Genomic DNA, 43,214 nt, shown 5'->3' with positions numbered 1-43,214 from the left:
CGCCGAGCAAGCCGCCCAGCAAACCGTCGTCACCCAGCACGCCGCCGAGGAGGCCGCCGTCACCGCCGAGCACACCGCCCAACAGGCCGCCTTCACCCAACACGCCACCGAGGAGACCGCCGTCACCGCCGAGCAAGCCGCCCAGCAGGCCGTCGTCGCCCAGCACGCCGCCGAGGAGACCACCGTCACCGCCGAGCACGCCACCCAGCAGGCCGCCGCCGTTCAGCAGGTTGGCCACGCCGTCGGTGAGGAAGTCCACTTGCGTATCGACTGCGTTCAGCAGCGCGTTCGTGGTGCCGGTGCCGAGCAGCTGGTCGGTCAGCGGGCTGAGCAGGCCGCCCACGCCGTCCGTCACCTGGTCGACCACGCCATCGACCGGGTCGAGGATGTTGGGGCTGTTCGGCGTGAAGGTGCTGCCCAGCACCGGAGCCAGCAGGCCATCGACCGTGTCGGTCAGGCTGTCGGTGAGGCCGGCCACCGGGGCCAGCACATTGCCCAGGCCGAGGTCGCCCAGAAGGCCGTGGTTCAGGCCGTTGGCCAGGCCGCCGACGATGCTGTCGACCGGGTCGAGCAGCGCGGTGCCCGGTGCGCCGGGGCTGCCGCCACCGATGCCGCCCAACACACCGCCGAGCAGGCCACCCAGGAGGCCGTCGTCACCCAGCAGGCCACCGACCAGGCCGTCGTTGCCCAACAGGCCGCCCACCAGGCCGTCCGGTCCGAGCAAGCCTCCGCCGAGGCCATCGCCGCCGAGCACGCCGCCCAGCAGGCCATCGCTGCCCAGCACGCCACCGAGCAGGCCGTCGTCACCGAGCAGGCCGCCCACGAGTCCGTCGCCGCCCAGCAGGCCGCCGACCAGGCCGTCATCTCCGAGCACGCCACCCAGCAGGCCGTCGCCACCGAGCAGGCCACCCACCAAACCGTCGTCGCCCAGCAGGCCGCCGAGCAGGCCATCGCCGCCCAGCAGTCCACCCACCAGGCCGTTGTCGCCGAGCAAGCCGCCCAGGAGGCCGTCGTTGCTGAGCAGGCCGCCCAGCAGACCGTCGTCACCCAGCAGGCCACCGACAATTCCGTTGTCGCCGAGCAGGCCACCCAGGGCACCGCCGAGCAAGCCGCCTTCGCCACCGAGCAGGCCACCCAGCGGGCTGTCGGTGATCAGGCCACCGATCACGCCGTGTTCGCCGAGCAGGCTATCGACCACGCCGCCGTGGCCCAGCAACGCGCCGGTGAGGCCGTCGCTGCCCAGCAGGTTCGCCAGGCCGCCGTCGCCGCCGAGCAGGCCACCCACCAAGCCATCACCGCCGAGCAGGCCGCCGAGGGCACCGTCATCACCCAGCAGGCCACCGAGCAGGCCTTCTTCACCCAGCAGGCCGCCCGTCAGGCCGCCCAGTGCGCCGTCGGCGCCCAGCAGGCCGCCGACCAGGCCGTTGTCGCCCAGCAGGTTGCCCAGCAGACCGCCGAGGGCACCGTCGTCACCCAGCAGGCCACCCACGAGGCCGTCCTCGCCGAGCAGGCCACCGACCAGGCCGTGGTCGCTCAGGAGGCCCGCCACCAGGCTGCCTTCGCCGAGCACATTGCCCAGCACGTCGCCGAGAACGCCGTCCTTGCCCAGCAGCTGGTCGGTCACGCCGCCGAGGCCCAGGGCACCGGTCAGGCCGCTGACGATGCCGTGGTCGCCGATGAGGTTCTCCAGGCCGTTGTGCAACGCGTCGGTCAGGTAGTCGACCTGGCCCAGCACGGAGCCGAGGATCGCGGTGGTGGCACCGGCGCCGAGCAGGCCGTCGAGTGCCGGGCTCAGCGCGCCGCCCAGCAGGTGGGTCACGCTGCCGACGGTGTTGTCGATGGGGTCGAACTCGTTGGGGTTGTTCGGCTTGAAGGTTTCGCCGAGCAGCGGTGCCAGCACGTCGTCGACGACGTCGGTCACGCCATCGACCAGTTGGGTCACCGGCGTGAGCGCACCGCCCAGGCCCAGCGCGCCGCTGAGGCCATCGACCACGTGGCCGACGAGGCCGTCGCCCGGATCGAGAAGATGGTCACCGTCGGCATCCGCGTCCGCGTCCGCGTCCGAGTCGGCATCCGCGTCTGCATCGGCGTCCGCATCCGCGTCGGCGTCCGCATCGGAGTCGGCATCCGCGTCCGCATCGGAGTCCGCGTCAGCATCGGCATCGGAGTCCGAATCGGCGTCGGCGTCGGCATCGGAGTCGGCATCCGCGTCAGCATCGGAGTCCGCGTCAGCGTCGGCATCGGAGTCCGCATCGGCATCTGCGTCAGCATCCGCATCGGCGTCCGCATCGGCATCCGCGTCCGCGTCGGAATCCGCATCGGAGTCGGCATCGCCGTCGGCATCCGCATCGGAGTCGGCGTCGGAATCGGCGTCCGCATCGCTATCGACCGGCGGCGTGGGCACGGGGTTGCCACCGACGAACAGCGGAACGCCATCACCGCCGCCGCCACCACCGCTGAGGGCCGCGCCCAGTGCCGCGGCGCCGAGTGCGCCCAGTGCGAATTCGCCCAGGCCGATGCCGCTGCCGGCAGCGAGCTTCTTGGTCACTGCCAGCGCGGCTGCGTCTGCATCGCTGTCCGGCGGGGTCACTTGCAGGTCGCCCGAGGCGACATCCACATTCACTTGTTCGAGGCCGCCCGGCAGCTTGGTCGAGCCGATGGTCGCATCGGTGCCGCCAGTGAAGACGCCGGCCAGCGGCGCCTTGTTGGAAGCCGAGCCGGGGAAGAGCACGTTGGCATGGCCGTCTTGCGGAACGATCACGCGGTCGCCGGCAACCAGCGTCTGATTGCCATCGACGGGAATGCGGACACCGTCGCGCATCACCGCGACGCCGGGCGTCGCATTCGATAATGTGCCGATGCTGGCGGGGCCAGCGGCTGCGGCAGGTGCCGACGAACTCATCACGGCGGGAGCGCCGAGCGGAGTGACGGTGGCCTGGGCGATGACCACGGGAGCAGCGCCAGCGGCGGCAAGTCCTTCGGTCGAATTGGTCGATGCTTGTTGAGCGGTCATGGCAGCCTCTGTGACAAAAGATGCCTTTACAGGGGCAACTTGCGTGCCGCTTTTCCGAAGCTCTGTGCCAGACCGGCTGCAAGCGATGCAACCTGTTGATTTACATGGAAAATTTTCTTGAAAACGGCGCTTCGAGCGAGTGTCGAAACAGCTGGTAAGAAGGTCATTTCGCGATTCGTTACGTTACGAAGTAACGCGATGTACCCGGAACGCCCGACACGTTCAGCAGCCTCGCAAGCCGCCGCTTCCCTCCGCTTTCTCCACCTCTTTTCTTTGCTCTCTATATATGTTCAATCCCTCCCAGGAAGATGTGCGCCGCTTCTTCTGCGACGTGTTCGCCAAGCACCGCCAGGGCTTGCCGATGGAAGCGCTCGAGACCATCGCCGCCGGATGGATCGACGAACACCCCGAGTACCACGAGGACCTGGCCGATGCCGACGCCGCGGTGGCGCGGGTCTATGACGGCTCGAACGGCCGCGAGAACCCGTTCCTTCATCTGTCGATGCACCTGTCGATCAGCGAGCAATGCTCGATCGACCAGCCGCGCGGCATCCGGCAGGCGGTCGAGTTGCTGGCGGCGCGCCGCGGCTCGCTGCTGCACGCGCACCACGAGGCCATGGATTGCCTGGGCCAGATGATGTGGGAGAGCCAGCGCGCGGGCCGCCCGCCGGACGGCGAAGGCTACGTGGCCTGTGTGCAGCGCAGGGCCACGAAAGACTGACTGGCTGGCTAGGCGCTGCCCCGGGGTTTTCCAGGTTTTCTTCTTGGCGGCAACGCGCCCTGCTGCTTCGCGGCCTCGCGCAGCAGCGCGGCCATGGCGGCACGCAAGGCCGAGGGCTCGGCATCGCTGCGCTGCAGCAGGCCGACCGGCTCCTCGGTTCCCGCCGTGTCGATGCGCAGCCGCACCAGCCGGCCGTCCGCCAGCTCGCCGCGCGCAGCGCCGAGCGGCGTGATCCACACCGCATCGGACACCGCCACCAGCGCGCGCGCCACCGCCACGTCGAGCGTCTGCAGCGCGTGGGTCGGCAGCACCAGGCCGCGCGCCGACAGAAAACTCTCGGTGTTGTGGCGCGGGCTCGTGCCCTCGCCGTACACCACCAGCGGATAGGCCAGCACCGCCTGCACCGACACCGCCTTCAGCGCGAGCGGGTGGCCGGCACGCACGGCGAACACCAGCGGCTCGGTGTGCAGCAGCTCGAAGCTCAGGCCGCCCATCAGGCGCGGATCGCTCATGCGGCCCACCACCAGGTCGAGCTCGCCGGCGCGCAACTCGTCGAGCAGCGCGGCGTTGGCGGCGCTCTTGACCATGATCTGCACCGAAGGCCAGCCGTCGCGCAGCCGCGCCAGCGCTGCCGGCAACAGGGCCGGCGCCGCGCTCGGCAACGCGCCGATGCGCAGGCGCTCGATGCGCCCACCCGACGCCGGCGCCACCGCCTGCGCGCTGGCATCGAGCGCCTCGAGCACGCGCAGCGCATGCGCCAGCAATTGCTCGCCGGCCGGCGTGAGCCCCTGCACGCCGCGTCGGCCCTCTTTGCTGCGCTCGACCAGCCGCGTGCCGACGATGGCCTCCAGCTCGGAGAGCGTCTTGGACACCGCCGGCTGGCTCAGCGCCAGCCGCTCGGCCGCGCGCGCCAGATGCCGCTCCTGCGCCACGGCGACGAAGCAGCGCAGGTGCCGCAACTGCACGTTGCGCACAAAATCCTGTCGAAGATCGGCGGAGGTTTTCAATGCCTTCTGGTTATTGAAACTGGAACAATCTTCAATTTACATCATCGGATGGCGCTTCTAGAGTTCAGGCTTCAGGATTCGCCCCCACGACAGGAGACAACGAACATGTCGAACCCCACCCTCACCCCTCGCGACTGGGAAGCCCACCCCAGCTACGTTTATTCCGGCTACAAGTCGACCGCCAAGCGCGGCCCGCTGAAGCCGCTGATTCCGCTGAAGGCCTCGCTCGGCGAGCTGCAGCAGCCGGTGTACGGCCACGACAGCATCGGCGAGCTCGACCACGACCTCACGCGCAACGCACGCAAGAACGGCGAGCCGCTGGGCGAGCGCATGATCCTCACCGGCCAGGTGCTCGACGAGCGCCGCCGCCCGGTGGCCAACACGCTGGTCGAGCTGTGGCAGGCCAATGCCTCGGGCCGCTACGTGCACAAGGTCGACCAGCACGATGCGCCGCTCGACCCCAACTTCCTGGGCGCGGGCCGCTGCCTGACCGACAGCGAAGGCCGCTACCGCTTTCTCACCATCAAGCCGGGCGCCTACCCATGGGGCAATCACCCGAACGCATGGCGCCCGCAGCACATCCATCTATCGCTGTTCGGCCAGAGCTTTGCCAGCCGCCTGGTCACGCAGATGTACTTCCCCGGCGACCCCCTGCTGCAGTACGACCCGATGGTCACCGGCACGCCCGAGCGCTACCGCAACCGGCTGATTGCCGACTTCAGCCTCGACATCACCGAAGAGGGCTACGCGCTGGGCTACCAGTTCGACATGGTGCTTCGCGGCGCCGATGAAACGCCGTTCGAGAACCGCTGAGCAAGCCAGGAGAGACACACCATGTTGATGAGCGCACAGGAAGCCGACTTCGGCCAGACCCCTTCCCAGACCGTGGGCCCCTACTTCGCATACGGCCTCACGGCCACGCAGTACGGCTACGACTTCAACCAGCCCTTCGATGCCGTGCTGGCCCTGGACAACACCACCGGCCAGCGCATTCGCCTGGAAGGCCGCGTGATCGACGGCGACGGCAACGCGATCAACGACGCCATGGTCGAGATCAGCCAGCCCGACGGCGAAGGCCGCTATCCGCAAACGCCCGACGAGGCCCGCGCGCTGGGCTTTCGTGCCTTCGGCCGCGTCGGCACCGGCACCGACGCGCAGAACCGCTTCGTGTTCCACACCGTCAAGCCCGCCGCCGCAACACCCGGCGAAGCACCGCACATCAATTTGATCGTGCTGATGCGCGGCCTGCTGCTGCATGCGTTCACGCGCGTGTACTTCAGCGACGAAGCCGAAGCCAACGCGAAAGACGCTGTGCTGAACAGTGTGCCGGCCGAACGCCGCCATACGCTGGTTGCGCAGCGCACCGAGCAGGGCGGCGCCATCACGTACCGCTTCGACATCCGCATGCAGGGCGCCGACGAGACGGCGTTCTTCGACGTCTGATCTCAGGGAAATCCCGGACACAAAAAAGCCCGCGCGATGCGGGCTTTTTGTTGGGCGGCATGAAAGCCGCTGCTGCCTTGCTTCTTTGATTCTTATGGCGCCGCGTGATGCAGGCGCGACTCGGGCACCGTCTTCAGTTCGCCGGGCAGCGTGCTGATGTAGCTTGCGAGCGTCTTCAGTTCGGCGTTGGTGAACTTCTTGGGTTCGACCTGGCCGGCCATCACCGCGTTCGAGCGGCCCAGGTGCGGGTTGTTCTTGACGCGGTACGACTTGAGCGCCACGAAGAGGTAGTCGGCATGCTGGCCGGCCAGCTTCGGCACGGTGCCGTCGTTCGGCGTGTTGAAGTTGGCGCCGTGGCACTTGGTGCAGCTGTTGTCGGGGCCGTTGCGGCCGACCAGCGCGGTGATGTTCTCGGGCATGGCCTTGGCAAGGGCGGCCGGTGGTGCATCGCCTTCCTTCACGCCGAGCTGGCTGTAGTAGGCGGCGAGGTCGGCCATGTCCTGCTCGGTGAGCGTGTCGGCAATGGCGCGCATGGTGGGGTGCTTGCGGTCGCCGCCCTTGTAGGCAGTGAGAGCGGCCGTGATGTACGTGGCGCTCTGGCCCGCGATCATGGGCACCTTGTGGATCTCCGGGAAGCTGGCCTGGTAGCCAATGATGCCGTGGCAGCCCACGCACATCTGTACTTTCTTCGCACCGTCCTGGGCTTTACCCGTGACTTGCTGGGCTTGTGCCGAGAGCGTCACGCAAGCGACAGCAAGGGCAAACATCGTGGTCAACAACTTGTTCATTTTGCGCGCACAATCTCGTGGAGAGTACAGTTTTTCGAATCAACATTCGATTATATGCAAGGGTCCCACGGAACCCCGTGCCGGCCGCACAAGAGGCTGCACGATGCCGATCGAGTGTGTTCTTTTCTCCACCCTGCCTACCGACGCCACTCATGAAATTCAAGGGCTCAGACAACTACGTCGCCACACAGGACCTGATGCTCGCGGTCAATGCCGCGATCACCCTCAAGCGCCCGCTGCTCGTCAAGGGCGAGCCCGGCACCGGCAAGACCATGCTGGCCGAGGAAGTGGCGCAATCGCTTGGGTTGCCGCTGCTGCAGTGGCACATCAAGTCGACCACCAAGGCGCAGCAGGGCCTGTATGAATACGACGCCGTGAGCCGCCTGCGCGACTCGCAACTGAAAGACATCGACGGCGGCGAACGCGTCAAGGACATCCAGAACTACATCGTCAAGGGCGTGCTGTGGCAGGCCTTCACGGCCGACGAGCCGGTGGCGCTGCTCATCGACGAGATCGACAAGGCCGACATCGAATTCCCGAACGACCTGCTGCGCGAAATCGACCGCATGGAGTTCTACTGCTACGAGACGCGCGAGCTCATTCGCGCCAAGCACCGGCCGGTGGTGTTCATCACCTCCAACAACGAGAAGGAACTGCCCGACGCCTTCCTGCGCCGCTGCTTCTTCCACTACATCAAGTTCCCCGACGCGGAGACGATGAAGCACATCGTCGCGGTGCACTTCCCAGGCCTCAAGCAGGAACTGCTCACGGCCGCCATGAAGACCTTCTACGACGTGCGCAACCTGCCCGGCCTGAAGAAGAAGCCTTCCACCTCCGAGCTGCTCGACTGGCTCAAGCTGCTGGTGGCCGAAGACATTCCACTCGAAGCACTGCAGAGCAAGGACGAGAAAGTCGCCGTGCCGCCGCTGGTGGGTGCGCTGCTCAAGAACGAGCAAGACGTGACGCTGTTCGAGAAGCTCGTCTTCATGCAGCGCAACAACCGCTAGGCCCGTTCATGAGCCGGCAACCACATCCCACCAAACAGCTGATGAAGCTGGGCATTGCCCAGGCCGTGCTGTTCGTGCTGGGCGCGCTGCTCGGCCGCGGGCTCGGGCTGCTGCTCGGGCTCGACGCTTTCGGCGCCGGTGAATACGGCCGGCGCGAGATCTTCGGCATTGCGCTGATCGGCCTGGGCGGCGGCGCCGGCGCGCAAGCGGCGCGCGTCTGGTACGTGGGCAAGTACGGCGACCCGCGCGGCTGAAAAGCACACACGCGCCAAACCAAGAGTCGGAGAAAAGATGGCGTTCGTCGAACCAGTCACGCTGAAGGCCCGCGACCTGGCACTGGTGCCGCTCTCGCTGGACCACGAAGAAGGCCTGCGCGCCGCTGCCGCCGATGGCGAGCTCTGGAAGCTGCGCGTCACCTCCGTGCCCGAGCCGCAGGACACGCGCGCCTATATAGAGACCGCGCTCAAGACCGCCGACCGCTTTGCATTCGCCGTGACCGAGGCCGCCACCGGCACCGTGCTCGGCAGCACCAGCTTCCACGACATCCTGCCGGGCGTGAAGCGCGTCGAGATCGGCTACACGTGGTACGCCAAGCGCTGCCAGCGCACGCACGTCAACACCACCTGCAAGCTGCTGATGCTCACGCATGCCTTCGACACGCTGGGCTGCAACGTGGTGGGCTGGCGCACCGACAACTTCAACTTTGCCTCGCAGCGCGCCATCGAGCGCCTGGGCGCCCAAAAAGACGGCGTGATCCGCGGCCACGTGATGCGCCGCGACGGCACCATCCGCGACACCGTCATGTACAGCCTGCGCGCGGGCGAGTGGCCCGAGGTCAAGGCACAGCTGCTGTACCTGCTCGACAAGCCGCGCGGCTGAAACACAAGGAGCGCTCTCATGCTCATCGACTTCTTCTACACCTTGCGTTCGGCCAAGCTGCCGGTGTCGGTCAAGGAATACCTCACGCTGCTCGAAGCCCTGCAGGCCGACGTGGTGGGACCCAACTCCGACGGCGCCTACGGCCTGGACGACTTCTACTACCTCTCGCGCACCGCACTGGTAAAGGACGAGAAGCACTACGACAAGTTCGACCGCGCCTTCGCCGCCTACTTCAAGGGCGTCGAGATGCTCACCGACTTCACGAAGGAAGTGCCGCTCGACTGGCTCAAGAAAACGCTGGAGCGCGAGTTCACCGCCGAAGAAAAAGCCAAGATCGAGAAGATGGGCTGGGACGAGCTCATGGAAACGCTCAAGAAGCGCTTCGAGGAGCAGAAGGAACGCCACGAGGGTGGCAGCAAGTGGATCGGCACCGGCGGCACCTCGCCCTTCGGCAACGGTGGCTACAACCCGCAGGGCATCCGCATCGGCGGCGCCGGCAAGAACAAGAGCGCCGTGAAGGTGTGGGACCAGCGCGCCTACAAGGACTACGACGACAGCCAGGAGCTGGGCACGCGCAACATCAAGGTGGCGCTGCGCCGGCTGCGCAAGTTCGCGCGCGAAGGCCACGAGGAAGAGCTGGACCTGGACGACACCATCCATTCGACCGCGGCCAACGCCGGCTACCTCGACATCAAGATGCGGCCCGAGCGCCACAACAACGTCAAGGTGCTGCTGCTGATGGACGTGGGCGGCACCATGGACGAGCACATCCAGCGCGTGGAAGAACTGTTCTCGGCCGTCAAGACCGAGTTCAAGCACCTGGAATTCTTCTACTTCCACAACTGCGTGTACGACTTCATGTGGAAGAACAACAAGCGCCGCTTCTCCGAGAAGTTCGCGACCTGGGACATCCTGCGCAAGTACAACAAGGACTACAAGCTCATCTTCGTCGGCGACGCGACCATGAGCCCCTACGAGATCCTGCAGCCCGGCGGCAGCGTGGAGTACAACAACGAAGAGGCCGGTGCCGAGTGGATCCAGCGGCTCACGCACACCTTCCCCAAGTTCGCGTGGATCAACCCCGAGCCCCAGGGCGTGTGGCAATACCGCCAGAGCATCGCCGTGATGCAGCAGCTCATGTCGAACCGCATGTACCCCCTGACCCTGCGGGGCCTGGAGGAAGCAATGCGCATGTTGTCCAAGTAAGCAAGTAGGACTTCGCCGCCTGTACGCCCGCGCTTCAGGAACCGGCGGGTCTTGCTGTCAGAATCCGCCCATGGTCAGGGTGGTTTCCGTCTTTGCGCCGGCGTGGTTGCCGGCTTTGCTTTTTTCCGGCGTCCTGCTTTTGCAAGGCTGCAGCCTGCTGCCGAAAAAAGACGCCGCGGAAGGCAAGCCCGTGGCCGGGCTGGTGCGCGCGGGCGATGCCGACAGCGCCGCCAGGGCCGACAAGAGCGGCGGCAAGAACGACAAGGGCGACAAGGACAGCAAGGACGACGAGAAGGCCAAGGCCGACCGCCGCGATGCCTTCACCGTCGACGTGCGCGGCCCCGAGGACGTGCGCGACTACCTCGCCCTGCACCTTGAAATCCAGCGCTACCGCGAGCTCGACGACCTGGGCGCCACCGAAATCTCGCGCCTCATGGTGGCCGCCGAGGCCAATGCCCGCGAACTGCTCGGCACGCTGGGCTACTTCACGCCCACGCTGACGCTCGAGCTCAACGAGACACCCGACGGCACCAAGGCCCCGCGAGAAATCGTCATTACCGTGGCGCCCGGCGACATCACCAAGGTGAGCAACGTGCAGATCAGCTATGGCGGCGCCATTGCCGACGACGCCGCCGCCGAAGCCCAGCGCGACGCGATCCGCACCGAGTGGGCATTGCGTGCCGGCCAGCCCTTCACCCAGCAGGCCTGGGACAACGCCAAGACCACCGCGCTGCGCAGCCTCACGGCCAAGCGCTTTCCCACCGGCAACATCGAGATCAGCCGCGCCGAGGTCGATGCCGACCGCCACGAGGCCCGCCTGAACGTCACCTACCAGTCGGGCCCGGCCTACAAGTTCGGCCCGCTGGTGCTGCGCGGCACCGAGCGCTACGACCCCGATGGCGCGCGCCGCATCGCCCGCCTGCCCAGCGGCGCCGACTACGACCAGCAGAAGCTGCTCGATGCCCAGCAGCGCCTGGCCAGCAGCGGCTATTACGACTCGGTGTTCCTCACGCTCGACACCGACAGCGGCAACCCGCTGGCCGCGCCCGTCATCGCGCAGCTGCGCGAGGCGCCGCTGCAGAAGGTGGTGCTGGGCGCCGGCTTCACCACCGACAACGGCCCGCGCCTGTCGATCGACCACATCCACAACCGCATCCCCCTGCTGGGCTGGCGCGCAGTGTCGCGGCTGTCGGTCGACAGCGACATCAAGTCGCTGTCGACCGAGTGGAACGCGATCCCCAACGACCACGGCTGGCGCTGGTTTGCCGGCAGCGAGCTCAAGCGCGAGGAATCGGGCAGCTACATCGTCGACAGCGGCCGGCTGCGCGGCGGGCGCAACAAGTCGAGCGACCACATCGACCGCAGCTACTTCCTGCAGTACGACTACGCACAGAACCGCGGCACCAACGCCCCGCCCTCGGCCTCGGCCGTGACCGCCAACTGGGGCTGGACCGGACGCTACTTCGACGACAACTCCGCGCCCTCGCGCGGCTACGGCCTGGCGCTCGAAGTGGCCGCCGGCTACACGCTCACGGGCCAGCAGACGCCCTTCACGCGCACCTACGCACGCTGGCTCGGCGTGCTGCCGCTGGGCTCGGCCGAAGACAAGGAAAGCCGCGCACGCCGCAGCCGCCTGCAGGTGCGCGCCGAGGCCGGCGCCGTGTCGGCCAAGGACAGCGCGCAGATCCCCTCGACGCTGATGTTCCTGACCGGCGGCGACACCACCGTGCGCGGCTACAGCTACAAGCAGATCGGCACCGTGCGCTCCGACGGCCAGATCGTCGCCGGCCGCTACCTCGGCGTGCTCAGCGCCGAGTGGCAGCGCCCCTTCGTCTACAAGGACAAGCTCACCGAATGGGAGAGCGTGGTGTTCGTCGATGCCGGCGCCGTGGCCGACAAGCCCGGCGAGCTCAAGCCCAAGGTGGGCGTGGGTGTCGGCGCGCGCTGGCGCAGCCCGGTCGGGCCGGTGCAGGCCGACCTGGCCTATGGCGTGGACACGAAGAAGTTCCGCCTGCACTTTCGCCTCGGCTTCACCTTCTGATCCGGCGCTTTTTTTAAATGTCGACCGAACCAGATCCCGTGCCTTCTTCGCCAACGCCTTCGGCCGTGAAGCGCTCGCGCGCGCGCCGGGCGCTGCGCGCGCTGGCCTGGACCGTGCTCGGCCTGTTCATCGTGGTGCTGCTGCTGGGCGCGGGCGCCTGGTGGTGGCTGGGCTCCAACCAGTCGCTGGCCTTTGCGCTGGCACAGGCGGCGCAGCGGCTGCCCGCGGGCCAGACGCTCGAGAGCCGCGACGTGTCCGGCTCGCTGCGCACCGGCGGCCACATCGGCTGGCTCAAGTACCAGAGCGAAAGCATTGCCGTCGAAGTGAACGAGGCCACCATCGGCTGGCAGCTCGCGCCGCTGTTCCAGCGCAAGGTGCAGTTGGGCGAAGTGCATGCCAAGCAAGTGCTGATAGAGCGCCGCGGCCCGCCGAGCGACAAGCCCACCGAACCGCTGGCGCAGCTCGCGCTGCCGGTCGACGTGGAGCTGCCCTTTCGCATCGACACGCTGCGCTGGGCCGGCCCGCCCGCGCTGACGGCGACCAACCTTTCGGGCAGCTACAGCTACAAGGCCGCCGAGCACGCGCTCGAGGTCAAGGGCGTGGACATTGCCGATGGCCACTACAGCGCGCGCGTCAAGCTGCAGGGGCCTGCGCCAATGGCCATCGATGCCGCGCTCGACGGCCGCGTGAAGGCGCCGCTGGCCGAAGACCACAGCATCGACGTGCTGGCCCAGGCCACGGTGAAGGGCACGCTGTCGGGCACGGCGGCGCGCCTGCAGGTCGCGGCCGAACTGCAGCCCGCCGAAGAAAACGCCGAAGCCCCGATGGAAGCCAAGCTGCAGGCGCAGATCGCACCCTGGCTGCCGCAACCGGTGATCGATGCCAAGGCCGACCTGCGCAACGTCGATGCCTCCAGCCTGTGGCCCGGCGCGCCCGAAACGCGGCTGACCGGCACCGTCTCTCTCGAACCCGATGCCGACACCGGCCCGGCCGCATGGAAGGCCTCGGCCGACATCCGCAATGCAGTGGCCGGCCCGTGGGACAAAGAGAAGCTGCCCATCGAACAGGTGCAGGCCCGCGTCGGCTTCGATGGCACCCACTGGACCATTTCCGAAGCCACCGTGCGCGCCGGCGGCGGCCGCATCGATGCGGCGGGTCGCTGGAGCCCCGCTCCCGCGCCCTGGCAGGCACAGGCCACGGTGCGCGGCGTGCGGCCCGCCGCGCTGTACAGCGAACTCTCGGGCGCCCCCATCAGCGGCCAGCTCAAGGCCGAGCAAGGCGAACGGGGCGAAGACACCATCACCTTCGACGCCGCGCTGCGCGCCGAGGGCGGCGGTGCGGGCAGCAAGGCTTTGCCGGGCTTCGCGCTCGACCGCGCGCTGGCCCAGGGCCAGTGGAAAGACCAGGTGCTCGACCTGCGCACGCTGCGCATCGAAGCCCAGCGCGCCAGCCTCGACGGCAAGCTGCAGGTGCGCGTGGCCGAGCAGGCCGGCAGCGGCAAGCTGAGCCTCACGCTGCCGGGCGGCGGCGCCCAGCTCGAAGGCCGCATTGCGCCGACCACCGGCAGCGGCGACATCAAGGCCAGCATCGACGACGCCGACACCCTGCAGCGCTGGGTGCAAAGCCTGCCCGGGCTCTCCGGCGTGTTCGCGAACGCCAGTGCCAAGGGCTCGGCGAAGCTTGATGCCAGCTGGCAAGGCGGCTGGCAGACCATCCAGCGACGGCTGCAGAACGCCAACGCGCCGGCGCAGCGCGGCGTCAACGAACCCACGCTCAAGGCCGCGCTCGGCGTGCCACGGCTCGAGCTGCACATGCCGGCCGCCGAAGCCGGCGGCACCGCCACCACCGTGCAACTGCGCGACCTGCGCGCCGACCTTGCCGGCAGCCTGGCGCAGGCCACGCTCACCCTGCAGGGCGAGGCCAGCACCGGCACGCAGAAGTTCACCATCGACACGCGCGCCAGCGGCGGCATTGCCGGCAACGACCAATGGCGCGCGGCGCTCGCCAGCCTGCGCCTGCAGGCCCAGGACATCCCCGCCCGCCCCGGCACCAACCCCTGGGTGGTCGAGCTGAGCCGCGAAGTCACGGCGACCATTCGCACCGGCAGCGGCTCGAACGCTGGCCGCCTCGATGTCGAGGCCTCGGCCGCCGCGGCCACCCTGCGCGGCCCGGTGCCCGGCACCGTGCGCATCGACTGGCAGCCATTGCGCTTCAGCCAGAGCGGCGCCGCGCCCAACCGCGTGTTCCGCGTGCAGTCCAAGGGCCAGATGCAGGGCCTGCCGATGGCCTGGGCCGGCGCGCTGGGTGCCAGCTCGACGCTGAGCGAACTCGGCATCAGCGGCGACCTCATGTTCGACGGCGACTGGGACATCGACGCCGGCGACACGCTGCGCGCCAGGGCACGCATCGCGCGCCAGAGCGGCGACATCCGCGTGCAGGCCGGCGAAGCCGCGCTGGTCACGCGCATCACCAGCACCGGAACGGGCACCGCGAGCGAACGCACCATGAACTCCGCCACGGCCGCCAACGGCGCCGAGTCGCCCAGCACGCCGGCGGGCCTGCGCAAGGCCGAGCTGCAGATCGACGCGCAGGGCGACGCCGTTCGCGCCACCCTGGCATGGGACAGCGAACGTGCCGGCCAGATCAACGCCGACATCAACACCCGCGTGCAGCAGCGCGCCGGCGGCTGGCAATGGGCGCCCGATGCGCCACTGGGCGGCACCATCAAGGCCACGCTGCCGAACCTCGGCGTGTGGTCGATGCTCGCGCCGCCGGGCTGGCGCATCGCCGGCACGCTCGACGCCAGCGCCGCCCTGTCGGGCAGCCGCGCGGCACCGCGCTGGAACGGCGCCCTGGGCGCCGACAAGCTCGCGCTGCGCGCCCCCGTCGAAGGCCTCGACCTGCGCGATGGCCGCCTGCGCGCCACGCTCACCGGCGAGCGCATCGAGATCACCGAATTCACCCTCAAGGGCGGCGCCGGCAGCTCCGCGCGCATCGCCGGCCAGAGCGGCAACCGCAGCACCTCGGCCAGCGAGGCCCGCACCGATGGCGGCTCGCTCTCGGCCAGCGGCGAAATGAGCTGGGGCCCCGCGAACAGTGGCGGTGCTGCGTCATCGGCGTCATCGGGCATTCGCATGGCCCTCCAAGGCCAGCTGCGCGCCTTGCGCGTGCTCGTTCGCACCGACCGGCAGGTCACCCTCTCGGGCGACCTGCAGGCAAAACTGAATGGCGGCCAGTTCACCGTGCGCGGCAAACTCAAGACCGACCGCGCCGTCATCATCCTGCCCGACGAAACCGCGCCAAGCCTCGGCAGCGACGTCGTCGTGCGATCGGCCGCCAAGGACCGCGAGGCCGCGGAACAGGCCCAGCGCGAATCTGCGCGCGTCGATGCCCAGGCCGCCAAGCCGCAGACCGCCAAGCCCCCGGACATCGTCGTCAACTTCGACCTGGGCGACGACTTCGCCGTGCAGGGCCGCGGCATCACCACGCGGCTCGAAGGCGACCTGGAAATTCGCAGCACCAGGCTCAATGCACCGCCACGCATCACCGGCGAGGTCAAGACCGTGAAGGGCCAGTACCGCGCCTACGGCCAGCAGCTCGATGTGGAAACCGGCGTGGCGCGCTTCAACGGCCCCTTCGACAACCCCGCGCTCGACATCCTCGCGATACGGCCCAACCTCTCGCAGCGCGCGGGCGTGCAGATCACCGGCAGCGCGCAGTCGCCGCGCGTCAAGCTGTATTCCGAGCCTGCGCTGTCCGATGCCGAAACCCTGTCATGGGTGATCCTCGGCCGGGCGTCCGCCACCAGCGGCGGCGAATCGGCGCTGCTGCAGCAGGCCGCGCTGTCGCTGCTGGGCAAGATCGGCGGTGGCGGCACCGGCGGCAGCCTGGCCAGCCGCTTCGGCCTGGACGAACTCGGCTTCAAGGGCCCCGGCAGCGGCGGCGACCTGCGCGAGTCGGCCGTCACCCTGGGCAAGCGGCTGTCGAAGGACTTCTACGTGACCTACGAACGCAGCCTGGGCGGCACCTTCGGCACCATCTTCATCTTCTATGACCTGACCCAAAGGCTCACCCTGCGGGGGCAGGCGGGGCAGACGAGCGGGCTGGACCTGATCTACACGGTGAAATACGACTGACCAGGTCGAACTGGTAAAGTCTCGCCCTGCCTTCGGTCCTCGTAGTTCAATGGATAGAACGGGGTCCTCCTAAGACTCAGATACAGGTTCGATTCCTGTCGAGGGCACCAGCCAATGAAGCCGTTGATTTTTCAACGGCTTTTTGCTTTGCCGAGGCAGATGTGGGCAAAGGCTGTGCCGAGAGACGTCCGAAAGCAGCCGCTGGTCGATAGCAGCGACCACGTTGCGCAAGCTGTCAAAAATTCCAGTGCGTTCGTGCAGAGCAAGAAACAGGTCGAACGCTACCCGTTCCTGACGGTGCTACTCGGCCCGTCGATGGTTCGAAAGTTGTTCGGGTGGTGATGAACAAGGCTCAGCGTGAGAGCTGGGTTGGCCAGTCCGCCGTTTCGTTCAAAACGCCTTCAAGTCCTCGGCATAGCCCGACAGAATTTTTTCGTCCAAAAGATCAAGCCGCGTCTTGAGGCGGGTGGCATTTTCTTTTGATGGCGCCACATTTACTGGGATGAGATGGGCAATAGGCGTGCCCTGCTCGACAGCATCCACCCACTCTTGCATCGCCCCCACGTAAGCATCAAGAGCCGTTGCAGGATTCGGGCTGTCTTCGCATGCGATGTAGGCAGGCGGTAGATCGCCGGTGACGACCCAAACCCACTCTTCGACTTCCCTTCTTGCCAACTTGAACTTGAACAAGAACACGCCGACGATGCCCGGATAAACAAAACCAATGCGATCTTCGGTGATCGCTCTGCACCAATCGAAGGCCCCCAGGAAAGCTCGCGCCTCCTGGTGAAGTTTTTCGATGGATTTCGCATCAAGGTCCAAAGAGCCCGCATTCGCGAAGTACTTGTTCCACTCAAAAGTTTTCGACAGATCTGGCTTCACTGCTAGTTCCTACGTTTTTCCTCAGCGAGGGGAGTCTCCCGCGGCGCGATGACGATCCTGATGATCATCACTCGGGGCGGGGCCTAACATTTCGCATGCGCAGCCATCTGCTGTTCATCGAGAAGCTGGGAGGGAGTGATCCGAAATCAGCGGTACAGGCCTCTTTCATTGCGATCCAAGAGCGAGATTCGAGGTGCTCATCGCCTGATTTTTGCAAGAATCCTTTTGTCGGACTTGATAACCAAATACGGCTCTTCCCACTCGACGGTCGGATCTTTAGTGATGTCTTCCCCCCGCCCTAAACTAGTCATCGCAAGCAACTCACATGAAGTTGCTTTCAGGCAGGAATAGAACCAAACGTCGAGGCGCCCGATCCCTGAGCCTCGAGGGCCATAGAACGCGTAGATTTCACTACTCCCTCCGGGTCCCTTGACTGCGTACCGCTTTATTTCGTGCGATGGATAGATCTTGGAGAACCACGCTTTTGCTGCAAGCGTGCCATCGAAGCTCAGGGGCACGCTCTCTGCACAGACGTTGAATGAAGCAACGGCTAATGCCGCAATCGCTAGTTTGGCAAACATATCGCTCCACACTGCATTGGATAGTTACTATGCATCGGTGCGAAAAATCGGGTCCGCGCTCAATGGGAAAGTGAATCAAATAGGCGTGAAAATCTACACCAACAACTGTAGTCGAGCTGGCGAACCGTGATAGTTGGCGACAAGCACCAGAACGTAGATTCGACAGACCTGCCAGATCATTCGATAAAAGAGTTCTTCTTCCGGTGATGGGCTGAACCCAACGGGCAAGCTGGATCGTCCGTAATCACAGGGCTAGCTTAGAGTACGGCAGTTCGACACGGTGCTCGGCGCAAATGACCTCGTAGTAGTCCCGCGCAGAAGACAATTGCTCCCGCATTTCCTCGATCTCCGTCTTCAGATCTTCTAGCTGGTTGGTCTTTGCGAGATTGCCCATTTCTTCGAGCCGACGTACGAGACTATTCAACATATCGCCTTGCACGACCACCCCAGGATATTTCCGTTCAGGGAGTTGAACGACTGCAGAATTGACTGGACGCCCTAAAAGCTCAGCTTTTTACTCACGACGACACGACATTGACCGTTGCAGTCTTTCGGCCACCTTCGTAGAGCTCAAATACGCACCCAGGTTTCAATCGTTCCCAGGGGGCATGCGACACCAAGAAGCGAGCCGTTGCGTCGAATGCACGTTTCTTCGCAGTTTCAGGTTGAAACTCCAACACCACACTCCAAGCGTCAGAAGGCCACTTCTCAACGTCCTCTGCAAACTTCGCGACGGTTGAATAGCTTGTCCCGCTGGGCAGACGGCTCATCTTTTCATCCTCCCAGAGCACATTCACTTTTACCGGGTCTTTCATAGGCCAGGTCCTTTGATTTTCACGTCTCGAAGTTGATCAAGCTCACCATATCTAGCGGGCCCAATCCCATCCAATCGATCCCACCTCATGAGTCTATCTGCCTGACTCCTCGGCATCTGGGCTTCTAGCACCGTTGAGTTGCCTTTCCCATTCATCGCATCACCCCATTGGCGGGCATGTTCCCGAGACTCTGCAAAGAACTTTCCTCCCAAGGAGTTCGGTCCAGCTTCAAATCGACATGTTCTTTGGATTTGCGTCAATTCCCCCTGGGTGACTGCTCGGTAAAGCGTCGTGGTGTCCGCAGGCGTACGGCTCGACATGGGCCTCGAAGACGTCCTCCCACCTGCTCCGCCCCCAACCCCAGACCCGCCGCCCCCATCAAGTGGTTCAAGGTCAGTCGGTTTGCGCCCTATTCTTGGAGCTAGCCCATCAGGATCAACATAGCTCAACGGGCTTCCGTCTACATAGCCAAATCTATTCCAGCCCCCGTCAAGGCCAATAGGGTCGCCCTGTGTATACCGTCCAAGAGTCGGAATGTAGGACCTGAACCCGTTGTAGAACAGCCCCGACTCCTCATCCGCATACTGCCCCGGATACCGCAGGTTGAACTTCACCTCTGAGAGGTTCGTGGTGCCAGGATTCGGCGTCGTCTCCAGATTGGCAAACCGGCTCTTCGCCAGCGTCGGCTTGTCTTCCCCGAACGCGCTGTAGCCCCACTGCCAGACAGCCTGTCCATCCACATTGGTGAGCTTGCGCGGCGTATTCAGGTGGTCGCTGTGCACCGCGTAGGTGGCGCCATTGACCACCGCCGCAATCGGCATCGGCCCATTGGCTGTCTGCAGGTAGATGTACTGCGCTTGCCCCGCACTGTTCGTGCCCCCGCTGCCCACCTCCGCGATCAGCGTGCCCTGCTCGTCGTAGACATACGCATAGCCCAGTTGCTCCGCTTGGCTTGTGCTCGGGCTCCACAGTTTCGTGAAGAACGCCACCAGGCTCTGCATGAACCCCGGGTCGGCTGCATTGCCATGGCTCGGCGGATACAGCGGCTCGGTCTTGAACACCCGCTGCCCCAGCGCGTTGTGCGCGTAGCGCGTGGTCGGGCTGACATCGGTGGCACCTGTGGTCGAGGCACCAAGGCGCCCTTCGGCGTCATAGGTGTAGCTGCGCAGGCCATCGCTCACCAGATCTCCGTTGGCGTTGTAGCCGTAGGTGACGCTGGTGTTGCTCGCGCCGTTGATGCTTTGGGTGAAGCCCGTGAGCCGGTTGCTTGATGCACCCACTGTGTAGGTGCGGTTGGTGCTCAGGCCAGCGACGGCCCGGGTGCTGCTGCTCCGGTTGCCGTTGGCGTCGTAGCCGAACCCTGCCGTGTTGCCCGTGGCATTGAAGCTGGTGATGCGCCCGACAACGTTGTAGCCCACGCTCCATGTCTGCGGTGCCAGAGAGATCGTGCTGTGCGCAGGATCGGCGTCGCCGGGTTGGTACAGGTTCTGCGTCAGGCTGGTGATGCGGCCTGCGGCGTCGTAGACGTAGCTGCTGAACTCGGTGGTGGTCAGGCGGCCCGCAGTGTCATAGGCCCGGCTGGCAGCCACGGCGGGGTTCGCAAACGCCCAAGTCCAGGCGGTGGGCTGGCCCAGCGGGTTCCAGGCGATGCCGGTGACTAGGGGGTTGCCGTTCCAGTTCAAGCTCGCAAGGCGGCCGGTGGCGTCGTAGACGTGGGTGAGCGTGGCGCCGTTGGGGTAGCCGATGCTCGCCAGCGTGCCGTTGGCGTTGTAGCCGTAGCTCACCTGCTGCACGCTGCCGTTGATCAGGGTCTGCTTCTTGAGGGTGACGCGGCCGAAGGCATCGCGGGTGTACTCGGTGATGCCGCTGCGGTCCACGATCTCGGACAGATAGCCCTTGCTGTTGGCCGTGAGGTCGTAGCGCAGGGTGGTGGTCTTGCCGTCGGCGAAGACCAGGCTGGTCGGGCGGCCCAACGCGTCGCGGGTGATCGTGGTGGCCTGGCCAAGCGCGTTGGTGATCTGGCTGGGCAGGCCGAGGCTGTCGTACTGGGTGCTGGCGGTGCCCACGTCGGCGCTGGCTTCGGTGGTGGCGTTGCCTTGGGCATCGCGCCCATACGCGGTGACTACGCCTTTGAAGTCCTTGGCTTCGGTGACGGCGTCCAGGGCGTTGTACTTCAGCGTGGACGTTGCGTTAGCGGCATCGGTCACGGCCTTGACGCGGCGCAAGCCGTCGAGGCCGTAGCTGGTGCTCTGGCTCAGGCCATTGGTTGCGGTGATCAGTTCGCCATTCGCGTCGTAGCCAAAGGCACTGGTCTGGTTCGGGCCTTCGGTCTTGGCGCTCAGGCGGTTGATGTTGTTGATGGTGCGGGCAGTGTTCCACGCGACGGTGCCGGCGCTGTCCTTGATCTGCTCGGCAGTGCGGTTGCCCATGCCATCGAGGGTGTAGGTGCCGCTCTCGCCTCGGTTGTTGCTCCAGCCGGTCAGGCGATGGGCTGCGTCGTAGGTGTAGGTCAGGACGAGGCCGGTGGGCAGAGTGATCGTCTCGACAGTGCCGTAGGGCTTGTAGGTGAGCGTGGTGGTCTGGCCGCCGATGGTTTGGGTCAGCAGGCGGTCACGGGCATCGTAGGTGTAGGCGGTGACGAGGCCGTTGGGGGCTGTGGTGCTGACGACGCGGTTGGCTGTGTCGTAGGTGTAGCTGGTGACGTGACCGATTGCGTTGGTGGCTGTCAGGACGTTGCCGAGGAGGTCATAGGTGTAGCTCGTCACCGCACCGTTGGGTTCAGTCTGGGAACTCACCAAGCCTTGAGCGGTGTAGGTCCACTGCCAGAGTTGGGCCTTGTTGGTCGCTGTATCTGTGATGGTCTTCGACAGGGTGTTGCCGAAGGCATCGTAGGTATAGGCGGTGGTGCGGCCGGCTTCAGTCACCAGTACTGGCAACGCAAAGGTCGCATGCCACTGAGTGGTCACTGTCCGGGCATCGGGCGTGCCCGAGGCGTAGACCACGACAGTGGGCAGTCGACGAAGGACGTCCCATGTCGTCGTTGTGACCGCGCCCTTGAAGTCGGTCTCCGATGTAATGAGTCCGTTGACATCCTGTACGCGACTGGCAGCATCGCTCTTGCCTTCGCCCGAGGGCAGTGACCCGCCGACAACGGCCAGCTTTCCCTTGATCGTGCTGTAGTTGTAGCTGCGGCTTGTGCCCAGCGGATCGACGACGTTGGCGGAACCCGTCGATGGATAGCTGACCTGATAGCCGTTGACGCCGCCTGCGAGTTGAGTGCTGGTCGCACGGCCCGTGCTGTCGTACGCAAACGTGCCCCAGCGGATGCCAGCCTCATCGAGGATGCCGGTCAGCCCTTGGGGGAACGATGGGTTTTCGTAGACGAAACTGCGCGCCTTGCCGTCGGGATACAGGACCGAGGACAGGCGACCCGTGCTGTCGTAGGCGTAGGCGATGACGCGCGCATCCGGGGTCGTGACGGAAACCAACTGGCCTGCACCGTTGTACGCAAATGCGAGCGAGCGGCCGAAGCCATTCGTGACGGAGGTGAGTTGACCGGCACCGTTGTAGGCGTAGGCAACAGCCCAGCCGTTGCGGTCCACGCTGGTCTGAAGCTTGCCCGAGCCGTTGAAGTTGAGCGTGGTGTCGTCATCGGCTCGGTGATAGGTCCATGCACCGGAGGACAGTTGCACCAAGGTGTCGGCACTGTTGCTGGCGCTCCAGGTGGTGGCGTCTGCTGCCTTGCCAAAGCTGCGCACGTACCCTTCGCCGGTGGTGATGTCTACGCCAAACGGGGCCGTGGCGGGTGTTGCGACCAGATTGGTTGCGAAGTTGTGCGACCAGACTTCGCCGAGTGGGTTCTTGGTCCGCGTTGGATCTCCGGCCCAGTTGCTGCGGTAGGTGCGCGTGAAGGACAAGGCGCTGGCGCCTGAGTCGGACCAGTCGGTTTCGGTACGGTATTTTTCGGCGGTGGCTGCAAGAATCGGAGTAGCGGTATTTGACCCATCGATGCGAGGACACGATGGCCGCTCAGGAACAGCAGGGATGCAGGCAGTCTGGGCGCCATCTTCCTGATATCGAGTCTTGCATTGGCAGCCTCCTGCGACAGCGTTGCTATCAGCGGGACAACTGATGGCCTTGGAAGCAGCTGTATATAGGTAGTTGCCGTTCGGCACGTATCGGCAATAGCCAGACGCCTGTGTCGCCGTTTGAGAAGCGACAAAACATGAATCGATATCGACGGAATTCTTGATGCTGTGCTGCTGCAGCAACGAACATTTAAAGATCGCCGGAAGGTTATCGCCCCCGCATATGTTCTTGGGGTCGTAAGTTGCCAACCACCTCGACGTCGTCGGAAGTAAGGCAAATGCCGGACCTGCTAGCAACAGTCCCAAGAGGATCGCCCACGCTAGACGCGCAGCGCTACCGCATACAACCGGTTGAGTGCATTGAGGCCAGTGCCTCAAAATCACTGCTGGTATGCGAATCAACAGTTTTTTCCCGAAACCAAAGCGCCCCGACCTTCTTCTAATGTTCATCTCCATCCCTCATGCATTCTTGTTTGTGTGTGTCTGACTATCCCGTGAGCCGTTCCTTTGCCGCGACAGTCAGTAGTTTTTTTGAACGGTCGATACTCCATCCGATGACGCGTGCTATCAGATGGAGGTGCCTCACTCCGTACGAGTCGTTTCAGGTTAGTCGAAAGGCCGCAGGCAAACAACGACAGATCAACGTCACACCAAGTGCCAGCGATAAGCTGGATATGAAAGTACACAGCGCTACGCCGCTGCTGTTGTCGGTGAGCGACTGCGAGCGGCATACGAGGGCTCCAACAAATGAAGCCGTTGATTTTTTCAACGGCTTTTTTGTTTCTGCCCCGCGCGCCAACTCACCCAACTACACCACAGCACGAATCACCCGACACAACGCCTCGGTGTGACGCCTCAACGCCTCATCCTCCAACGCCGCATACCCGATCACCAACCCCGCAGGCAGCACTGCCCGTTTGCAAAAATCAGCAACCGCCTGAAAGTGCAGCCCACTCTCCGCCGCCCGCCCCCGGAACGCAGCCAGATCAATCTCCGGCGGCAGCCACCACACAAAGTGAAACCCCGCCTGCTCACCCGTGACGTGCAATCGCCCGCCCCCAAGCGCATCGCGCATCGCCTCGATCACCGTGTTGCGACGCTGCGCATACGCAAGGCGCGCGCGGCGCACGTGCCGGCCGAAAGCGCCGCTCTCCAGAAAGCTGCCCAGCGCCATCTGCTCGATGACACCCGTGGAGCGCCCCGTGATGTGCCGAGCCTTGCGGAAATCGGGAACCAGTTTTCGGGGCAGCACGGCGTAGCCGATGCGCAACCCCGCGAACATCGTCTTGTTGAAGCTGCCGCAATGAATGACGCGGTCCGCCGCGTCCAGGCTCTTCAGCGCGGGGAGCGGTGCGCTGTCGTAGCTGAACTCGCTGTCGTAGTCGTCTTCGATCACCCAGCAGTCCGCTTCCTCGGCCCACGCGAGAAGTTCGAGGCGTCGCGATACGGGCATGGTGACGCCGGTGGGCGCCTGGTGCGCGGGCGTGACATGAACGAGCCGCGCGCCCGCGTGGCGACGCGCGTGCGCCACCGAGAAGCCTTGCGCGTCGATCGGCACGTGGACGACTTCCCGCGCGTGCCTGCCGAATATCGGGGCCGCATGCATGTAGCCGGGGTCCTCCACCATGACCCGGTCTTCGGACGAAAGCAGGAGCCGCGCACACAGGTCCAGCCCCTGGCGAATGCCGGACAGCACGATGACCTGCTCCGCGTCGCAGGAGATGCCTCGCGCAACACCCAGGTAGCTGGCGATCTGTGTCCTCAACTCGCCGAGGCCCAGGGGCTCGTTGTCGCTCAGTTGCTCGGCGGTCACGCGCCGTGCGCTGGCCTGCAGCGCGCGGCGCCAGAGGTCCAGCGGAAACAGCGCCGGGTCGGGAACCCTTGCAATGAACGGTTCGCCGGCTTCGCTCACGATGAGCGGTGCCACATCGATGTTCGCTGACACACCGCGGCGTGGTGGCTTCGGGCGTTGCCGCGGTGTTTCGCCGCCGGCGCGTGCGCCGGCATCGAAGAACTGGTCGGGCACCTTCGCCGCGACGTAGGTGCCTGACCCCGACGAGCTGACAAGGTAGCCCTCGCTGCGCAGCTGGTCGTAGGCCAGGTCGACGGTGGCGCGCGACACCTGCCAGCGCTCGGCCAGGTGCCGCGTGGAAGGCAGGCGGGTGCCTTTTGCAAGCACGCCGTCGAGGATGCGGGCACGAATCTGCCGGTAGATCCACGCCTGCTTCAACTCACCTTCGCACAATGGCTCCGCGGCAAGGTCGAGGCTCGACTGCGTGCGGCGGGCCTGGGAGGCGCGAGAAAGTGGCCTGGTCATATTTCCAGATATGGCTCTATGGATCAGTCCGCATTCTAGGTAGATTTGCTTCGGCAAAGCCCGCGATCCAACCTCGAAGACTTCCCCACGCATGACGAATTCATCCCTCCACTTTTGCACCGTCGCACCTGATGGCCCCCGGTTTCCTCTGGCCAACGCGGGCAGCATCCTCGACTCGGCACTGGCCGAAGGCGTCGCGGTGCCGTTCTCGTGCAAGCGCGGCGAATGCGGGTCCTGCCGCGCGCAAGTGGTCGATGGCAGCTTCGAGCGGATCTCTGCGCCATCCGAAGCTGCCTACCAGGTGGCGGACGACGAACTGCTGATGTGCCAGTGCCGCGCCACGAGCGACCTGAGCCTTCGCTTTGCGCACTGGCAAGCGCCGGCGCGTCCGGCCGCCCGTTATTCCGCGAAGGTCGTCGCGCTCGATGCGGTGGCCGCCAGCGTGACGCGGCTGCGGGTCGAGTTGCAGAGTGCCGAGCCTTTTCAATGCCTGCCCGGACAGCATGCGCAGCTGCTGCTCGACAACGGCGAGCGCCGCAGTTTTTCCATCGCGAACCTGCCAGCCGAGAGCGGCGACGCGAACCAATTGGAGTTTCATATCCGACGGATTCCGGGTGGCGCGTTCACCGATCTGAAGCTGGCGGATCTCCAGCCGGGCGACCTGCTCGAGCTCGACGGGCCTTACGGCGCATGCACCTGGCAAGCGCCTGCCGAAGCTGTCGCGCACCTGGTGTTGCTGGCGACGGGCACGGGCTTCGCGGGCGTCAGTGCCATCCTGCAGACGGCGCTGGCGAGCGAAAAATTCAGCACGGTCACGCTGTACTGGGGCTGCGCGAGCCTGCACGACTGCTATGCATCCGGCTGGCTCGACAAGCTGCAGGACGCGCATGCGTGCTTTCGTTGGGTACCGGTGTTGTCGGCCGACCGTGTCGCCACCCACGAAGAACATCGGCACGTTCAACACGCGGCGCTGGCAGCAGGCCACGACTGGCAACGCACCGTCGTCCACGCCTGCGGCAACCCCGCCATGGTTCGGGAAGCGCGCGACATGCTGAAGGCAGCGGGCTTGCCGAAAGAGCGCTTCCAGTCAGAAGCATTCCTGCCAGCCACGCAAGCGGAACAGGACAACGCGCCCTACGTCGTGCGGCATCCCTGGGAGAAAGTGGGCGCGGCCTTTTCTCTCGACGGCATCCTCGATGCGCGCAAGCGCTCGATGGACGCATTGCCGCAGATCGCGGCGCTGATGGTGCCCGGCATGACCACCGGCGAAGCCATCGCCGTCGCGGACAAGCACTTGCGCACACTGGGCGCGGCCTACAACTGGCACCCCACCTACGTGCGCTTCGGCCCCGATACGCAATGCACTTCGCGCCAGCCTGTCGACCGGCATCGCAAGCTGCGCGCCGACGACATCTTCACCATCGACCTCGGCCCCGTCTGGGACGGCTACGAAGGCGACTACGGCGACACTTTCGTGATGGGCTCTGACCCCGATCACCAACGCTGCACGCAGGCCGCGCGCAACATCTTCGCGCAGGCCCAGCTGGCATGGAAGCAAGGCCTGAGCGGCAGCGCGCTCTACGACTTTGCGGAGGGGCTGGCGCGCGAACACGGTTGCACGCTCGTGCGCGACACCGGCGGCCATCGGGTGTCCGACTTTCCTCACGCGCTGTACGGCAAGCACCGCCTGGCCGAGGCCGATTTCGTGCCGGACGACGGGATCTGGGTGCTGGAGGTTCAGGTGCGCGACCTGGAGCGTCCCATCGGCGCGTTCTTCGAAGACGTGCTGTTGACGTCCTCCACACAACCTGTCGAGCCTCGACACGGCCTCTCGTGAAGCCCCGGTGGATCAGCGCTCCGCGGCCGCGAGCAACTGCTCGATCCAGTCCGCCGAGATCGCGCCCGGCACGCGCGTACCGTCCTTGAAGATCATCGTCGGCGTGCCCTTCACGTCGAGCTTTCGGCCGAAGTCTGCATTCCGTTGCAGGGCAGTGGTGTCACAGGCGCCGGTCGCCGGACCGGGCTCGGTGCCCGACTGCATCCAGTTTTCCCAGGTCTTCGCGCGCTCCTTGCTGCACCACAGGTTGCGCGACTTGGCAGTCGAATCGGCGCCGAGGATCGGGTACAGAAAGACATAGACCGTCACGTTGCCGATCTTCTTCAGGTCCTGATCGACGCGCTTGCAATGGCCGCAGTTGGGGTCCGAGAACACGGCCAGCTTTCGCTTGCCGTCACCATGCACGACCTTGATGGCGTCCGCCAACGGCAGTTGTTCGAAGGTGAATGCTGGAAGCTTTTCGAACCGCCCTTCGACGGAGCCCTTGCGGCTTTGGGCTTCACTGACGTTGGCGACTGCGAGCAGCCCCACGGCGCAAGGGATCAGAAGAAAAAGTTGGCGTCGAAGTTTCATCGGTAGGTTCGTTGCAATGGAAGATGTTTTGCCTCGCGCGGCAGACACGCGGCGGCATGAAACCCCAACGCTAACATTCGCCCGCCCTCGCCTTTTGTAGCCCACCGGCCTCCATCCCCATCGCGCTGAAAAAAGAGACGGCCGCGCGCAATGGCCCCTGCGCAAAAACAGTCAATGAGCGGTAACAAGGCGTCGGTTTAATCCAGCGCGGGAACCCTCCCCTGCCCTCATCGTCCTGCGCCGCACAGCACGCGGGAACGACCTTGCCCCGTGACCAAAGACCTCCGCGCCCACCGCTCCCGCACCACCATCCACACCACCACCCGCAACGTGCTGGGCCGGCGCCTCCTGGCCACCTTCTGCGCCGTGCTGCTGCTGACCCTCGCGGGCTCGGGCATCGGCATCTGGTCGCTCGCGAAGATGGACGAGGCCACGCACGAAGCCATCCAGCAGCACGGCGTGTCCGAGCGGCTGGTGGTCGACGCCTACCGCCACCAGGCCATCAATGCGGAGCGCTACAAGGCCATGGCGCTGAGCTCCGAGCCCGAGGTGGGCGAGATACTCGCAGCCGACATCCAGGCGACCGAAGCCCGCTACAGCGAGCTGATGCAACAGGTGTCAGAACGGTTGCAGACGGCCGCCGACCGCGCATTGCTTGCGCGGACGCAAGCCACCGGCGAAGACTTCGGCAAGGCCGTGAAAGAGCTGATTGCCGCACGCGACTCCGGCCTGACCGAGCGCATCCGCTCGGTCTATGCCCAGCGCTTCCAGCCGGGCTCCGCCGCGCTTCTGGCCGCGGTGGGCAAGCTCGCGCAGTCGCAGCGCGAGGCCATCGACGCGGCCGGCCATCGCATCGAAGACCTGGCCGCCTCGGCCCGTCTGGCGCTGGTGCTGTTCAGCGCGGCGGCGCTGTTGCTGGGCATCGTGCTGGCGCAGTGGCTGGTGCGCAGCATCAGCCGGCCGATCCGCGTGGCCGGCGAGACGGCCCGGCGCGTGGCCAGCCTCGACCTTCGCCAGGACATCGAGGGCCACTCGCGCGACGAGGCCGGCCAGATGCTGCAGGCCCTGGGTGCGATGCAGGGTTCGCTGCGCGAATTGGTCGCGCGGGTGCGAGAGTCGGTGCAGAGCGTGCACGCGGCGGCCGGCGAAATCGCACAAGGTAATTCGGACCTGTCGGCCCGCACCGAAGACGCGGCATCGAGCCTGCAGCAGACGGCCGCGGCGCTCGAGCAGGTGATGCGCAACGTGCAGCAGTCGAGCGAGGCCGCGGGCAAGGCCGAGAAGATGGCCGGTGCCGCCGCAGCCGTGGCGGCACAGGGAGGCGAAGTCGTGTCGCAGGTGGTCGGCACCATGCAGGACATTCATCGCGCCTCGCACAAGATGGCGGACATCATCGGCGTGATCGACGGCATCGCCTTCCAGACGAACATCCTCGCGCTCAATGCCGCCGTCGAGGCGGCGCGCGCCGGCGAGTCGGGCCGCGGCTTTGCGGTGGTGGCGGCGGAAGTGCGCCAGCTCGCGACACGCTCGGCCGCGGCCGCGCGGGAGATCAAGGGCCTGATCGAGAACTCGGTGCACCGCATCGAAGCCGGCACCACGCTGGCCGACAGCGCGGGCCAGACCATGGGCCGCATCCTGGCGTCGATCGAGCAGGTGGCCGGCACGGTGAGCGCCATCACGGTCGCCACGCATGCGCAGACGCAGGACATCGGCCAGATCAACACGGCCGTCTCTCGCCTGGACCACATGACGCAGCAGAACTCGGCGCTGGTGGAAGAGTCCGCCGCCGCATCGGAAGGCCTGCGCGACCAGGCACGACACCTCGATGCGCTGATCAGCCAGTTCGTGCTGCCAGGCGATGCACAGCATGTGACCGCCATGGAAACGCAGCGAGGCGTGCGCGCGGTGATCGTGCCGAGCGACCGCCTGCTGCCTGCCTGACCTGCCTTGCTTGCCTCTTGCTCAGTGGATCACTGCCATCGGCGCGACCTTGGGCGAAACCTTTTCGAACGTGGCAGTCAGGAGCTGGCCGTCGGACTCCTTCCAGCACATCAAATTGGTCATGCCCGTTTCGGGTTGATTGGGCTTCTGGATGGAGATGGTCTTCCATCCCGCGCAGGCGCCGCGCACGGTAGTCGGCTTGTGAAGAAACACGTACTCGGTCGACGCATCGATGGGCAGGATGCCTTCGACCCCCGGGGGCATTGGCTTTCGCGTGTCACCACATGCCGACAGAACAGCGACGGTGATGATGACCATGCCGCACAAAAAAATCCGCCCCATGAAATCTCCTGATGAGTGAGGCGAGATATTACGTCGGCCCTCACACCACCCGGTGCTCTTCCACCACGAACGCCGTGATCTCCGCCAGGAAGGTGCGCGCATGCGCCATGGTGCGTTGCCCCTGCGGCGACGCGAAGGCGGCATTCAGCGTGTCGGTGTTCTCGAACCACAGCTCGACGATGCCGTCGAGCGGCAGCTCGGCGTAGGTGCAGGGCGTGCCCTTCTCGAACTCGCGCGCCACCACCACGTTCTGCCGGTAGCCGCTCACGCCCGGCATGCGGCGCACATGCTCGGCGTGAATCTTCCATTCACGGCGAAAGTCTTCTTCCGACTGCGCGATGGGCCGGCGCAGCAGCGAGATGCGCTTGAGCAGGCCCTCGGGCTTCGCGGGCAGCGCAATGACTTCGGTCTGCTCGACGGTGACGATGTGCAGCTCGCCCAGAAAGTGCTGCTCGTCCGCGCGGATGGCCGATGCAAGGTCGCCCTGCGTGAAGGCCTCGTCGGCTCGCGCGGCCCCGTCGAAACGCAGCTGCGAGAAGCCATCGAAATCCCAGGGCCCGCGCGCAAAGTCGATGCCGCGCTGCAGCCTGTCGACCACCAGGTTCTGCCGGTAGCCGCGCAACGTGGGCAACCGCGCCACCAGCGGCCCATGGCTGTCGCGCCAGTGGCTGCGAAAGGCTTCGTCGGTCCACTCGGGCTTCTTGCGGATCAGGCCCATGCGCAAGGTCGTTGTCGTGGTCATGGCGTGCCTTCTTCGTTGGAATGCGCGGCGGCTTCGGCGCGCGCGCGTGCCAGGCCCGGCGCGCGCTTGGCCAGCCACACGCCGTGGCGCACGGGCCAGCGTTCGTAGCCGGGGTCGGCGCCCAGCGCGGCGGCCGCGTGGTGCGGCCAGTAGGGATCGAACAGCGCTTCGCGTCCCAGCGCGATCAGGTCGGCCTGACCATTCGCCAGCACGGCTTCGGCCTGCTGCGCATCGACGATCATGCCGACGGCCTGCGTGGCGATCTGCGCGTCGCGCCGGATGCGTTCCGAGAACGGCACCTGGAATCCCAAGCCGCGCGGCACGGGCAACGCGCGTGTCTCTTCGGTGAGCCCGCCCGACGAACAGTCGATGACGTCGACGCCGCAGCGCTTGAGCTCGCGCGCCAAGATCACCGAATCGTCGAGGCTCCAGCCGTCGAGCGTGCCGTCGACCGCCGACAGCCGGCAGAACAGCGGCTTGCCCGCTGGCCACGCGGCACGCACGCGCTGCGCAATTTCCAGTGCGAGCCACATCCGGTTCTCGCGGCTGCCACCGAGCGCGTCGCCGCGGTGGTTGGCGTTGGGCGACAAAAAACTTGCGACCAGGTAGCCGTGGCCGAAGTGCAACTCGACCACATCGAAGCCGGCCTTGTCGGCACGCACCGTCGCGTCGACGAAGTGCTTCACGACGGAGGCAACGCCGTTGGCATCCAGCGCGCGCGGGGCCGACCATCCGGGGCCGGCCGCGAGCGCGCTCGGCCCGAGCCGCTCCCAGGGCTCTTCGTCGGCGGCCATGCGCTCGTCGCCCAGCGCCGCGCCGCCCTCCCACAGCGGCTCGCTGCCGGCCTTGCGCCCCGCATGCGCGAGCTGCACGCCGATGGCGCTGCCTTGCGCGTGCACGAAGTCGACCACGGCCTTCAGCGGCGCGATCTGGCTGTCTTTCCACAGGCCGAGGTCGGCGGTGCCGATGCGGCCGCGCGGATCGACCGCCGTGCTTTCAGTGAGGATGAGCCCGGCACCGCCGAGCGCGAACTTGCCCAGGTGCACCATGTGCCAGGGCGTGGCGTGGCCGCGGTCGGCCGCGTGCTGGCACATAGGCGAGATCACGACGCGATTGGCCAGCGTGAGGCTGCGCAGCTTCAGCGGCTGGAACAGCAAGGGAGAAGGGTCGGACATGAATGGCAATGCAAAGAAAAAAGCTCAGGGCGCGCGCGCCGGCGTGTCGGGTGCTGCCACCGCCACCGCCACCGTGGCCGCGGGCCGCGTGCCGAGGTAGGTTCCGGTCATCACGCCCGCGAAGCCGAGCAGGTGCCACCAGGTGAGCACCTCGCCGAGCAGCAGCGCGGCAAACGCGACGCCGAACACCGGCACCCAGTAAAGGAACACGGCGGTGCGCGCCATGCCGATGATCGAGATGGCGCGGTTCCAGATCAGGTTGCCCGCGGCCGTGGCGGCCACGCCGGAGAACAGCACCAGCACCCACGGCCACACGCCCGGGAACAGCTGGTCGGCGCCGAGCCGCGACGGCCCGAGCACGGTGTGCACCACCAGCATGCCGGTGCCGATCATGTAGATGACCCAGCTGATCGACAGCGGATCGATGTGCCGCGCCAGCCGCTGCACGCCCGCGCCGCCGACCGCGAAGCTCACCACCGCCAGCGCGAGCATCAGGTCGCCGATGCCCGCACGCGACAGCCCGACACCGGGGTGGCTCAACACCACGGCGGCCACGCCGGCAAAGCCCAGCGCCACGCCGAGCATGCGGCGCGGTGTGAAGCGTTCACGAAAGACGAGTGCCGCCGTCAGGCCCGAGACCAGCGGGCTCAGCGCCATGATCAGCGCGCCGTTGGTGGCGGTGGAGCGCAGCAGCCCCTGCGCGAACAGGATCTGGTTGGCATAGACCATGAGGAAGGCGCAGCCCGCCATGCCCGCAAGCTGCTTCGCGCCCAGCGCGGGCAGCCCGCCCCGCCGCCACAGCACGATGGCCGTGAGCGCCATGCAGGCCACCACCATGCGCAGCGCCGCCAGCGGCAGCGACTCGAAGGACGCGGTGAGCGCCTTCACGGCGGACACGTTCACGCCCCACAGCAGCATGGCCAGCAGCATCCAGCCTTGCACCGATGCGGGCGTGGCGCCCGTGGGGCGCGCCGGGGCGGTCACGTCAGCCTTCGAGCGCGTTCCACATTTCAATGTCGCGCTCCGCCGTCCAGATGCGCGGGTTCACATGGCCGGTGGCTTCGTCGTAGGCACGGGTCACGTCGAAGGGCATGCAGTGGTCGAAGATCACCCAGTGGCCGTAGGTCGGGCGCAGCGCGGCCACGGTTTCCTTGTAGATGACGTTGAGCGACTTGCCCAGCGCCACGCCGTTGTTGACCAGCGTGTACACGTCGGAGATGAAGGCGCGCGTCGAGGCGATGGCCTTGCGCACGTCGCTGGCGTTTTCCAGCGCGGCGCCACGGCCGGGCACGAGTTTTTCAAAGCCGAAACCGGCGAGGCGGTCGAGCGTGGTGGGCCAGTCGCGGAAGTAGCAGTCGCCCGCGTAGGCGGTGCTCTGGTACTCGACGAGGTCGCCGGCAAAGCAGATCTTCTGGTCTTCGAGGTAAGCGATGGTGTCGCCCTTGGTGTGGCCGCGGCCCACTTGCGCGATCTTCACTTCGAGCTTCTTGCCGAGCCACACGCTCATGGTGCCGTCGAAGGTCATGGTGGGCCAGGTCAGGCCCGGCGGCACCGATTCGACATTGCGGAACAGGCGCGGAAAGCGGCCGATCTCGCTGGCCTTGTCCTGTTCGCCGCGCTCGACGATCAGGTCATAGGTGTCGCGGCTGGCAATGATCTGCTCGGCGCCTTCCTTGAAGTACGCCGACGCGCCCAGCACGCGCACAGCGTGGTAATGGCTCAGCAGCACGTACTTGATGGGCAGCGGCGTGACTTCGCGGATGCGGCGAATCACGTCTTGTGCCATGGCGGGCGTGGCCTGGGTGTCGACCACCATCACGGCTTCGTCGCCGATGAAGATGCCGGTGTTCGGGTCGCCTTCGGCGGTGTAGGCGTAGGCGTTCTCCGAGAGGCGGGTGAACGAGACCTTCTTTTCTTCGAGGTCGGCCTGGCTGGCAAAGACTTTGGTGGGTGCGGTCATGAAGATTTCCTTTGTCTGTTTCAGTGATGAATGAATGAACGGGAGCGAAGCGGCTGGTGCGCTCAGTGCGAGCCGAGGTACGCCGACTTCACCTTGGGGTTGTCGAGCAGCTCGCGCCCGGACCCTTCGAGCGTGATGCAGCCTGTCTCCAGCACATAGGCGCGGTCGGCCACGCCCAGCGCCTGCTTGGCCATCTGCTCGACCAGCAAGATGGTCAGGCCCGAGCGGCGCAGCTGGCGGATGGCGTCGAAGATGTCCTTGATGATGAGCGGCGCAAGCCCCAGCGAAGGCTCGTCGAGCAGCAACAGGCGCGGCTCGCTCATCAGCGCGCGGGCAATGGCCAGCATCTGCTGCTCGCCGCCCGAGAGCGTGCCCGAGGGCTGGTCCTGCCGCTCCTTCAGGCGCGGAAAGCGCGCGAACTCGCGTTCGAGCGCAGCCTCGACAAAGGCCTTGTCGTTGCGGCGCGAGTAGGCGCCCAGCAGCAGGTTCTCGCGCACGGTCTGGTCGGGGAACACGCCGCGGCCTTCGGGTGACAGCGCCACGCCCAGGCCCACGCGCTTGTGCGCGGGCACGTGCGTGCAGTCGTTGCCGTCGATCAGCACGCGGCCCTCGGCCACGGGCTCCAGCCCGACGATGCTCTTCAGCAGCGTGCTCTTGCCCGCGCCATTGGCGCCGATGATGGTGACCACCTCGCCCGCGCGCACTTCCAGGCTCACGCCCTTGACGGCCTCGATGGCGCCGTACGAGACCTTCACCGATTCGATTTTCAACATGATGGGTTCGGTCCTTCTGCTCAGGCGGGCATGGCCGTGGCCAGCGCTTCTTCTTCCTCGTCGTCGACGCCCAGGTAGGCCTCGACCACGCGCGGGTTGGCCTGCACCTCGGCGGGCTTGCCCTCGGCGATCTTGATGCCGTAGTCGAGCACGATCACGTGGTCCGAAATCGACATGACCAGGTCCATGTGGTGCTCCACCATGAGGATCGACACGCCGCACTTGCCGATGCGCAGCAGCAGTTCGCCGAGCTCCGCGGTCTCCTGCGGATTCAGGCCGGCGGCGGGCTCGTCGAGCAGCAGAAGTTGCGGCTCGGTGGCCAGCGCGCGCGCCAGTTCCACACGGCGCTGCAGGCCATAGGGCAGGCTGCCCGCGGGCCAGTGCGCCAGGTGGCCCAGGTCCACCAGGTCGAGCAGTTGCAATGCGCGGTCGCGCGTGGCCTGCTCCTGCTTTCCGGCGGTGGGCCAGGCGACCAGCGACGACAGGAAGCCGTTGCTCATGCGGCTGTGTCGGCCCAGCATCACGTTGTCGAGCACCGAGAGGTCGGCGAACAAGCGCAGGTTCTGGAAGGTGCGGCCCATGCCAAGGCAGCAGATGGTGTGCGCCGGCTGGCCCACGATGTTCTGGCCCAGGAAGCGGATCGATCCGGCATCGGGCTCGATCACGCCGGTGAGCATGTTGATCATGGTGCTCTTGCCCGCGCCGTTGGGGCCGATCAGCGCGTGGATGTGGCCGCGCTGCAGGCGGAACGACACGTCCTGCGCGGGCTTCACGCCGCCATATGACTTGGTGACGCCCTGCACCACCAGCAGTTCGCCTTCACCGCCGGGGCCGATCTGTCCGGGCACGCCGCTGTCGCCCGTGCCTTCGCCGCGATGCCGCGGTTTCATGAACCACTTGTTGAACAGGCCCACCACGCCGCCCGGCATGACGTACAGCGCGAACAACAGCAGGAAGCCGTACAGGAAGTGCTGCGCCGACGGCCAGCGCGCCAGCAGCGCATCGGTCAGCGTGAGCAGCACCGCGCCCACCAGCGGGCCGTACATCGAGCCCGCGCCGCCGAACAGCACCAGCAGCAGGATGAAGATCGACAGGTGGAAAGTGATGAAGTCGGAGTTGATGTACTGGTTCTGCTGCGCCACCAACGCGCCCGCAATGCCGCAAGTGACGGCCGCGACCACGAAGGCCATGACCTTGGCGCGGTACACGCGCACGCCCACCGACGACGAAGCGATTTCGTCCGCCTGCAGCGACAGCAACGCACGGCCGAAGCGCCCGTTCAACAGGTTGCGCAGCAGCAGGTGCAGCGCGGCGCACAGCACGATGCCGAGAATGACCCACTGCGTGGTGTCCAGCGGCGCGCCCTTCCAGGTGAGCGGCCGAATGCCGTAGATGCCCTGCGCGCCACCGAACACGTCGGTCCATTCGCCCACGAGCTTCTCGACCACGATGCCGAAGGCCAGCGTGACCATGGCCAGGTACGGGCCCTTCACGCGCAGCGACGGCAGCGCGATGAGCACGCCGCACAGGCCCGAGATGACGGCGGCCAGCGCGAGCGCGAGCCACGGGTCCATGTCGGTGCGCGAGGTCAGCAACGCGACGCCATAGGCACCGGCCGCGAACAGCCCGGCCTGCCCGAGCGATTTTTGTCCTGCATAGCCGACCAGCACGTTCATGCCGGCCGCGCACAGGTAGTAGACGCACATCATGAAGGCGATGCGCAGGTAGTAGTCGTTGCCGAGCATCGAGACGATGCCGATCAGCACGGCAGCCGCCAGCACCACGCCGGCGGGGTGGGCGAAGCGCTTCATACCTTCTCCACCGTCTTGCGGCCGAACAGGCCCGTGGGCCGGAAGGCCAGCACCAGGATGACGAGCGCGAACACCGCCACCTCGCGCCATTGCGCCTGCCAGAGATTGACCATCGACTCCAGCACGCCGAGCAGAAAGCCGCCAATGACGCAGCCGCGCGGATTGCTGAGGCCGCCGATCATCGCGCCCGAGAAGCCCTTGAGCCCCACGGTCAGGCCCATGAACAGCGAAGCCTGCGCGATGGGCGCGAGCAGAAAGCCCGACAGCCCGGCCAGCGCCGAGCTGACGACGAAGGCGCCGATCATCATGGCGTTGGTGTTGATGCCCATGAGGCTGGCCACGTTGCCGTTCTGCGCGACGGCACGCATGGCCTTGCCGACCATGGTGCGGTTCATCACGCGGTCGAAGCCGAACATCACGACCACGGCCACGCCCAGCGTGAGCAGTTCCTGCGGGCGCACGCCCACGCCGAACATGCGGATCACGGCGTCGCCCACGGGCGCGGGCACCACCACGGGCTTCGGGCCCCAGATGGCCAGGCCCACGCTTTGCAGGATCACGCCGAAGCCCAGCGTGCTCATCACCCAGGCCATGCCGGGGCGGCCCGCGAACGGACGCACGCCCAGCACGTAGAGCAGCCAGCCCAGCAGGCCCATCACGCCGAGCGCGGCCACCAGCGCGAACAGCTGCGCGCCCGCGCCGGGCACGGCGTCGCCGAAGGTGGTGGAACTCAGGGGCTTGCCCAGCACCAGGAACAGCGCGCTCATGCCGATGAACGCGCCGGCCGAGACGAACTCGCCGTGCGAGAAGTTCAGCGTCTTGGTGGTGGTGAACGTGATGCTGAATCCGAGGGCCACCAGCGCGTAGGCGCCGCCGACGGCGAGCCCGCTGATCAGCGCCTGCAGGAGGGCTTCAACCATGGTGTGTATCTCCGTTGCGAGACGGGGCGGGGCCGCGCGAAGACAGCCCCGCCCCGTCTCTTGGTTCTCTGGTTACTGCTTGAAGTCGGCCGGCTTGAGCGCGCCGATCAGTGCGTCGCTGTAGGGCAGCAGCTTGCCGTCCTTCCAGCGGATCCAGACCAGGTCCTTCGCGGTCAGGGCTTCGTGGTTGGTCTTGCTGAAGGGCTTGTCGTAGGTCTTCAGCACGCCCTGCACCGGCGTCTTCAGGTCTTCCAGCGCGGCACGCACGGCGGCGCCGTCGGTGCTGTTGGCCTGCTTCATGGCTTGCGCCAGCAGCTGCATCGAGTCGTAGCCGTGCAGCGCGAACGAGAACGAGCCCGGTGCCTTCAGCTTGCTGCCGATGCGGTCGAACAGCTTCTGCTGCGCGGGCGTGCGGGTTTCGCTCACGGTGCGCATGAAGATCGGCTTCTCGGCCAGCGCCTTGCCGGCCGCGTCGTAGAAGGTGATGTTGTCGGCGGCCCACGAGGTGAGCGTCAGCGGGAAGTAGTTGATCTTCTCCATGCTGCGCACCAGCTGCGCGATGGGCGTGCCCTGCGCCCACACCACCACGGTGTCGACGTTGGCGGCCTTCATCTTGCTGAGCTGCGAGGTCATGTCGGTGTCGCCGACACCGAAGCGCTCGGTGGCCGCGATCTTGATGTCCTGCAGCTTGGCGATTTCTTCCATGTCCTTCAGGCCGCCCTGGCCGTAGCCGGTGGTCTCGGCCATCAGGCCCACCACCTTGGAGCCGGCGGTGTTCTTCTTCACATAGGCCATGAGCGCGGCCACCTGCTCGCGGTCGACCATCGAGACGCGGAACATGTAGTTGTCGGCGCCGGGGCTCATCGGCTTGGTGATGTCGGTGCCCGAGCCCACGTTGCCCAGCACCGGAATTTTCTTCTGGTTGGCGATGTGCTTCCAGGCCATGGCATTGCCCGAGTTGGTGGGGCCGAACACCGCGACCACCTTCTCGTTGTCGATCAGGTCGCTCATGTTCTGGATCGACTTGGGCGGTGCCGACACATCGTCGCGCGTGACCAGCGCCAGCTTCTTGCCGAGCACGCCGCCCGCGGCGTTGATGTCGGCAATGGCGGCTTCCATGCCCAGCACGGCGGCCTGGCCGCTCTGTGCCGAGGGCGAGGCCGAGAGGTCGCCGTTGTAGCCGAGCTTGATGTCCTGCGCCGAGGCGCCGGCCGCGAACGCCGCAAAGGCGGCAACAGTCGCGCTGGCGAGCAGTGTCTTGTACAGACGGATGGTTTTCATTTTTGTCTCCTGAAGGATTGACGGACGAGGAAGCGGAAAGAAAAGCGAAGCAAGGCGAGTAAGAACGGGCCGCGCGGCTCAGACGGCGAGGAAGCCGCCGTCCACCGGCAGCGTGATGCCTGTGACATAGCGCGACATGTCGCTGGCCAGGAAGATCACCGGGCCCACGAGGTCTTCGGTCTGGCCGACGCGGCCCATGGGGATGCGCGTCATGAACGACTCGAGGCGTTGCGGGTTCTCGCGCGTGGCGGCGGTCATGGGCGTTTCGATCACGCCGGGCGCGAGCGCGTTGACGCGCACCCCGGCCGGCGCCAGCTCTTGCGCCAACGACTGCGTGAGCATCTTGATGGCGCCCTTCGAAGGCGAGTAGCCGAGGCTCGCGCCCTGCCCCGCGTAGGCGGCGATCGAGGCGATGTTGATGATCGAGCCCTTCGTCTGCTTGACCGCGGGAATGAAGGCCAGCGTGGTGTTGAAGGTGCCGTGCACGTTCACGTCGATGGTCTTCTTCCAGTTGGCGGCCGCGTTGGGGCTGGCGGTGTTCTCGCGAATGATGATGCCGGCGTTGTTGACCAGCAGGTCGATGGCGCCGACCTCTTCGCCGACCTTCGCGGCCAGTGCGTTGCAGGCCTCGGGCGAGGTGACGTCGAGCACGAAGGACCAGGCCTGCCCGCCTTCATCGCGCACCAGCTGCGCGGTCTCGCGCACGGTGGCGTCGTTCATGTCGGTCACGACCACGCGGGCGCCGGCTTGCGCCAGGCCGAGCGCGAGCGCGCGGCCGTTGCCCTGGCCGGCGCCGGTGACGAGTGCGAGGCGCCCTTCGAGCAGGCGGGGTGCGACGTTGGCGGGAAAGGCCATCGATGGCTCCTTCTTCTATGAAATGCGTTGATCGGGAAAAGGGGCTGGAGACGAACGGCGCTCAGGCCTTGCGGCTCAGCGGCACGGCTTCGCGCTGCTCGACCTTCAGCTGCACCGTTTGCAGGGCTTCCGCCTGTGCGAGCTGCAGGCCCGCCACGTAGCCGAAGGTCAGCGCCGGGCCGAGCGTGATGCCCGCGCCGGGGTAGTTGCCGCCCATCACGCTGGCCGCGTCGTTGCCCACGGCATAGAGGCCCTTGATGGGTTGGCGGTTGGCGTCGAGCACGCGTGTCTTCTCGTCGGTGACGAGCCCGGCGAAGGTGCCGATGTCGCCGATGACCAGCTTGATGGCGTAGTACGGGCCGTTTTCCAACGGCGCCACGCAGGGGTTGGGCGTGACGTTGGCATCGCCCTGGTAACGGTTGTAGGCCTTGCTGCCCTTGCCGAACGCGGGGTCGTCGCCGGTGCGCGCGCCCTTGTTGAACTCCTGCACGGTGGCTTCGAGCGTGGCGGGTGCAATGCCGATTTCCTTCGCCAGCTCGCCGATGCTGGCGCCACGCTTCAGGTAGCCGCTCTTCAGGTGGCGGCCGATGGGCAGCGGCGACGGCGCGACGCAGCCCAGGCCATAGTCGCGCAGCGCCTTGTGGTCGCACAGCAGCCAGGCCGTCACCTCGGGCTCGCCGTCGCTTTCGCAGGCCTTGACCATCGCCTGCACGAAGTCGTGGTACGAGTTGCCTTCGTTGGCAAAGCGCTTGCCCTTAGGGGTGACCGCGATCACGCCGGGCTTGGCACGGTCGATGAAGTGGGGCATCACGCCCTTGGTGCCGTCGGGCCGCGTGGTGACCGACGCGGGCACCCAGGCCGCCGCATGCGGAATGGTGCCGTCGACGCGGCCGCCCACGGCTTCGGCCAGGCGCAGGCCATCGCCGGTGTTGGTGGAAGGCGAAGGCGAGTAGTGCTCCTTGCCGGTGGGCGCATGCGGGAACAGTTCCTTGCGGCGCTCCACGTCATAGGGAAAGCCACCGCAGGCAAGCACCACGCCGCGCTTTGCAACGATGCGCACCGTCTTGCCTTCGTGCTGAACGACCGCGCCCGACACGCCGTCGTACTCGACCACGAGCTTCTTCACCGGCGACGACAGCCACACGGGAATGTCCAGGTCCATCGCGGCCTTGGCGAGGCGGCCGGCCAGCGCATTGCCGTTGGTCAGCGTCATGCCGCGGCCATGGCCCAGCACGTCGAAGAAGTGCCGGGTCAGCCGCTTGGTGACGTACCAGAACGAGGTCGGCGACTTGAAGGCGCGCATGAAGTGCTTGATCTCGGGACCCGAGCCCAACATCATTCCGAACACCGTCAGTTCGGGCAGCGGCGGCGCCAGCAGCTTGACGCGCTTGCCCAGCTCGCGGCCGTCGAACGGGCGCGTGACCATCGAGCGGCCGCCCGGCTGGCCGCCCGGCGCTTCGGCGTGGTAGTCGGGAAACACGGCCGGCATGTCGAACTGCACGCAGGTGTTGCGCGTGAAGAAGTCGATGGCCTTGGGCCCCATGTCGAGGAAGGCACCGACGCGCGCCGCGTCGAAGTGCGTGGTGGTCTCGTGCTGCATGTAGGCCAGCGCGGCGCCTTCGGGTTCGTGAATGCCCTGCTCGGTGGCCAGGCGCGTGCCCGGAATCCACAGCCAGCCGCCCGAGCGCGCGGTGGTGCCGCCAAAACGCGCTTCCTTCTCGACCACCAGCACCTTCAGTCCCTGCGAAGCCGCCGTGATGGCGGTGGACATGCCCGAAGCGCCGCTGCCGACGACGAGCACATCGCATTCAAAAGTGTTCTGTTCCATCTCTGCCTGTTTGTGTACGACTTAAGTTGCGGCGGAGTTTAGGTAGCGATGTTGATATGGTCAAGTCGTTTAGTTACTATCAGATGATCAGTCATCGTCGATTGATCGTGACAATATCAGTAGAAACCCTGATGGCTATACTCGCCCCCACTCTCAACCCCCACGCCGGGCGCCCCATGGAAAAGCCAAGACGTGGCATTCAGTCAGTCGAAATCGGAACGCAATTGCTGGTTGCGCTCGGCAGGCACGTGGCGCCCATGGCGCTGCGCGATCTGGGCAAGGCCGCGGGCGTGCCCGTCGGCAAGGCGCACCCCTATCTCGTGAGTTTTCTGAAGGTGGGTTTCGTGGTGCAGGACAGCGCGGGCCGCTACGAGCTGGGCCCGCTGGCCCTGCAACTGGGCCTGGCCAAGCTGCAGCGGCTGGACCCCATCAAGGAAGCGTCGCCGCTCATCGAGGCGCTGGCGTCCGAGACCGAGCAGAGCATCGCGGTGGCCGTGTGGGGCAACTTCGGCCCGACCGTCGTGCGGCTGGAAGAACCCATTCATCCGCTGCACGTGAACCTGCGCACGGGCACCGTCATGTCGCTGGCCTACACGGCCACGGGGCGGCTGTTCGCGGCCTACCTGCCGCCCAAGGTGGTGGAAAAAATGATGGTGGACGACCTGGCGCGCCTGCGCGGGCCGGCCGGTGGCCGCGGCGCCGAAGAGCTGTCGCAGTCGCAGATCGAGGCGCTGCTGGTCGAGACGCGGCTGCACGGCATGTCGCGCACGCTGGGCCAGCCGATTCCGGGCATCGACGCCTTCTGCGCGCCGGTGTTCGACTCGACCAACAACCTGGTGCTGGGCATCACCGCGATGGGCCCCGAGGCCACCTTCGACAGCGACTGGAACGGCCGCGTGGCCGTGCCGCTGAAGGCGTGCGCGCTGGAAATTTCGCGCCGCCTGGGCTTCGTGCCTACAGCAGGGCAGGCCTGAAGCGACAGGGGTGTAGGCACGCGCTCACGTGCGTGAATTGTTTTATCCCGCAAGCGGCGGCCGCGCGCCGCGCCACCGTAGAGGCCTACTTACTTCACGGAGACCTCGATCATGAAAAGCATCATCCTTTGGCTGTGCGGTGTGCCGCTCATCGTGATCATCGGCCTGAAGGTCTTCGGCATTCTTTGATCGATCGATTGGCTGACTGACGGACTGGATCGCCCGAACGCGATCGCAACGACGAACCCGAACCCTGGTTCCTCCTCACGGCGCACTCCGCGCCGTTCAGCGCCCCTTTGCAGGGGCGCTTTTTTTTGGCCTGGGCGGCCGTAGCGGATATCGGTGGGTATCAGCGGATCAGTGGGTATCGCGGCGTAGTTGCTGCACGTCTTCATGCAGCGACTGTGCCCACGCACGGCGCTCGCGGCCGTGCGAATCCTGCGGCTCGCCGAAGCGCACGATGGCCAGCAGCGGCGGCGCGCGCAGGGTGTTCCAGAGCGAGGCCACGAGGCTGTCGTCGTCGATGTAGCGCGGGGCCTGGCTGGTCTCGCCGGTGGCCGCATCGGCAAAGCGCAGCGCAACGGGGAGCACCGGCGCGCCCGACGAAATGGCGGCCTGCAACAGGTTGGCATGGAACGGCAACAGGCCGCGCCCATCGCTGGTGGTGCCTTCGGGAAACACGCCGATGAGGTCGCCGTTGCGCAGCGCCTCGGTCATGTGGTGCACCACGCGCAGCGCATCGCGGCGGCGTTCGCGCTCGATGTAGAGCGACCCCGCGCCGGTCGACAAGGTGCCGATGAGCGGCCAGTGCCTGACGCCCGACTTGGACACGAAGCGCACGTGGCGCGCGGCGTGGATGCAGGTGATGTCGAGCCACGAGAGGTGGTTGCTGATGAGCAGCACCGGCCCTTCGCTGGGCGGCGTGCCCTGCACCTTGAGGGTGATGCCCATGATCTGGAGCATGCGTTCGGACCAGGCCTGGACGCGGGCGTTGCGCTCTTGTTGCGAGAGGCTGGGAAAGGTGAAGCGGATCGTCCACCAGCCGCCCAATGCATGCCCCACCGCGTGCAGCAGGCGCCAGCAGGCTTTCAGTGAATGAATCATGGGACTTGTGTCCTCTCAGCTTTCCGTCGTGGGATCTGTTCGCGTACTTGTTCGAGCGTTTGTTCGGGGCGCTGTCGTTCGGGATGCTGTCGTTCGGGGCGCATGCGAATGACACCGGGTGCTCCCCTCCGCGAATGTCCCCCGCTTCGCTCCTCCTTTATTTCGCTGCGGGGA

At 66.2% G+C, this 43,214-nt stretch carries 32 protein-coding genes, 1 tRNA gene and 2 pseudogenes; 14 read left to right on the top strand and 21 right to left on the bottom strand.

Annotated elements, in window-relative coordinates:
- Window positions 1-3,013 (bottom strand): annotated as a pseudogene (locus DBV14_RS07745) (hypothetical protein); the annotation flags it as partial.
- A gap of 286 nt (window positions 3,014-3,299) precedes the next feature.
- On the opposite strand from DBV14_RS07745, the gene DBV14_RS07740 reads away from it, so the two are divergent.
- The gene (locus DBV14_RS07740; RefSeq protein ID WP_124458610.1) at window positions 3,300-3,734 is read left to right on the top strand and encodes a DUF1841 family protein; all 435 of its coding nucleotides are present in this window, start codon (window positions 3,300-3,302) and stop codon (window positions 3,732-3,734) included.
- Between the two features lie 8 nt (window positions 3,735-3,742).
- Here the strand turns inward: DBV14_RS07740 and DBV14_RS07735 are convergent, their stop codons facing one another.
- Complete coding sequence (locus DBV14_RS07735; protein WP_124458609.1) at window positions 3,743-4,741, bottom strand: LysR substrate-binding domain-containing protein; 999 nt, start codon at window positions 4,739-4,741, stop codon at window positions 3,743-3,745.
- A 105-nt stretch (window positions 4,742-4,846) separates the two neighbouring features.
- On the opposite strand from DBV14_RS07735, the gene pcaH reads away from it, so the two are divergent.
- Both pcaH and pcaG read left to right on the top strand, forming a co-directional pair.
- Entirely contained in the window at window positions 4,847-5,554 is a 708-nt protein-coding gene (pcaH, locus tag DBV14_RS07730) for a protocatechuate 3,4-dioxygenase subunit beta (RefSeq protein ID WP_124458608.1), read from the top strand.
- A 21-nt stretch (window positions 5,555-5,575) separates the two neighbouring features.
- On the top strand, window positions 5,576-6,184 hold the full coding sequence (gene pcaG, locus DBV14_RS07725; protein ID WP_124458607.1) for a protocatechuate 3,4-dioxygenase subunit alpha: 609 nt from the start codon (window positions 5,576-5,578) through the stop codon (window positions 6,182-6,184).
- A gap of 92 nt (window positions 6,185-6,276) precedes the next feature.
- Here the strand turns inward: pcaG and DBV14_RS07720 are convergent, their stop codons facing one another.
- Window positions 6,277-6,972 carry a cytochrome c gene (locus tag DBV14_RS07720; protein ID WP_124458606.1) on the bottom strand — a complete coding sequence of 232 codons (696 nt, stop codon included), beginning with the start codon at window positions 6,970-6,972 and terminating at the stop codon, window positions 6,277-6,279.
- 152 nt (window positions 6,973-7,124) lie between these two features.
- Here DBV14_RS07720 and DBV14_RS07715 point away from each other — a divergent pair, with 152 nt between their 5' ends.
- The 8 genes from DBV14_RS07715 to DBV14_RS07680 all read left to right on the top strand — a co-directional run bounded on the left by DBV14_RS07715 (window position 7,125) and on the right by DBV14_RS07680 (window position 16,583).
- On the top strand, window positions 7,125-7,979 hold the full coding sequence (locus DBV14_RS07715; RefSeq protein ID WP_124458605.1) for a MoxR family ATPase: 855 nt from the start codon (window positions 7,125-7,127) through the stop codon (window positions 7,977-7,979).
- 8 nt (window positions 7,980-7,987) lie between these two features.
- Window positions 7,988-8,233, top strand: coding sequence for a hypothetical protein (locus DBV14_RS07710; protein WP_124458604.1), 246 nt, complete (start codon window positions 7,988-7,990; stop codon window positions 8,231-8,233).
- A 37-nt stretch (window positions 8,234-8,270) separates the two neighbouring features.
- Window positions 8,271-8,858, top strand: coding sequence for a GNAT family N-acetyltransferase (locus DBV14_RS07705; protein WP_124458603.1), 588 nt, complete (start codon window positions 8,271-8,273; stop codon window positions 8,856-8,858).
- 18 nt (window positions 8,859-8,876) lie between these two features.
- Window positions 8,877-10,064 (top strand): VWA domain-containing protein, encoded by a 1,188-nt coding sequence (locus DBV14_RS07700; protein WP_124458602.1) that lies wholly within the window; start codon window positions 8,877-8,879, stop codon window positions 10,062-10,064.
- A 70-nt stretch (window positions 10,065-10,134) separates the two neighbouring features.
- The gene (locus tag DBV14_RS07695; protein ID WP_124458601.1) at window positions 10,135-12,105 is read left to right on the top strand and encodes an autotransporter assembly complex family protein; all 1,971 of its coding nucleotides are present in this window, start codon (window positions 10,135-10,137) and stop codon (window positions 12,103-12,105) included.
- Between the two features lie 17 nt (window positions 12,106-12,122).
- Window positions 12,123-16,241, top strand: coding sequence for a translocation/assembly module TamB domain-containing protein (locus DBV14_RS07690; RefSeq protein ID WP_124458600.1), 4,119 nt, complete (start codon window positions 12,123-12,125; stop codon window positions 16,239-16,241).
- A gap of 35 nt (window positions 16,242-16,276) precedes the next feature.
- A tRNA-Arg gene (locus DBV14_RS07685) sits at window positions 16,277-16,351 on the top strand.
- Between the two features lie 4 nt (window positions 16,352-16,355).
- Window positions 16,356-16,583, top strand: coding sequence for a hypothetical protein (locus tag DBV14_RS07680; RefSeq protein WP_124458599.1), 228 nt, complete (start codon window positions 16,356-16,358; stop codon window positions 16,581-16,583).
- Window positions 16,584-16,631: 48 nt separating this feature from the next.
- Here the strand turns inward: DBV14_RS07680 and DBV14_RS07675 are convergent, their stop codons facing one another.
- The 5 genes from DBV14_RS07675 to DBV14_RS07650 form a co-directional block, all read right to left on the bottom strand.
- Window positions 16,632-17,123 (bottom strand): hypothetical protein, encoded by a 492-nt coding sequence (locus DBV14_RS07675; protein ID WP_124458598.1) that lies wholly within the window; start codon window positions 17,121-17,123, stop codon window positions 16,632-16,634.
- Window positions 17,124-17,320: 197 nt separating this feature from the next.
- The gene (locus DBV14_RS07670) at window positions 17,321-17,704 is read right to left on the bottom strand and encodes a hypothetical protein (RefSeq protein ID WP_124458597.1); all 384 of its coding nucleotides are present in this window, start codon (window positions 17,702-17,704) and stop codon (window positions 17,321-17,323) included.
- 518 nt (window positions 17,705-18,222) lie between these two features.
- On the bottom strand, window positions 18,223-18,519 hold the full coding sequence (locus tag DBV14_RS07660) for a hypothetical protein (RefSeq protein WP_124458596.1): 297 nt from the start codon (window positions 18,517-18,519) through the stop codon (window positions 18,223-18,225).
- Window positions 18,516-22,856 carry an RHS repeat-associated core domain-containing protein gene (locus tag DBV14_RS07655; RefSeq protein WP_185545959.1) on the bottom strand — a complete coding sequence of 1,447 codons (4,341 nt, stop codon included), beginning with the start codon at window positions 22,854-22,856 and terminating at the stop codon, window positions 18,516-18,518. Before DBV14_RS07655 ends, DBV14_RS07660 begins: the two co-directional genes overlap by 4 nt.
- Before the next feature lie 559 nt (window positions 22,857-23,415).
- On the bottom strand, window positions 23,416-24,924 hold the full coding sequence (locus DBV14_RS07650; protein WP_124458594.1) for a PLP-dependent aminotransferase family protein: 1,509 nt from the start codon (window positions 24,922-24,924) through the stop codon (window positions 23,416-23,418).
- A gap of 91 nt (window positions 24,925-25,015) precedes the next feature.
- Between DBV14_RS07650 and DBV14_RS07645 the strand changes: the two genes are divergently transcribed.
- Complete coding sequence (locus tag DBV14_RS07645; RefSeq protein WP_124458593.1) at window positions 25,016-26,761, top strand: NAD(P)H dependent flavin oxidoreductase family protein; 1,746 nt, start codon at window positions 25,016-25,018, stop codon at window positions 26,759-26,761.
- 12 nt (window positions 26,762-26,773) lie between these two features.
- Here DBV14_RS07645 and DBV14_RS07640 read toward each other — a convergent pair whose 3' ends face one another.
- Window positions 26,774-27,382 (bottom strand): DsbC family protein, encoded by a 609-nt coding sequence (locus tag DBV14_RS07640; RefSeq protein WP_124458592.1) that lies wholly within the window; start codon window positions 27,380-27,382, stop codon window positions 26,774-26,776.
- A gap of 222 nt (window positions 27,383-27,604) precedes the next feature.
- Between DBV14_RS07640 and DBV14_RS07635 the strand changes: the two genes are divergently transcribed.
- Window positions 27,605-29,275 (top strand): methyl-accepting chemotaxis protein, encoded by a 1,671-nt coding sequence (locus DBV14_RS07635; protein ID WP_260396864.1) that lies wholly within the window; start codon window positions 27,605-27,607, stop codon window positions 29,273-29,275.
- A gap of 21 nt (window positions 29,276-29,296) precedes the next feature.
- Here the strand turns inward: DBV14_RS07635 and DBV14_RS07630 are convergent, their stop codons facing one another.
- From DBV14_RS07630 to DBV14_RS07580, 11 genes and pseudogenes are all read right to left on the bottom strand, one after another.
- Window positions 29,297-29,593, bottom strand: a complete 297-nt coding sequence (locus tag DBV14_RS07630) for a hypothetical protein (RefSeq protein ID WP_124458591.1) — start codon at window positions 29,591-29,593, stop codon at window positions 29,297-29,299.
- A gap of 64 nt (window positions 29,594-29,657) precedes the next feature.
- The gene (locus DBV14_RS07625; protein WP_124458590.1) at window positions 29,658-30,359 is read right to left on the bottom strand and encodes an EthD family reductase; all 702 of its coding nucleotides are present in this window, start codon (window positions 30,357-30,359) and stop codon (window positions 29,658-29,660) included.
- Window positions 30,356-31,534: an NADH:flavin oxidoreductase/NADH oxidase gene (locus DBV14_RS07620; protein ID WP_124458589.1), complete on the bottom strand. Its 1,179-nt coding sequence runs from the start codon at window positions 31,532-31,534 to the stop codon at window positions 30,356-30,358. Before DBV14_RS07620 ends, DBV14_RS07625 begins: the two co-directional genes overlap by 4 nt.
- 24 nt (window positions 31,535-31,558) lie before the next feature.
- Window positions 31,559-32,518 carry a DMT family transporter gene (locus DBV14_RS07615; RefSeq protein ID WP_260396863.1) on the bottom strand — a complete coding sequence of 320 codons (960 nt, stop codon included), beginning with the start codon at window positions 32,516-32,518 and terminating at the stop codon, window positions 31,559-31,561.
- Between the two features lies 1 nt (window position 32,519).
- On the bottom strand, window positions 32,520-33,494 hold the full coding sequence (locus tag DBV14_RS07610; RefSeq protein WP_124458588.1) for an MBL fold metallo-hydrolase: 975 nt from the start codon (window positions 33,492-33,494) through the stop codon (window positions 32,520-32,522).
- Window positions 33,495-33,556: 62 nt separating this feature from the next.
- On the bottom strand, window positions 33,557-34,267 hold the full coding sequence (locus DBV14_RS07605; protein WP_124458587.1) for an ABC transporter ATP-binding protein: 711 nt from the start codon (window positions 34,265-34,267) through the stop codon (window positions 33,557-33,559).
- Window positions 34,268-34,287: 20 nt separating this feature from the next.
- A complete protein-coding gene (locus DBV14_RS07600) occupies window positions 34,288-36,078 on the bottom strand; it encodes an ATP-binding cassette domain-containing protein (RefSeq protein ID WP_124458586.1) in 1,791 nt (596 codons plus the stop codon).
- On the bottom strand, window positions 36,075-36,998 hold the full coding sequence (locus DBV14_RS07595) for a branched-chain amino acid ABC transporter permease (RefSeq protein ID WP_124458585.1): 924 nt from the start codon (window positions 36,996-36,998) through the stop codon (window positions 36,075-36,077). The genes DBV14_RS07600 and DBV14_RS07595 overlap by 4 nt, the downstream gene beginning before the upstream one ends.
- A 72-nt stretch (window positions 36,999-37,070) precedes the next feature.
- Window positions 37,071-38,279 carry an ABC transporter substrate-binding protein gene (locus tag DBV14_RS07590; protein WP_124458584.1) on the bottom strand — a complete coding sequence of 403 codons (1,209 nt, stop codon included), beginning with the start codon at window positions 38,277-38,279 and terminating at the stop codon, window positions 37,071-37,073.
- Between the two features lie 78 nt (window positions 38,280-38,357).
- Window positions 38,358-39,134, bottom strand: a complete 777-nt coding sequence (locus DBV14_RS07585; RefSeq protein ID WP_124458583.1) for an SDR family NAD(P)-dependent oxidoreductase — start codon at window positions 39,132-39,134, stop codon at window positions 38,358-38,360.
- A gap of 61 nt (window positions 39,135-39,195) precedes the next feature.
- A pseudogene (locus DBV14_RS07580) lies at window positions 39,196-40,965 on the bottom strand (FAD-dependent oxidoreductase); the annotation flags it as partial.
- Between the two features lie 173 nt (window positions 40,966-41,138).
- Here DBV14_RS07580 and DBV14_RS07575 point away from each other — a divergent pair.
- On the top strand, window positions 41,139-41,936 hold the full coding sequence (locus DBV14_RS07575; RefSeq protein ID WP_124458581.1) for an IclR family transcriptional regulator: 798 nt from the start codon (window positions 41,139-41,141) through the stop codon (window positions 41,934-41,936).
- Between the two features lie 357 nt (window positions 41,937-42,293).
- Here DBV14_RS07575 and DBV14_RS07570 read toward each other — a convergent pair whose 3' ends face one another.
- The gene (locus DBV14_RS07570) at window positions 42,294-43,040 is read right to left on the bottom strand and encodes a 1-acyl-sn-glycerol-3-phosphate acyltransferase (RefSeq protein ID WP_124458580.1); all 747 of its coding nucleotides are present in this window, start codon (window positions 43,038-43,040) and stop codon (window positions 42,294-42,296) included.
- Window positions 43,041-43,214 lie beyond the last annotated feature (174 nt).

Source organism: Variovorax sp. KBW07 (assembly GCF_003852515.1).
Classification (GTDB): domain Bacteria; phylum Pseudomonadota; class Gammaproteobacteria; order Burkholderiales; family Burkholderiaceae_C; genus Variovorax.
The sequence above is the reverse complement of the archived record's forward strand: the minus strand, read 5'-3'. Positions and strand labels throughout refer to the sequence as shown.

Bases quoted from the DNA above. Each gene is read 5' to 3' on its own strand.
- DBV14_RS07740 (WP_124458610.1), top strand. From the start codon at position 3,300: ATGTTCAATCCCTCCCAGGAAGATGTGCGCCGCTTCTTCTGCGACGTG.
- pcaH (WP_124458608.1), top strand. From the start codon at position 4,847: ATGTCGAACCCCACCCTCACCCCTCGCGACTGGGAAGCCCACCCCAGC.
- pcaG (WP_124458607.1), top strand. From the start codon at position 5,576: ATGTTGATGAGCGCACAGGAAGCCGACTTCGGCCAGACCCCTTCCCAG.
- DBV14_RS07720 (WP_124458606.1), bottom strand. From the start codon at position 6,972: ATGAACAAGTTGTTGACCACGATGTTTGCCCTTGCTGTCGCTTGCGTG.
- DBV14_RS07715 (WP_124458605.1), top strand. From the start codon at position 7,125: ATGAAATTCAAGGGCTCAGACAACTACGTCGCCACACAGGACCTGATG.
- DBV14_RS07710 (WP_124458604.1), top strand. From the start codon at position 7,988: ATGAGCCGGCAACCACATCCCACCAAACAGCTGATGAAGCTGGGCATT.
- DBV14_RS07705 (WP_124458603.1), top strand. From the start codon at position 8,271: ATGGCGTTCGTCGAACCAGTCACGCTGAAGGCCCGCGACCTGGCACTG.
- DBV14_RS07700 (WP_124458602.1), top strand. From the start codon at position 8,877: ATGCTCATCGACTTCTTCTACACCTTGCGTTCGGCCAAGCTGCCGGTG.
- DBV14_RS07695 (WP_124458601.1), top strand. From the start codon at position 10,135: ATGGTCAGGGTGGTTTCCGTCTTTGCGCCGGCGTGGTTGCCGGCTTTG.
- DBV14_RS07690 (WP_124458600.1), top strand. From the start codon at position 12,123: ATGTCGACCGAACCAGATCCCGTGCCTTCTTCGCCAACGCCTTCGGCC.
- DBV14_RS07680 (WP_124458599.1), top strand. From the start codon at position 16,356: ATGAAGCCGTTGATTTTTCAACGGCTTTTTGCTTTGCCGAGGCAGATG.
- DBV14_RS07670 (WP_124458597.1), bottom strand. From the start codon at position 17,704: ATGTTTGCCAAACTAGCGATTGCGGCATTAGCCGTTGCTTCATTCAAC.
- DBV14_RS07660 (WP_124458596.1), bottom strand. From the start codon at position 18,519: ATGAAAGACCCGGTAAAAGTGAATGTGCTCTGGGAGGATGAAAAGATG.
- DBV14_RS07650 (WP_124458594.1), bottom strand. From the start codon at position 24,924: ATGACCAGGCCACTTTCTCGCGCCTCCCAGGCCCGCCGCACGCAGTCG.
- DBV14_RS07645 (WP_124458593.1), top strand. From the start codon at position 25,016: ATGACGAATTCATCCCTCCACTTTTGCACCGTCGCACCTGATGGCCCC.
- DBV14_RS07630 (WP_124458591.1), bottom strand. From the start codon at position 29,593: ATGGTCATCATCACCGTCGCTGTTCTGTCGGCATGTGGTGACACGCGA.
- DBV14_RS07625 (WP_124458590.1), bottom strand. From the start codon at position 30,359: ATGACCACGACAACGACCTTGCGCATGGGCCTGATCCGCAAGAAGCCC.
- DBV14_RS07620 (WP_124458589.1), bottom strand. From the start codon at position 31,534: ATGTCCGACCCTTCTCCCTTGCTGTTCCAGCCGCTGAAGCTGCGCAGC.
- DBV14_RS07610 (WP_124458588.1), bottom strand. From the start codon at position 33,494: ATGACCGCACCCACCAAAGTCTTTGCCAGCCAGGCCGACCTCGAAGAA.
- DBV14_RS07605 (WP_124458587.1), bottom strand. From the start codon at position 34,267: ATGTTGAAAATCGAATCGGTGAAGGTCTCGTACGGCGCCATCGAGGCC.
- DBV14_RS07600 (WP_124458586.1), bottom strand. From the start codon at position 36,078: ATGAAGCGCTTCGCCCACCCCGCCGGCGTGGTGCTGGCGGCTGCCGTG.
- DBV14_RS07595 (WP_124458585.1), bottom strand. From the start codon at position 36,998: ATGGTTGAAGCCCTCCTGCAGGCGCTGATCAGCGGGCTCGCCGTCGGC.
- DBV14_RS07590 (WP_124458584.1), bottom strand. From the start codon at position 38,279: ATGAAAACCATCCGTCTGTACAAGACACTGCTCGCCAGCGCGACTGTT.
- DBV14_RS07585 (WP_124458583.1), bottom strand. From the start codon at position 39,134: ATGGCCTTTCCCGCCAACGTCGCACCCCGCCTGCTCGAAGGGCGCCTC.
- DBV14_RS07575 (WP_124458581.1), top strand. From the start codon at position 41,139: ATGGAAAAGCCAAGACGTGGCATTCAGTCAGTCGAAATCGGAACGCAA.
- DBV14_RS07570 (WP_124458580.1), bottom strand. From the start codon at position 43,040: ATGATTCATTCACTGAAAGCCTGCTGGCGCCTGCTGCACGCGGTGGGG.